Source organism: Pseudomonas maumuensis, from assembly GCF_019139675.1.
Lineage (GTDB): Bacteria > Pseudomonadota > Gammaproteobacteria > Pseudomonadales > Pseudomonadaceae > Aquipseudomonas > Aquipseudomonas maumuensis.
Genome location: NZ_CP077077.1, coordinates 110049 through 165851 on the forward strand (window position 1 = coordinate 110049; position 55803 = coordinate 165851).

53 protein-coding genes and 1 pseudogene (2 of these 54 running past the window's edge) are annotated in these 55803 nt (G+C 65.1%); 23 read left to right on the forward strand and 31 right to left on the reverse strand.

Going from position 1 to position 55803, the window contains the following annotated elements:
- Positions 1-363, reverse strand: partial view of a NorM family multidrug efflux MATE transporter gene (locus tag KSS90_RS00540; protein WP_046853648.1) — the start only. The gene continues 1026 nt to the left of window position 1, outside the view; 363 of the gene's 1389 nt are visible here — the first part of the coding sequence; its start codon is at positions 361-363; the stop codon falls past the left edge of the window.
- A 155-nt stretch (positions 364-518) separates the two neighbouring features.
- Between KSS90_RS00540 and KSS90_RS00545 the strand changes: the two genes are divergently transcribed.
- From KSS90_RS00545 to KSS90_RS25790, 3 genes and pseudogenes are all read left to right on the forward strand, one after another.
- The gene (locus KSS90_RS00545) at positions 519-1448 is read left to right on the forward strand and encodes a LysR substrate-binding domain-containing protein (RefSeq protein ID WP_046853649.1); all 930 of its coding nucleotides are present in this window, start codon (positions 519-521) and stop codon (positions 1446-1448) included.
- Positions 1449-1630: 182 nt separating this feature from the next.
- Positions 1631-2743, forward strand: a pseudogene (locus tag KSS90_RS25785) (Cache 3/Cache 2 fusion domain-containing protein); the annotation flags it as partial.
- Positions 2744-2878: 135 nt separating this feature from the next.
- Positions 2879-3610: a methyl-accepting chemotaxis protein gene (locus tag KSS90_RS25790; RefSeq protein WP_437180103.1), complete on the forward strand. Its 732-nt coding sequence runs from the start codon at positions 2879-2881 to the stop codon at positions 3608-3610.
- Positions 3611-3747: 137 nt separating this feature from the next.
- On the opposite strand, the gene hglS is transcribed toward KSS90_RS25790, so the two are convergent.
- Positions 3748-5133, reverse strand: a complete 1386-nt coding sequence (hglS, locus tag KSS90_RS00555; RefSeq protein WP_217867831.1) for a 2-oxoadipate dioxygenase/decarboxylase HglS — start codon at positions 5131-5133, stop codon at positions 3748-3750.
- Between the two features lie 145 nt (positions 5134-5278).
- On the reverse strand, positions 5279-6178 hold the full coding sequence (locus KSS90_RS00560; RefSeq protein ID WP_217867832.1) for a LysR family transcriptional regulator: 900 nt from the start codon (positions 6176-6178) through the stop codon (positions 5279-5281).
- A 136-nt stretch (positions 6179-6314) separates the two neighbouring features.
- Between KSS90_RS00560 and amaB the strand changes: the two genes are divergently transcribed.
- Together amaB and amaA are read left to right on the forward strand one after the other, a co-directional pair.
- A complete protein-coding gene (gene amaB, locus KSS90_RS00565; protein ID WP_102683042.1) occupies positions 6315-7805 on the forward strand; it encodes an L-piperidine-6-carboxylate dehydrogenase in 1491 nt (496 codons plus the stop codon).
- 143 nt (positions 7806-7948) lie between these two features.
- A complete protein-coding gene (gene amaA, locus KSS90_RS00570; protein WP_217867833.1) occupies positions 7949-9235 on the forward strand; it encodes an L-pipecolate oxidase in 1287 nt (428 codons plus the stop codon).
- 123 nt (positions 9236-9358) lie between these two features.
- On the opposite strand, the gene KSS90_RS00575 is transcribed toward amaA, so the two are convergent.
- Positions 9359-10786 carry a mechanosensitive ion channel domain-containing protein gene (locus tag KSS90_RS00575; protein WP_217867834.1) on the reverse strand — a complete coding sequence of 476 codons (1428 nt, stop codon included), beginning with the start codon at positions 10784-10786 and terminating at the stop codon, positions 9359-9361.
- Between the two features lie 272 nt (positions 10787-11058).
- Between KSS90_RS00575 and ycaC the strand changes: the two genes are divergently transcribed.
- The 3 genes from ycaC to KSS90_RS00590 all read left to right on the forward strand — a co-directional run bounded on the left by ycaC (position 11059) and on the right by KSS90_RS00590 (position 14334).
- Positions 11059-11688: an isochorismate family cysteine hydrolase YcaC gene (gene ycaC, locus KSS90_RS00580; RefSeq protein WP_046853656.1), complete on the forward strand. Its 630-nt coding sequence runs from the start codon at positions 11059-11061 to the stop codon at positions 11686-11688.
- 57 nt (positions 11689-11745) lie between these two features.
- Positions 11746-12297, forward strand: a complete 552-nt coding sequence (locus KSS90_RS00585; RefSeq protein WP_217867835.1) for an antibiotic biosynthesis monooxygenase — start codon at positions 11746-11748, stop codon at positions 12295-12297.
- A gap of 66 nt (positions 12298-12363) precedes the next feature.
- Entirely contained in the window at positions 12364-14334 is a 1971-nt protein-coding gene (locus KSS90_RS00590; protein ID WP_217867836.1) for an amidohydrolase, read from the forward strand.
- Between the two features lie 32 nt (positions 14335-14366).
- Here the strand turns inward: KSS90_RS00590 and KSS90_RS00595 are convergent, their stop codons facing one another.
- The 15 genes from KSS90_RS00595 to KSS90_RS00665 form a co-directional block, all read right to left on the reverse strand.
- Complete coding sequence (locus KSS90_RS00595) at positions 14367-15278, reverse strand: LysR substrate-binding domain-containing protein (RefSeq protein WP_217867837.1); 912 nt, start codon at positions 15276-15278, stop codon at positions 14367-14369.
- Between the two features lie 412 nt (positions 15279-15690).
- A complete protein-coding gene (locus tag KSS90_RS00600) occupies positions 15691-15975 on the reverse strand; it encodes a DUF6124 family protein (RefSeq protein WP_217867838.1) in 285 nt (94 codons plus the stop codon).
- A 725-nt stretch (positions 15976-16700) separates the two neighbouring features.
- Positions 16701-16985, reverse strand: a complete 285-nt coding sequence (locus KSS90_RS00605) for a DUF6124 family protein (protein WP_217867838.1) — start codon at positions 16983-16985, stop codon at positions 16701-16703.
- Positions 16986-17679: 694 nt separating this feature from the next.
- On the reverse strand, positions 17680-19467 hold the full coding sequence (locus tag KSS90_RS00610) for a monovalent cation:proton antiporter-2 (CPA2) family protein (RefSeq protein WP_217867839.1): 1788 nt from the start codon (positions 19465-19467) through the stop codon (positions 17680-17682).
- Positions 19468-19691: 224 nt separating this feature from the next.
- Positions 19692-20708, reverse strand: a complete 1017-nt coding sequence (locus KSS90_RS00615; RefSeq protein WP_217867840.1) for an alpha/beta hydrolase — start codon at positions 20706-20708, stop codon at positions 19692-19694.
- Positions 20709-20738: 30 nt separating this feature from the next.
- Positions 20739-20996, reverse strand: coding sequence for a DUF2790 domain-containing protein (locus KSS90_RS00620; RefSeq protein WP_217867841.1), 258 nt, complete (start codon positions 20994-20996; stop codon positions 20739-20741).
- Between the two features lie 178 nt (positions 20997-21174).
- The gene (locus KSS90_RS00625; RefSeq protein ID WP_217867842.1) at positions 21175-22662 is read right to left on the reverse strand and encodes a YifB family Mg chelatase-like AAA ATPase; all 1488 of its coding nucleotides are present in this window, start codon (positions 22660-22662) and stop codon (positions 21175-21177) included.
- Positions 22663-22858: 196 nt separating this feature from the next.
- Complete coding sequence (locus tag KSS90_RS00630) at positions 22859-25372, reverse strand: TonB-dependent siderophore receptor (RefSeq protein WP_217867843.1); 2514 nt, start codon at positions 25370-25372, stop codon at positions 22859-22861.
- Positions 25373-25453: 81 nt separating this feature from the next.
- The gene (locus KSS90_RS00635) at positions 25454-26395 is read right to left on the reverse strand and encodes a FecR domain-containing protein (protein WP_217867844.1); all 942 of its coding nucleotides are present in this window, start codon (positions 26393-26395) and stop codon (positions 25454-25456) included.
- Positions 26392-26874, reverse strand: a complete 483-nt coding sequence (locus KSS90_RS00640) for a sigma-70 family RNA polymerase sigma factor (protein ID WP_217869711.1) — start codon at positions 26872-26874, stop codon at positions 26392-26394. The genes KSS90_RS00635 and KSS90_RS00640 overlap by 4 nt, the downstream gene beginning before the upstream one ends.
- Before the next feature lie 179 nt (positions 26875-27053).
- Positions 27054-27413 carry a DUF2493 domain-containing protein gene (locus KSS90_RS00645; RefSeq protein WP_217867845.1) on the reverse strand — a complete coding sequence of 120 codons (360 nt, stop codon included), beginning with the start codon at positions 27411-27413 and terminating at the stop codon, positions 27054-27056.
- A gap of 12 nt (positions 27414-27425) precedes the next feature.
- Positions 27426-30137, reverse strand: coding sequence for a magnesium-translocating P-type ATPase (gene mgtA, locus KSS90_RS00650; protein ID WP_217867846.1), 2712 nt, complete (start codon positions 30135-30137; stop codon positions 27426-27428).
- 801 nt (positions 30138-30938) lie between these two features.
- Positions 30939-31367: a TOBE domain-containing protein gene (locus KSS90_RS00655; RefSeq protein WP_031316465.1), complete on the reverse strand. Its 429-nt coding sequence runs from the start codon at positions 31365-31367 to the stop codon at positions 30939-30941.
- A gap of 41 nt (positions 31368-31408) precedes the next feature.
- Positions 31409-31762, reverse strand: coding sequence for a gamma-glutamylcyclotransferase family protein (locus tag KSS90_RS00660; RefSeq protein WP_217867847.1), 354 nt, complete (start codon positions 31760-31762; stop codon positions 31409-31411).
- A 3-nt stretch (positions 31763-31765) separates the two neighbouring features.
- Positions 31766-32029, reverse strand: coding sequence for an accessory factor UbiK family protein (locus tag KSS90_RS00665; protein WP_217867848.1), 264 nt, complete (start codon positions 32027-32029; stop codon positions 31766-31768).
- Between the two features lie 406 nt (positions 32030-32435).
- On the opposite strand from KSS90_RS00665, the gene glnK reads away from it, so the two are divergent.
- The 3 genes from glnK to sutA all read left to right on the forward strand — a co-directional run bounded on the left by glnK (position 32436) and on the right by sutA (position 34918).
- Positions 32436-32774, forward strand: a complete 339-nt coding sequence (gene glnK / locus KSS90_RS00670) for a P-II family nitrogen regulator (RefSeq protein ID WP_002555808.1) — start codon at positions 32436-32438, stop codon at positions 32772-32774.
- Positions 32775-32821: 47 nt separating this feature from the next.
- The gene (locus KSS90_RS00675; RefSeq protein WP_186594498.1) at positions 32822-34156 is read left to right on the forward strand and encodes an ammonium transporter; all 1335 of its coding nucleotides are present in this window, start codon (positions 32822-32824) and stop codon (positions 34154-34156) included.
- A gap of 432 nt (positions 34157-34588) precedes the next feature.
- The gene (gene sutA / locus KSS90_RS00680; RefSeq protein WP_110734080.1) at positions 34589-34918 is read left to right on the forward strand and encodes a dormancy-specific transcriptional regulator SutA; all 330 of its coding nucleotides are present in this window, start codon (positions 34589-34591) and stop codon (positions 34916-34918) included.
- Positions 34919-35033: 115 nt separating this feature from the next.
- Here the strand turns inward: sutA and KSS90_RS00685 are convergent, their stop codons facing one another.
- From KSS90_RS00685 to lptM, 6 genes are read right to left on the reverse strand one after another with little or no spacing between them, the layout of a single operon-like run.
- Positions 35034-35729 carry an HAD family hydrolase gene (locus KSS90_RS00685; protein WP_217867849.1) on the reverse strand — a complete coding sequence of 232 codons (696 nt, stop codon included), beginning with the start codon at positions 35727-35729 and terminating at the stop codon, positions 35034-35036.
- Positions 35726-36625, reverse strand: coding sequence for a tyrosine recombinase XerC (gene xerC / locus KSS90_RS00690; RefSeq protein WP_217867850.1), 900 nt, complete (start codon positions 36623-36625; stop codon positions 35726-35728). The genes KSS90_RS00685 and xerC overlap by 4 nt, the downstream gene beginning before the upstream one ends.
- Positions 36625-37335 (reverse strand): DUF484 family protein, encoded by a 711-nt coding sequence (locus KSS90_RS00695; protein ID WP_046853676.1) that lies wholly within the window; start codon positions 37333-37335, stop codon positions 36625-36627. Before KSS90_RS00695 ends, xerC begins: the two co-directional genes overlap by 1 nt.
- Before the next feature lie 13 nt (positions 37336-37348).
- The gene (gene dapF, locus KSS90_RS00700) at positions 37349-38179 is read right to left on the reverse strand and encodes a diaminopimelate epimerase (RefSeq protein WP_217867851.1); all 831 of its coding nucleotides are present in this window, start codon (positions 38177-38179) and stop codon (positions 37349-37351) included.
- 4 nt (positions 38180-38183) lie between these two features.
- Positions 38184-39431, reverse strand: a complete 1248-nt coding sequence (gene lysA / locus KSS90_RS00705) for a diaminopimelate decarboxylase (RefSeq protein WP_217867852.1) — start codon at positions 39429-39431, stop codon at positions 38184-38186.
- Between the two features lie 9 nt (positions 39432-39440).
- A complete protein-coding gene (gene lptM / locus KSS90_RS00710) occupies positions 39441-39647 on the reverse strand; it encodes an LPS translocon maturation chaperone LptM (protein ID WP_217867853.1) in 207 nt (68 codons plus the stop codon).
- 208 nt (positions 39648-39855) lie between these two features.
- On the opposite strand from lptM, the gene cyaY reads away from it, so the two are divergent.
- From cyaY to rnk, 3 genes are all read left to right on the forward strand, one after another.
- On the forward strand, positions 39856-40188 hold the full coding sequence (gene cyaY, locus KSS90_RS00715) for an iron donor protein CyaY (protein WP_217867854.1): 333 nt from the start codon (positions 39856-39858) through the stop codon (positions 40186-40188).
- Between the two features lies 1 nt (position 40189).
- A complete protein-coding gene (locus KSS90_RS00720; RefSeq protein ID WP_046853678.1) occupies positions 40190-40408 on the forward strand; it encodes a DUF1289 domain-containing protein in 219 nt (72 codons plus the stop codon).
- 156 nt (positions 40409-40564) lie between these two features.
- Complete coding sequence (gene rnk, locus KSS90_RS00725; protein ID WP_028688614.1) at positions 40565-40975, forward strand: nucleoside diphosphate kinase regulator; 411 nt, start codon at positions 40565-40567, stop codon at positions 40973-40975.
- Between the two features lie 5 nt (positions 40976-40980).
- On the opposite strand, the gene KSS90_RS00730 is transcribed toward rnk, so the two are convergent.
- From KSS90_RS00730 to KSS90_RS00740, 3 genes are all read right to left on the reverse strand, one after another.
- Complete coding sequence (locus tag KSS90_RS00730; RefSeq protein ID WP_217867855.1) at positions 40981-43845, reverse strand: class I adenylate cyclase; 2865 nt, start codon at positions 43843-43845, stop codon at positions 40981-40983.
- A 167-nt stretch (positions 43846-44012) separates the two neighbouring features.
- Positions 44013-44264 carry a TIGR02647 family protein gene (locus KSS90_RS00735; RefSeq protein WP_028688612.1) on the reverse strand — a complete coding sequence of 84 codons (252 nt, stop codon included), beginning with the start codon at positions 44262-44264 and terminating at the stop codon, positions 44013-44015.
- Positions 44265-44315: 51 nt separating this feature from the next.
- Positions 44316-44618, reverse strand: a complete 303-nt coding sequence (locus KSS90_RS00740; RefSeq protein WP_046853681.1) for a hypothetical protein — start codon at positions 44616-44618, stop codon at positions 44316-44318.
- A gap of 146 nt (positions 44619-44764) precedes the next feature.
- On the opposite strand from KSS90_RS00740, the gene KSS90_RS00745 reads away from it, so the two are divergent.
- Positions 44765-45424: a glutathione S-transferase gene (locus KSS90_RS00745; protein WP_217867856.1), complete on the forward strand. Its 660-nt coding sequence runs from the start codon at positions 44765-44767 to the stop codon at positions 45422-45424.
- Between the two features lie 34 nt (positions 45425-45458).
- Here KSS90_RS00745 and argH read toward each other — a convergent pair whose 3' ends face one another.
- A complete protein-coding gene (gene argH / locus KSS90_RS00750) occupies positions 45459-46853 on the reverse strand; it encodes an argininosuccinate lyase (protein ID WP_217867857.1) in 1395 nt (464 codons plus the stop codon).
- A 297-nt stretch (positions 46854-47150) separates the two neighbouring features.
- On the opposite strand from argH, the gene KSS90_RS00755 reads away from it, so the two are divergent.
- The 7 genes from KSS90_RS00755 to KSS90_RS00785 all read left to right on the forward strand — a co-directional run bounded on the left by KSS90_RS00755 (position 47151) and on the right by KSS90_RS00785 (position 53669).
- Entirely contained in the window at positions 47151-47900 is a 750-nt protein-coding gene (locus KSS90_RS00755) for a LytR/AlgR family response regulator transcription factor (protein ID WP_217867858.1), read from the forward strand.
- A gap of 182 nt (positions 47901-48082) precedes the next feature.
- Positions 48083-49024 (forward strand): hydroxymethylbilane synthase, encoded by a 942-nt coding sequence (hemC, locus tag KSS90_RS00760; protein ID WP_217867859.1) that lies wholly within the window; start codon positions 48083-48085, stop codon positions 49022-49024.
- A complete protein-coding gene (locus KSS90_RS00765) occupies positions 49021-49791 on the forward strand; it encodes a uroporphyrinogen-III synthase (protein WP_217867860.1) in 771 nt (256 codons plus the stop codon). The genes hemC and KSS90_RS00765 overlap by 4 nt, the downstream gene beginning before the upstream one ends.
- Positions 49792-49837: 46 nt before the next feature.
- Positions 49838-50935, forward strand: a complete 1098-nt coding sequence (locus KSS90_RS00770; protein ID WP_217867861.1) for a uroporphyrinogen-III C-methyltransferase — start codon at positions 49838-49840, stop codon at positions 50933-50935.
- Positions 50932-52170, forward strand: coding sequence for a heme biosynthesis HemY N-terminal domain-containing protein (locus KSS90_RS00775; RefSeq protein ID WP_217867862.1), 1239 nt, complete (start codon positions 50932-50934; stop codon positions 52168-52170). Before KSS90_RS00770 ends, KSS90_RS00775 begins: the two co-directional genes overlap by 4 nt.
- Before the next feature lie 299 nt (positions 52171-52469).
- Positions 52470-52967: a disulfide bond formation protein B gene (locus tag KSS90_RS00780; RefSeq protein ID WP_217867863.1), complete on the forward strand. Its 498-nt coding sequence runs from the start codon at positions 52470-52472 to the stop codon at positions 52965-52967.
- 231 nt (positions 52968-53198) lie between these two features.
- Positions 53199-53669 (forward strand): Rsd/AlgQ family anti-sigma factor, encoded by a 471-nt coding sequence (locus tag KSS90_RS00785; RefSeq protein ID WP_046853690.1) that lies wholly within the window; start codon positions 53199-53201, stop codon positions 53667-53669.
- Between the two features lies 1 nt (position 53670).
- On the opposite strand, the gene KSS90_RS00790 is transcribed toward KSS90_RS00785, so the two are convergent.
- The gene (locus KSS90_RS00790) at positions 53671-54336 is read right to left on the reverse strand and encodes an FKBP-type peptidyl-prolyl cis-trans isomerase (protein ID WP_217867864.1); all 666 of its coding nucleotides are present in this window, start codon (positions 54334-54336) and stop codon (positions 53671-53673) included.
- A gap of 224 nt (positions 54337-54560) precedes the next feature.
- Between KSS90_RS00790 and KSS90_RS00795 the strand changes: the two genes are divergently transcribed.
- On the forward strand, positions 54561-55628 hold the full coding sequence (locus KSS90_RS00795) for an AlgP family protein (RefSeq protein WP_217867865.1): 1068 nt from the start codon (positions 54561-54563) through the stop codon (positions 55626-55628).
- Here KSS90_RS00795 and KSS90_RS00800 read toward each other — a convergent pair.
- Positions 55604-55803, reverse strand: the 3' end of a protein-coding gene (locus KSS90_RS00800; RefSeq protein ID WP_217867866.1) for a TIGR02444 family protein. 280 nt of this gene lie beyond the right edge of the window; 200 of the gene's 480 nt are visible here — the last part of the coding sequence; its start codon lies beyond the right edge, outside the window — the gene reads right to left on this strand; its stop codon occupies positions 55604-55606. The two genes, KSS90_RS00795 and KSS90_RS00800, sit on opposite strands and share 25 nt — an antisense overlap.

A 55803-nucleotide genomic window follows, 5' to 3' on the forward strand; every position in this document is an offset into this window, starting at 1 on the left:
CGGCTTCTGGCCGAACAGCAACAGCACCGGCTTGAGGTTCCACATCACCAGCGCCGAGACCAGCGCCAGGCCCCAGGCCAGCCACAGGCCGCTCTGCGCCAGGCGGGTGACGCCCTCGATGTCGTTGGCGCCCTTGCGGATGGCCACCAGCGTGCCGACCGCGGCGATCACGCCCAGGCAGAAGATCGATACGAACGAATAGCTTGCCGCACCCAGGCCACCACCGGCCAGGGCCTGCGGGCTGATGCGAGCCATCATCAGGGTGTCGGTGAGCACCATCAGCATGTGCGCCAACTGCGAGGCGATCAGCGGCCCGGCCAGGCGCAGCAAAGCCTTGAGTTCGGTGGTGGGCGCGACGTGCATGGGGGCGGTCCTTGTTGATGATTCTGGAAGCGAGCCGTCGATTCTGAGGCTTCGGTCAGCTTTGCACAAAAGGATAAATGCGATCAGTGTCATGAGTATGACTCATGCCTGTATGATCCTCCGCACCGACCCAGCTCCCGTATGACAGGTGCGCCATGATCCGCCAACTGCCTCCGCTCTATGCGCTGCGCGCATTCGAAGCCGCCGCTCGGCTGAGCTCGTTCACCCGTGCCGGTGAAGAGCTGGCGATTACCCAGAGCGCGGTGAGCCGGCATATCCGCACCCTGGAGGAGCATTTCGCCTGCCGCCTGTTCGTGCGCAATGGCCGCAGCCTGCAGCTGACCGAAGCCGCGCGCATGTTGCTGCCCGGTGTGCGTGATGGTTTCGCCTCGCTGGAGCGGGCCTGCGAAACCTTGCGCGGTGAAGATGACATCCTGCGCATGAAAGCCCCCTCGACCCTGACCATGCGCTGGCTGCTGGCACGCCTGAGTCGCTTCCGCCATCTGCAGCCGGGCAACGAGGTGCAACTGACCAGCGCCTGGATGGATGTCGACCATGTCGACTTCAACCAGGAACCGTTCGACTGTGCGGTGCTGCTCAGCGACGGCAGCTTCCCGGCGGACTGGGAAGTGCGCCGGCTGTTCTCCGAGTTGCTGATTCCGGTGGGTGCGCCGGACCTGCTCGATGACGCGCCCTGGGACGAGCGGCGCCTGGCCGGTATCGAGTTGTTGCACCCCACGCCGGACAAGCGCGACTGGCGGGCCTGGCTGGCGCGCATGGGCCTGACCGACAAGGTCTCGCTCAAGGGCGGGCAGGTGTTCGACACCTTGGAGCTGGGCATGATCGCCGCCGCGCGGGGCTACGGGATCTCCATGGGCGACCTGCTGATGGTGGCCGAGGATGTGGCGCAGCGGCGGTTGAGCCTGCCCTGGCCGACCGCGGTGGCCAGCGGCATGGACTACTACCTGGTGTGGCCACGGACCCGGCCAGGTGGGGAGCGCTTGCGCAGGCTCAGCGTGTTTCTGCAGGAAGAGGCGGAGGCGATGGATTTGCCGGCTGTGCAGATCCTTTCGGCGCAGGGCTAGCAACGTTCGAAAGGCCACGCAAAGAAAACGTTTGCGAATATCCCGGCCCCGCACTCAAGTATTTCCTACAGACGCCGATCAATTTGCACCAGCGTCCCGGAAGAGGACGCGATTCCCCGTTGATAGGAAGCGGGCGGTCAGCGTGATCAGGACGATCCCGGCCTCTTGCCAGGAGCCTTGCCATGTCTCAACCGCGTGCCCGAATCGCCTCGCAACTCGGGATCGCCCTCGCCATCGTGCTGGCGCTGGTGATCACCGGTAGCACCCTGTTCGCCCTGCGTTCGCTGGACGACGCCAACCTCACCACCCGCCAGGCGCACCTGGCCAGCGAGGCGCGGCTGCTGGCCGACCAGCTCGATACCTTCCACGGTTCGCTCAAGGACAACACCCAGCGCCTGAGCGGCCTGTTCGAGCGCCGGTTCGCCACCGGCCTGGTGCTGCACGCGGGGGAAACGGTCAACGTCGCAGGCGCCGCGACGCCCGCGTTGTACCTGGGTGATCACCTGCTGAACAACGATTTCCACCAGGTCGACGAGTTCCAGCAGATGACCGCCGGGGTTGCGACCCTGTTCGTGCGCAGCGGCGACGACTTCGTGCGCATCAGCACCAGCCTGACCAAGCAGGACGGCAGCCGCGCCATCGGCACCCAGCTCGACCGCCAGCATCCGGCCTATCCGAAACTGATGGCCGGGCAGACCTACGTCGGCCGCGCCGTGTTGTTCGACCGCAACTACATGACCCGCTATGTGCCGGTGCGTGATGACAGTGGCCGGGTGATCGCGGTGCTGTTCGTCGGCTTCGACTACACCGAGGCGCAAAATGCCCAGTTCGCCAACCTCAAGCGTTTCCGCATCGGCCAGACCGGTTCGCTGGCGTTGCTGGACGAGCAGGGCAAGTGGCTGGTACCGCCGGCGCAGGTGCGTGACGGCGAGGCGGCGGCCCAGGCGATCAAGGCGCTCAAGCCTGGGGTAGGGCAGTTCTGGGTCAGTGCCGGCGAGCAGTTGTTCAGCGTCACCGAGCCGTTCGCCGAAGGTCCGTGGACCGTGGTGGCAAGCATGCCCGAAGGCGAAATCCGCGAAGTGACCTGGAGTGTCGGCCTGCGCCTGGCCATTGGCAGCCTGTTGGCGATGCTGCTGGCCGTGGCCGCGACCCTCTGGCTGCTGCGCCGCAAGCTGCGCCCGCTCGGCGACCTGGTGCGCCAGGCCGAGGCCCTGGGTGCCGGCGACCTCAACGCCCGCCTGAGCGTCACCAGCCATGACGAGATCGGCCAGCTCGCCCGCAGCTTCAACCAGATGGGCGATGCCCTGGCGATCATGGTCGAGCATATCCGCACCGCCTCCGACCAGGTCAGTGGCCGCGCCCGCTCGCTGGCGGGCCTGTCGTCCGGCGCCTGCGAGGGCATGGACCAGCAGTCCGGCGAGATCACCAGCATGGCCGGCGCGGTGGAAGAATTCAGTGCCACCTCGATGAACATTGCCGACAACATGGCCGGGACCGAGCGCATGGCTCGCGATAACGCGCAGCAGACCCGCATCGGTCGCAGCGCCATGGACGAAGCCTCGGTCTCCCTGCGACAGATCGCCGAGGCACTGGGCGGAACCGCCAGTGTGATGGACACCTTGGGCGCTCGCTCGCAGGAGATTGGCGGCATTGTCGGCGTGATCACCTCGATTGCCGAGCAGACCAACCTGCTGGCGCTCAATGCCGCCATCGAAGCGGCCCGGGCTGGCGAGCAGGGCCGTGGTTTCGCCGTGGTCGCCGACGAGGTGCGCGGCCTGGCCGCGCGCACCCGCCAGGCCACCGACGAGATCTCGGGCATGATCGCCAGCATCCAGCAGCAGACCGGCCATGCCATCAGCACGCTGGAGCAGGGCAACCAGCTGATGCAGGAGGGCCTGGCGCGCAACGACAAGGTGGCCGAAGCCCTGGCGCGCATCGATGAGCAGAGCCGGGTGGCGGGCGAGCAGTTTGCCGTGATCAGCACCGCGACCCAGGAGCAGAGCAGCACCGCGACGGTGCTCAGCCGCAACCTGCAGAGCATCGCCCAGGCCAACAGCGAGCAGCGAGATGTGGCCAATGAGCTGGCCACGACGGCCCGCGAACTGGAAGGACTGGCGGGGCAGTTGCGCCAGGAAGTGGATCGGTTCCGCACCCACCGATAGTGCACTGGGGCTGCCTTGCAGCCCTTTCGCCGCGGTTCGTCGCCACGACAAGCCGGCTCCCACAAGGGTACGCGTTATCCTGTGGGAGCCGGCTTGCCGGCGAAAGGGCCGCAGAGCGGCCCCGGCTTTGCGAAGTCCTACATCGTGCCCAGACCCAACGCCTGCGCACACGCCTGCAACGACCTACGCTCGCTCTGCGCATACAGCGCCAGCTCATCCTGCACCTTCAGCCCCAGCGCCTGCTCGAAGGCCTCGCGGTTGGCATTGCTGCCATAGTCGGCCTGGCCATCGTCCCCCAGGTTGGACTGGAAGATCCCCGCCGCACTCACCGGCAGGAAGTCCTCATACACCAGCGCTTCGTAATGCACATGCCCGGCGTCGATCAGCCCCTGCAGCGTGGTGGGACGGCCAGGTTGCCCGCGTGCCGCCAGCCCCTTGTCGGTGGCGAAGTAGCGGAAGTAGGCCAGCCCTTGTTCGCGCATCTGCCCCAAGTCGTCCGGAAATTCGGCGAAATGCTCGGCGAGCAGAGTCATGTAGCGTTCGGCATTGGCCTCGGCCGGCACGCCGCCCAGGGCCGCGCGGGTCGCGTCCAGCAGGCGGTCGTACAGCTGGCGCCCCTTGGGTGTCAGCGCCGCGCCGCGTTGTTCGATCTCGCCGAAGCGCGCCGTGTGGCTGCCCTGGGCATCGCTGAAAGCGACCCTTTCCTGCAGGGCCTTGAAGCTGGTCTGGCGTAGCAGTATCGGGTGGCGGCGGGTGGGCGGCCCCTCGACCACGGCCTTGGGTGGAATGCCCTTGGCCGGCATGCCGAGCTGGATGGCGTCGATGTCCAGGGTGCGTGGGGTCAAGTGGTTGATGTGGGGGCCTTTGAACGCCACCACGTCAGCGATCAGGCGGTGCTGGTCGTGCAATTGCTGGTACTGCTCGGCAGTGACGGTGGCGTCCTGGTGCCAACGGAAGGTGTGCAGTGCTTCGTCGACGAACGTGTCGGCATCGCTCGCGTTCAGGCCACCATCGCGTTCGCATTGAGCGATCAACTCCAGCACACGGGCGGTGAAGATCTGCCGCTTGTCGAGGATGCCCTGGGCCAGTGTGCGCAGTTGCGGGTTGTGGATAAGTTCCAGGCGCAGCAGCGAAGTGAACACGCGGAACGGGCTGACATGCAGCGACTGCTCATGCACGGCGCGGAACGCGGTGGAATGCACCGGTACGCCGGCGGAGCTCAGGTCGTAGTAGCCGACGGGTGCCATGCCCATGACCGCGAACAGGCGGGCGATGGTGGCGAGCTCCTCGGCGGTGCCCACGCGGATGGCGCCATGGCGCTCCTGGTCGAGGCGTTCGATCTCGCCGGTCCAGCTCAGGGCCTCGGCCACCTTGGGCTGCGCGGCCATCACCTGCCGGTTGGTTTCGCTCACCAGATCAAGCAGCGTGCCGTACAGAGGGACTTCCTGCTTGTACATGAGCGACATGGCGGCAGAGAACTGCGCACGGATGCTGTCGGGGCTGACGAAATCGTGGGCGGGCATCGCAAGCTTCCTGGATGAGTGGAGGACACTTACATGAAAGCTGGGAATGGAGATGCCGTACAAGCGAAAAAAAGTGCGGGGTTCATTCCATTTTTGATCGACCTTGACGACCCTATCGCGGGGAAAGCCCGCTCTCACGACTGAGTCAGTGGTCGCGCCGCTGGATCTGCTCGGCAACCCACTCCACCAACGCCCGCACCTTCGGCACCTCCGCCGAATGCTCGGCATACGCCAAGTAATGCGCGCCATTGCTCTTCATCGCATGGTCCCAGGCCAGCACCAGGCTGCCCTCAGCCAGCTCTTTGGCCACCAAGTAACTTGGCACCAACGCCACCCCGCATCCGGCTTGCGCCGCGCTCAAGGCCATGTAGAAGGTATCGAAGCGCGGCCCATGGTAGCTGTTGTCGGTATGCAGCCCTTGCTCCAGGAACCATTCGTGCCATGCCTGTGGTCGCGAGGTGCTCTGTAGCAGCACCAGCTCCGCCACCGCGCCGGCGTCAGGCAGGGTGCGCCCTTGCAACAGCTCCGGCGCGCACACCGGCAGCACTTCTTCGCCGAACAGCTCGATGCAGGTCGCCCCGGGCCAGGTGCCCTGGCCATAGAAGAACACCACGTCGGCCGAGCCCTGCAGCAGGGCGAAAGGCTCCATTTCGTTGCGGATGTCCAAGTGCAGGTTCGGGTGGCGCTTGCCGAAGCCCTTGAGGTGCGGGATCAGCCAGCGCACGCCGAAACTCGGTTGAGTGGCTACCTTCAATACTTCGGTCTGCGAGCCGTAGCTCAGGACATAGCGGCTGGACATGTCCACCTGGGTAAGGATCTTGTTCACCTCGGCCAGGTACAGGCTGCCGGCCGGCGTCAGTTGCAGGCGGCGGCGAATGCGCAGGAACAGGTGATGGCGCAGCATCTCCTCGAGTTGCGCCACTTGCTTGCTCACCGCGCTCTGCGTCAGGTGCAGTTCCTCGGCGGCGCGGGTGAAGCTCAGGTGACGGGCTGCGGCCTCGAAGCACTGCAGGGCGGTCATGGACGGTACCAGGCGTTTGGACATAAGCGGTCTCGGCGGCTGAAATCATTACCTGGCGGAATGATATGCGGAATAAAGGTCGTTTGTTGCACCCGAGTAATCGGATTAATACTGACCCACGACATTTTCAAGCCCTTCACCCGATGTAAGGAGAAGCACGATGGTTGCTGGATTGCTCGAGCGCCTTGGCGTTGCCGCCGCGGCTCACACCCAGGGCGATTACCCTGTCCATACCCCCATCGACGGCAGCCAGATCGCCTCGGTGAAGTTGCTCGGCAAGGCCGACACGGTTGCCCGCATCGACCAGGCGCAACAGGCCTTCGAAGCCTGGCGCAGCGTGCCGGCCCCTCGTCGTGGCGAGTTGGTGCGCCTGTTCGGCGAAGTGCTGCGCGAGCACAAGGCCGACCTCGGCGAGCTGGTGTCCATCGAAGCAGGCAAGATCACCCAGGAAGGCCTGGGCGAAGTGCAGGAAATGATCGATATCTGCGACTTCGCCGTCGGCCTGTCGCGCCAGCTGTACGGCCTGACCATCGCCTCCGAGCGTCCGGGCCACCATATGCGTGAAACCTGGCACCCGCTGGGCGTGGTCGGGGTGATCAGCGCCTTCAACTTCCCGGTGGCGGTGTGGGCGTGGAACACCGCGCTGGCGCTGGTGGCGGGGAACGCCGTGGTGTGGAAGCCCTCCGAGAAGACCCCGCTCACCGCGCTGGCGTGCCAGGCATTGTTCGACAAAGCCCTGAAAGCCTTCGGCGACGCCCCTGCGGGTGTGGCGCAACTGGTGATCGGTGGCCGCGATGCCGGCGAAGCACTGGTCGACGATTCACGCGTGGCGTTGGTCAGTGCCACCGGTAGTACCCGCATGGGCCGCGAAGTGGGGCCGCGGGTGGCGGCGCGTTTCGGCCGCAGCATCCTCGAACTGGGTGGCAACAACGCCATGATCCTGGCCCCGAGCGCCGACCTCGACCTGGCCGTGCGCGGCATCCTGTTCTCTGCCGTGGGCACCGCCGGCCAACGCTGCACCACCCTGCGCCGGCTGATCGTGCATCGTTCGATCAAGGACGACGTGGTCGCCCGTGTCAAAGCCGCCTACGGCAAGGTGCGCATCGGTGACCCTCGCAAGGACAACCTGGTCGGCCCACTGATCGACAAGCAGTCGTTCGATGCCATGCAGGGCGCGCTGGCCAAGGCCCGCGACGAAGGCGGGCAGGTCTTCGGTGGCGAGCGCCAGCTCGCCGAGCAGTACCCGAACGCCTACTACGTGTCGCCGGCCATTGCCGAGATGCCGGCCCAGAGCGAGGTGGTGCGCCACGAGACCTTCGCGCCGATCCTCTACGTGCTGGCCTACGACGACTTCGAAGAGGCCCTGCGCCTGAACAACGAAGTGCCGCAAGGCCTGTCGTCGTGCATCTTCACCACCGACCTGCGCGAAGCCGAACGTTTCCAGAGCGCCTCGGGCAGCGACTGTGGCATCGCCAACGTCAACATCGGCACCAGCGGCGCGGAGATCGGCGGGGCGTTCGGTGGCGAGAAGGAAACCGGCGGTGGCCGTGAATCCGGTTCCGATGCCTGGAAAGGTTACATGCGCCGTCAGACCAACACCGTGAACTACTCTCGCGAATTGCCACTGGCGCAAGGGATCGTGTTCGACTGATGATCGTCGCGGGGGCTTTGCCCCCGTTTCGCCGGCAAGCCGGCTCCCACAGCGACCGCGTCGATCTTTGTGGGAGCCGGCTTGTCGTGGCGACGAACCGCGACGATGGGCCGCAACAAGAATAAAATCTGCTGGAGCCGGTCATGTCCGAACTGCGTCAAGAATGCTTGTGGGAACACCTCACCCAGCCGACCGTTGCCGCCCAGGCCCTGGCCGGCGAGCACAAGGCCGATGTCTGCGTGATCGGCGGCGGCATCACCGGCCTGTCGGCGGCTATCCATCTGCTGGAGCAGGGCAAGACGGTGATCCTGCTGGAGGCCTGGAAAATCGGCCATGGCGGCTCCGGGCGCAACGTCGGCCTGGTCAACGCCGGCACCTGGATCCGCCCCGACGACGTCGAGGCCACCCTCGGGCACAAGCAGGGTGGACGCCTGAACAAGGTCCTCGGCGAGGCCCCGGGCGAAGTGTTCGCCATGATCGAGCGCCTGGGTATCGACTGCCAGGCCCGGCACCAGGGCACGCTGCACATGGCACACAATGCCACCGGCATCGCCGACCTCGAAGCCCGCCACCAGCAGTGGACCCGGCGCGGCGCCGACGTCGAGCTGCTGACCGGCGCGCAATGCCAGGAATACTGCGGTACCGACAAGATTTCCGCCGCGCTGCTCGACCGCCGCGCCGGCACCATCAACCCCATGGGTTACACCCAGGGCCTGGCCGCTGCCGTGACTCGGCTGGGCGGCAAGCTGTTCCAGCAGTCCACGGTCGAAGGCCTGGAGCGCGATGGCGATGCCTGGCGGGTGAAAACGGCGCGCGGCGCGGTGCGTGCCGACAAGGTGGTGATCTCCACCGGTGCCTACACCGAAGGCGATTGGAGCAACCTGCAGAAGCACTTCTTCCGCGGCTACTACTACCAGGTCGCTTCCAAGCCGTTGCACGGCGCCGCCGCCGACCAGGTCCTGCCCCATGGCCAGGGCTCGTGGGACACCCGCACCGTGCTCAGCAGCATCCGCCGCGACGAACAGGGCCGGCTGCTGCTCGGCAGCCTTGGCCGGGTCGACAACAAGCCCGCCTGGTTCGTGCGCAGCTGGGCCGACCGCATCCAGAGCCACTACTACCCGGCGTTGGGCAAGGTCGAATGGGAGATGCACTGGACCGGCTGCATCGACTTCACTCCGGACCACCTGATGCGCCTGTTCGAACCGGCGCCGGGGCTGGTGGCGGTCACCGGCTACAACGGGCGGGGCAATACCACCGGCACGGTGATCGGCCGGGCCTTTGCGGAGTTTCTGCTCAAGGACGACCCGGACAGCCTGCCGATTCCGTTCTCGCCGATGAAGCCGGTGAGCGCGCCATCGTTGCGCACGGCGTTCTACGAGTCGGGGTTCTCGCTGTATCACGCGGGGCAGTGCCTGCGGGTGGTGCTGTAATTCCTGTTCCGGCCTCATCGCTGGCAAGTCGCGGCGGCGAACCGCAGCTCCCGCAGGCTTTTGCACGTACCCTGTGGGAGCCGGCTTGCCGGCGATAGGGCCCGTGCGGGCGACGAAGCTCGGTCATTTGTGCAACCAGCTGAGGAAGCCACCCTTCTTCACCACCGCCGGCTTCTGCAACAACAGCGACTCGCGCTTCTGCCGCCGGAACCGCTGCAGTTTGGTCAGTGCCGACTTCACATCGCCGCTTTCGGCCAGGCAACCGCGCACCTGCTCCTTGTCGATGCGATACAGCATGCAGCCACTCAAGGCGCGAAACTCGACAGGCGAGGCCTCGTCATCCACCAGGCCCTCGAGCCCGAGCACCTCGCCGGGCCCCATGCGCCCACCCTCGATTAGCCGTTCGCCATCGCGAACCGACGCCAGCACCACGCCGCGGCTGATCAGCAGCACATGCTCCGAGCGCTCGCCGATGTCGAGGATCACCTGGTCAGCGAGGTATTCCACCGTGGTCATGCGCTGGCTCAGAGCGTCACGCTCTTCGTTGCTCAGCGAGCGGAACACCCGCACTTCGTCCAGCAGCTCACGCTGGCGGCTGCGCACCGGGGCGCCCAGCTCGGTGTTCCAGGTCACGCCGCTGGCTTCCAGGTGGCGGTGGGCGAGGTCGAACAACTGGTTGCGCACTTCGGTCTTGCGCGACATCTCGGCGATGAAGCCGCTGGCTTCGTACTCCACTGACTCCAGTGTCGAAGCCTTCACCGTGACCTTGGGCACAGGCTTGTCCAGCAGGATGCTGGTGCCTTGCAGGGTTTTCTCCAGCGCGTCGAACACCCGTTGCGGGCGCACCTTGGCCGGCACCACCACGCTGATCGACACCCCGTGAACCTCGGCCGGGCGGCTGAAGTTGAGGATCTTGGCCTTGGCCGCCACCGAGTTGGGGATCACCGCCAGGCTGCTGTTGCCAGTGATCAGCCGGGTGGCCCGCCAGTCGATGTCGACCACCTTGCCCTCGGTGCCGTCGATCGAGATCGCGTCGCCGATCTGGTAGGGCCGCGTGGTGTTCAGCACGATGCCCGAGAACACGTCGGCCAGGGTGCTCTGCAGCGCCAGGCCGATGACGATGGCCATGACCCCTGAGGTGGCCAGCAGCCCCTTGACCGGCAGTTGCATCACATAGGCCGCCGCAGCCACCACCGCGGCGAGGAAGATCAACGCCCCCAGCACATCCTGCAGCAGGCGCCCACCGTGGCTGCCACGGGCCACCAGCAACTGGCCGAACACCACGGTCACCGTGCGCGCGCCGAACAGCCACCAGCCTATCGCCAGCACCGTGGCCATCAGGTTGCGTGACACGTCGTCGGCCCAGGGTGGCGGTTGCAGCGGGCTCATGCCGGCCGTCAGCAACACCCCGCTGAACAACAGGAAGATCACCAGCCGCGTGGCGATGCGCCAGACCCTGTGCTGCAGCGGGATCAACTGCCAGAGCAACAAGTCGAGGAAGATCAGCAAGGTGCCGAGCAACAGCGGGTACGACTGGATGAACGCCAGCATGGTGGTCTCGGTGCGGGGAGGGCTGTACGTAGTAATAGAGCAGCTTGAGGTGCCAGGCAATGGGGGCAACGCCGTCCCTGTGGGAGCCGCGGTTCGCCGCTGCGACTTGCCGGCGATGAGGGCGGTGCAGCCAATGCCGCTTCATCGTTCATAAAACAGAACGCTAAAGCCAAATTTCGCTATCTACCGCCATAAAGGTCATGGTTTTAATCTTCTCCCATCAACGCGAAACACCCAACCCACTGAAGATCGAAACCCAAGGAGCACCGGCAATGAACAACTTCAAATACAACCGCCTGAACAAAGACGACGCCGCCGTACTGCTGGTCGACCATCAGGCCGGCCTGCTGTCCCTGGTCCGCGACATCGAGCCGGACCGCTTCAAGAACAACGTGCTGGCCCTGGCTGACCTGGCCAAGTACTTCAACCTGCCGACCATCCTCACCACCAGCTTCGAGCAAGGCCCCAACGGCCCGCTGGTGCCGGAGCTCAAAGAGCTGTTCCCGGATGCCCCGTACATTGCCCGCCCCGGCCAGATCAACGCCTGGGACAACGAAGACTTCGTCAAGGCAGTGAAGGCCACCGGCAAGAAGCAGCTGATCATCGCCGGCGTGGTGACCGAAGTGTGCGTGGCCTTCCCGGCCCTGGCGGCCCTTGAAGAAGAGTTCGATGTGTTCGTGGTCACCGACGCCTCCGGCACCTTCAACGAAATGACCCGCGACGCTGCCCACGACCGCATGAGCCAGGCCGGTGCCCAGCTGATGACCTGGTTCGGCGTGGCCTGTGAGCTGCACCGCGACTGGCGCAACGACGTCGAAGGGCTGGCGGCGCTGTTCTCCAACCACATCCCTGATTACCGCAACCTGATCACCAGCTACAACGCCCTGACCGCCGGCAAGTAAGCCGCCCCGCCAGGCACCGGCCCGGTGCCTGGCCCCACCCCTTTCAGGTACGCCGCGATGAACGACAGCACCGTGGTCACGCTGGTCATCCAGCACAAGGTCCGCGCCGAAGCCCTGGCACGCTATGAAACCTGGCTGCGCCACACCGTCGGTGTGGCCCGTCGGCAACCGGGCCATCTGGACGTCAACGTGATTCGCCCTGACGACGGTGGTCGCCAGTTCACCACCGTGGTGCGCTTTGCCGAGGCCAGCCAGTTGCAGGCCTGGGTCGACTCCACCGAGCGCCAAGCGCTGGTGGCCGAAGTGCTGCCGCTGCTGGAGGAGGGCGACCAGACCCAGGTGCATGATGATCCGGAGTTCTGGTTCACCCCAAGCGCCACAGGCGCTTCGCAGCCACCGCGTTGGAAGCAGGCTGTGCTCACTTACCTGGTGATCTGCCCGCTGACCCTGGTCATTCCGCAACTACTGGCGCCGCTGTTTGCCCGCTATCCGCTGTTGGGTGACCAGATCACCGGCAACTTGATCACCAACCTGTTCGTCATCCTGCCCGTGGTGTTCTACATCATGCCTTGGGTGACCCGCCGCTGTGCCGGCTGGCTGCGCCGCTGAGCGCTCGCCGTGATCCATTGCTAGCCTTCAACCGCCTGCCGATCACCCACCCGGACGGAGAGCACCATGAGCCAGGACCCTACCGACCAGAGCCGCCGCAAGTTCCTCGCCACCAGCACCGTGCTCGGTGCCGCCGGCGCCTTGTGGAGCGCATTGCCGTTCACCGATTCCGCCCATGCCGCCCTTTCAGGAGATCCCATGTCCGCCGACCTCATCTTGTTCAATGGCAAGCTGCACACCGTTGACCGCGAGAAACCTACTGCCAGCGCCGTGGCCATCAAGGACGGCAAGTTCCTCGCCGTGGGCAGCGATGCCGAAGCCATGGCCCACAAGGGCGCCGCCACGCAGATCATCGACCTCAAACAGCGCACCGTCATTCCAGGCCTGAACGACTCACACCTGCACCTGATCCGCGGCGGCCTGAACTACAACCTCGAATTGCGCTGGGAAGGCGTACCGTCGCTGGCCGACGCCCTGCGCATGCTCAAGGAGCAGGCCGAGCGCACGCCGAGCCCGCAGTGGGTGCGCGTGGTCGGCGGCTGGAACGAGTTCCAGTTCGCCGAAAAGCGCATGCCCACCTTGCAAGAGATCAACCAGGCCGCGCCGGACACTCCGGTATTTCTGCTGCACCTGTACGATCGCGCCTTGCTCAACCGCGCCGCGCTCAAGGCCGTGGGCTACACCAAGGACACGCCGAATCCGCCGGGTGGCGAGATCCAGCGTGACAAGTTCGGCAACCCCACCGGCATGCTCATCGCCCGGCCCAATGCCACGATCCTCTACGCCACCCTGGCCAAGGGACCGAAGCTGCCGCTGGAGTACCAGGTCAACTCCACCCGCCAGTTCATGCGCGAGCTCAACCGCCTCGGCCTGACCAGCGCCATCGATGCCGGCGGCGGCTACCAGAACTACCCGGACGACTACCAGGTGATCCAGGAACTCGCCGACAACGACCAGCTGACCGTGCGCATTGCCTACAACCTGTTCACCCAGAAGCCCAAGGAAGAGCTCACCGACTTCAAGAACTGGACGCAGAAGGTCAAGCCGGGCGACGGCAACGACTTCTTCCGCCACAACGGTGCCGGCGAGATGCTGGTGTTCTCCGCCGCCGACTTCGAGGACTTCCTCGAACCGCGCCCGGACCTGCCGCAGACCATGGAGCAGGAGCTGGAGCCTGTGGTGCGCCACCTGGTCGAGCAGCGCTGGCCGTTCCGCCTGCACGCCACCTACGACGAGTCGATCTCGCGCATGCTCGACGTGTTCGAGAAGGTCAACCGCGACATTCCGTTCAATGGCCTGCCATGGTTCTTCGACCATGCCGAGACCATCACCCCGCAAAACATCGAGCGGGTGCGGGCGCTGGGCGGGGGCATTGCGATCCAGGACCGCATGGCCTTCCAGGGTGAATACTTCGTCGATCGTTACGGCGCCAAGGCCGCCGAGCACACCCCGCCGATCAAGCGCATGCTCGACATGGGCGTGCCGGTGGGTGCCGGGACCGACGCGACCCGGGTGTCCAGCTACAACCCGTGGACGTCGCTGTACTGGATGGTCAGCGGCAAGACCGTTGGTGGCCTGGAGCTGTACCCGGAGGGTCTGAGCCGCGAGACCGCGCTGCAACTGTTCACCCACGGCAGCGCCTGGTTCTCCAGCGAGCAGGGCAAGAAGGGGCAGATCAAGGTCGGCCAGCTGGCGGACCTGGCGGCGCTGTCGCTGGACTTCTTCAGCGTCGATGAAGAGGCGATCAAGGGTATCGAGTCGGTGCTCACTGTTGTCGACGGCAAGGTGGTGTACGGCGCCGCCGAGTTCGACAAGCTGGGCCCGGCGCAGGTGCCGGTGCTGCCCGAGTGGTCGCCGGTGGCCAAGGTGCCGGGGCACTGGCGCGCCGGGGCACCAATGGCGGCGGCGCTGCACCAGTGCGTCGGGCCGTGCGGGGTGCATGCCCACAGCCATGAGAAGGCGCGGCACTCCAGTGTGCCGGTGAGCGATTACCAGGGCTTCTGGGGCGCGCTGGGCTGTTCCTGCTTCGCGTTCTGAGTGGGCCAGGGGCTGCAACGCAGCCCCAGTATCTAAGCCATGTCGCTGATGGCGAATTCTTCCGCCAGATGATCGATCAACGACCGCACCGACGGCAGCAACCCGCGCCGCGACGGGAAGATCGCATGCACGATGCCGCAACGCGGGTGCCAGTCCGGCAGAATCTCCACCAGGCGCCCCGCCGCCAGATCCTCGCGCACCGCCACCCTTGGCAGGTGCGCGATCCCCACGCCCGCCACCACGAAGTGTCGCAAGGCAAACAGATCATCGGTGACCATTCGCGGCGTGTGCGGGATCACCAAGCTGCGGCTCATGTCCTCGCCTTGGAACAGCTCCCACTGGTACTCACGCTGGGCGCTGCCCCAATGGACGCTGGGCAGCTCACTGAGCTGCTGCGGGTCGAAACCTTCGGCCAGCCGTTCGAGAAACGACGGATGCCCGACCAGGCACTGGGTGCTGTTGCTCAGCACCTTCATCACCATGTCGGTGTTCTCCAGCGGCGGGAAGCGCACCCGCAGCGCCACGTCGAAGCCCTCGTGCAGCAGGTCGACGCGCCGGTTGGTGCTCTCGATGAACAGCTCCACCTGCGGGTACTTGAGCATGTAGCGGGTGAGCATCGGCCCGACCCAGGAGTTGAGCAGGGTGGTCGGGCAACTGATGCGCACCAGCCCACGCGGCTCGCTGCGGTTGCGCTCAATGATCTCGGCGGCGCCCTCGGCCTCGACGCGCATGGCCAGGCAGCGGTTGTAGTAGGCCTGGCCGATCTCGGTCAGCGAGCAATGCCGGCTGGTGCGGTGCAGCAGGCGCACGCCGAGGCGCTCCTCGAGGTCGGCGATGCGCCGGCTGAGCTTGGACTTGGGCATGTCCAGCGCCCGCCCGGCCGGGGCGAAGCCACCGTGCTCGACCACCTGGGTGAAGTAGTAGAGGGAGTTGAGGTCTTCCAAGGGGCGATCTCCACAGCGCGCCGGGGTAGTGGGGCGCAGTCTACCGGGTGGTGGGGCTGGAGGGCAGGGCGACAGCTTTGTGGCGCCTATGAGATCGAGCGCCGCCCGCGCGGCGCATCGCTGGCAAGCCAGCTCCCACATCTGTTTCGGGCCAGTGAGTCCTGTGAAGGTACCGCTGTCCGCCTTGGCGCATGTCTTGAGACAGGTGGGAGGCCAGTTGTGCTCACGCTGAAACCGCGTTGTACCAACAAGGCGTACAGCCGCGGCGGTGCAGGCATAACTGGCCCGAAACAGATGTGGGAGCTGGCTTGCCAGCGATGCGCCGCGCGGGCGGCGCTCGATTTCATAAGCGCTGCAAGGCGTGCGGCGTACCCCTGGTAGCCTTTACCCAATCCCTTGCATGGCATGTCGCTTACTGAGACTCAATACCCTCCAGCATCGCCTCGGTCAGGCCCTCGGCCATCTCGATCCCATGCAGGCTGGCCCACAGCAGGTTCCTGCCGGTTTCATCCGTATGCTCCAACACCTTGTAGCCAACGTTGTAGGCGCTGCGCAGGTACTCGGCGACATGCACCAAGGCGTCGTGGGCGTTGATATTGGGGTTGACCGCAAACAGCGGTGGGTGGCCGGCGTCGCATTTGCCGAAGGCGTGGTGACGGGTGTCGGGAAGGGGTGGGTCGGGGACGATTTTTTTCATGGTCAAGCTCCGATAGAAATTGACCGGCACCGTCCGTTTCCACGCGAAGGGTGGCGGCTGTACACGGGGTGGAAAACCAGGTCATCGGAGAACCCCGGCAGGCCTTGCGGCCTCCCGCGTACAGCTGCCGTCACGACAGATAATCCGATAACCAACCAGCCGGGTTTCCACGCCCGATCGCTGAACCGACAGCGACCTGGTCAGCCTAGAGGGCATGATTTCCCCGGACAATCAGAAGGGTATCGACAGACCTTGTAGGGTATTTCCTTGGGTGTAGGTTGCCCAGCGAGAAAATTCTTCAGGGGCTGTGGGAGTTATCTGGTGATATTGAGTGCGCGCGGTTTTCACCGGTGATCTTGAGTAATGGCCACCAGGTGTAAGCCTGTAGGTCTATGGCGCCTATCAGATCGAGCGCCGCCCGCGCGGCGCATCGCTGGCAAGCCAGCTCCCACATCTGTTTCGGGCCAGTGAGTCCTGTGAAGGTACCGCTGTCCGCCTTGGCGCATGTCTTGAGACAGGTGGGAGGCCAGTTGTGCTCACGCTGAAACCGCGTTGTACCAACAAGGCGTACAGCCGCGGCGGTGCAGGCATAACTGGCCCGAAACAGATGTGGGAGCTGGCTTGCCAGCGATGCGCCGCGCGGGCGGCGCTCGATTTCATAAGCGCTGCAAGGCGTGCGGCGTACCCCTGGTAGCCTTTACCCAATCCCTTGCATGGCATGTCGCTTACTGAGACTCAATACCCTCCAGCATCGCCTCGGTCAGGCCCTCGGCCATCTCGATCCCATGCAGGCTGGCCCACAGCAGGTTCCTGCCGGTTTCATCCGTATGCTCCAACACCTTGTAGCCAACGTTGTAGGCGCTGCGCAGGTACTCGGCGACATGCACCAAGGCGTCGTGGGCGTTGATATTGGGGTTGACCGCAAACAGCGGTGGGTGGCCGGCGTCGCATTTGCCGAAGGCGTGGTGACGGGTGTCGGGAAGGGGTGGGTCGGGGACGATTTTTTTCATGGTCAAGCTCCGATAGAAATTGACCGGCACCGTCCGTTTCCACGCGAAGGGTGGCGGCTGTACACGGGGTGGAAAACCAGGTCATCGGAGAACCCCGGCAGGCCTTGCGGCCTCCCGCGTACAGCTGCCGTCACGACAGATAATCCGATAACCAACCAGCCGGGTTTCCACGCCCGATCGCTGAACCGACAGCGACCTGGTCAGCCTAGAGGGCATGATTTCCCCGGACAATCAGAAGGGTATCGACAGACCTTGTAGGGTATTTCCTTGGGTGTAGGTTGCCCAGCGAGAAAATTCTTCAGGGGCTGTGGGAGTTATCTGGTGATATTGAGTGCGCGCGGTTTTCACCGGTGATCTTGAGTAATGGCCACCAGGTGTAAGCCTGTAGGTCTATGGCGCCTATCAGATCGAGCGCCGCCCGCGCGGCGCATCGCTGGCAAGCCAGCTCCCACATCTGTTTCGGGCCAGTGAGTCCTGTGAAGGTACCGCTGCCCGCCTTCGCATGCCTTAAGACAGGTGGGGCACCAGTGGTGCTCATGCTGAAACCGCGTCGTGCCCACCAGGCGTACAGCCGCGGCGGTGCAGGCATGACTGGCCCGAAACAGATGTGGGAGCCGGCTTGCCGGCGATGCGCCGCGCGGGCGGCGCTCGATCTCATGGGCGAAATAACCCTCAAGACATGCACATGAGGCCCTCAATCCTCATCCGACGCAAACAACCGCTCCAGCTCCACCCGCGCTTCCTTGGCCGTCTGCATCACCTTGGCCCGGTCGTCGCGGACCTGCCCTTGGGCCTCCAGCACCTGCTCGTCATGCTCGGTGAACCGGGCGATGCGGTCTGTCGCCTGGGCTTCGGTGAGCCCCAGCCCGACCAGCGCGCGGCGGCTCATCTCCAGGCTGGAATAGAACGTCTCGCGGATCGGGTCGGCGCCCACGTCCATCAGCTTATGCACATGCTGGCGGTTACGTGCCCGGGCGATCACCTTCAGGTGCGGGTACAGGCGCTTGGCCCGCTCCGCGGTGTGAATGGCCACCTCGGGGTCGTCGATGGTGATGATGAAATACTCGGCCTCGCCGACCTTGGCCGCGTGCAGCACTTCGGGGCGCAGTGGGTCGCCATAGAACACCGGCACCTGTTCGAACATGCGGGTCATCTCGATGGCGTCCACCGAGGTCTCCAGCGCTATGAACGGGATCTTCTGCGCCCGTAGGATGCGCGCGACGATCTGGCCCATGCGGCCCATGCCGGCGATCACCACGCGCGGGGTGCCAGCGTCGATGGCCTTGTACTGCTCGGGCACCTCGCGGGCGGGCTGCGGGCGCTTCAGGGCGCGGGCGCAGCCGAGCATCAGCAGCGGCGTTAGGGCCATCGACAGGGTGATGGTCATCAGCAGCAGGTCGTAGGTCTGGGTGTCGAACAGGCCCTGGTCCTTGCCCAGCTTGAACACCACGAAGGCGAACTCGCCACCGGCAGCCAGCACCATCCCCAGGCGCAGGGCGCTGGCGCTGTTCAGGCCACCGGCCAGGCGGCCGACGCCGATCAGCAACGCAAGCTTCACGCCGATCAACAGCAGGGTCAGGCCCAGCAGCACCAGCGGCATTTCCAGCAGCAGGCGCAGGTTGGCGCCCATGCCGACGCTGATGAAGAACAGGCCCAGCAGCAGGCCCTTGAACGGTTCGATCTGCGATTCCAGCTCATGGCGGTATTCGGAGTCGGCCAGCAGCAGGCCGGCGAGGAAAGCGCCCAGGGCCATGGACACGCCGGCCTCCTCCATCAACCAGGCGGTGCCGATCACCACCAGCAGCGCGGTGGCAGTGGACACTTCCGGCAAACCGGTGCGGGCGACGATACGGAACAACGGGCGCAGCAGGTAGCGGCCGCCGACGATGACGATGGCGATGCTGGCGAACACCTTCAGGCCATGTTCGAGGCTGTCGCCATGGCTGGTGTCCGGGCCGCTGGCGGCCAGCAGCGGCACCAGGGCGATCAACGGGATGGCAGCGATGTCCTGGAACAGCAGGATGGCGAAGGCCAGCCGACCGTGGGGCGCATTGAGCTGCTTGCTTTCGGCCAGGCTCTGCAGGCCCAGCGCGGTGGATGACAGGGCCAGACCAAGGCCTAGTACGATGGCTGCGGGCAGCGTTTGGCTGAAGCCGAACAGGGCGATGGCGCCCAGTACCGCGCCGGTCAGGACCACCTGGGCGGTGCCGACGCCGAACACCGATTTGCGCATCAGCCACAAGCGTCGTGGTGAAAGCTCCAGGCCGATGATGAACAGCAGCAACACCACGCCGAGCTCGGAGATGTGCGCGACGCTCTCGGTGTCGCGGATCAGCCCCAGGGCCTGCGGACCAATGGCCACGCCGGCCAGCAGGTAGCCGAGCACGGCGCCCAGTTGCAGGCGCTTGGCCAGCGGCACCGCGACCACGGCGGCGAGGAGGAAGATGACGGCGGTTTGTAAAAGGCTGCCTTCGTGTGGCATTGCTCGGACTCCTTGAACTGCGTGCGGCAGCGCTTGATGCAACAGCTTATGCCATCGATGAAAGTGGCGGGCATTTTCGGGTGGGAAGCGAAACAGGACAATCCTGGGGTTACAGGAAGCAGCGTTCTGAAAGTAGGACCTTTGCTGAATCAATCGCGGGGCAAGCTCGCTCCCACGCAGGTACCAGACCTTTGTGGGAGCGAGCTTGCCCCGCGATCAGTTGCTTATTGCAGATGGGCTTTCAGCGCCTGTGCCGCCTGATCCATGGCACTGCGTACACCGGGCACGGTGCTCAGCACATTCAGCAGGCCGTAGTCATGGATCATGCCGTTGTAGCGCACGGCGGTCACCGGTACCCCGGCGGCGTCCAGCTTGCGCGCATAAGCCTCGCCTTCGTCACGCAACACGTCCATTTCGGCAGTCTGCACCAGGGCTGGCGGCAGGCCTTGCAACTGCTCGAGGCTGGCGCGCAGCGGCGAGGCGTGGATGTCGTCGCGCTGGTGCGGATCGGTGGTGTAGCTGTTCCAGAACCACTGCATCATGTTGCGGGTCAGGAAGTGGCCTTCGGCGAACTGGTTGTAGGACGCATTGTTGAAGTTGGCGTCGGTCACCGGCCACAGCAGGGCCTGGAAGCGCAGCTTCGGCGTGCCGGCCTCCTTGGCCTTCAGTGCCACCACCGCGGCCATGTTGCCTCCGACGCTGTTGCCGGCCACCGCCAGGCGGCTACCGTCAACCCCGATCTCCTTGCCGTGCTCGGCGACCCAGCGGGTGGCGGCGTAGGCCTGGTTGATCGCGGTGGGGAACTTCGCTTCCGGTGACGGCGTGTAGTCGACGTAGACCGCCGCAGCACCGGAGCCCACCACCAGGTCACGGATCAGGCGTTCGTGGGTGGGGTAGTCGCCCAGCACCCAGCCGCCGCCGTGGAAGAACATGAACACTGGCAGCTCGCCCTTGGCGCCCTCAGGCCGCACTACGCGGATTTCCAGCGGCTGGCCGTCGGCCTGGATGGTCCGGCGTTCGACGCGGATTCCCGACACATCGACCTTCACCCCGGCCTGGGCACCGCTCAGCACCGCACGGGCATCCTTGGGTGCGAGGGTCTCCAGCGGCTTGCCGCCACCGGCGGCCAGGGCGTCGAGGAAGCCTTGGGTGGTGTGCTCGACGCCGGGGCTGCCGGCGGCGAAGGCGCTGTTCACGGCGAGGGCCAGCAGGCCGGCGGTCAGGGTGTGGGACAGTTTCATGTTCTAGCTCCTTTGGGGGTGAGGCGCGGCTCAGTTCTGGTTGGCGAGGACGGTGGGTTGCACGTAGCTCACGGCGCGCAGCTGGCCGCTGCTGTCGCGGTAGGTCAGGGTGGCGGTGCTGGTCTGGCCTTGGGCGCTGACGGGGGCATCGACGCTGACGACCTTGGCGATGTCCAGGTCCATGCCGTAGCGGTACGGGGTGGCTTCGCTGGCGAAGCTGCTGACGCTGGTGCCGAGGGCCAGGGTGGTGACGGTGACGGTGACGGCGAAGGCTTTGCGAAGGGTCATGATCGTTCTCCGGGTTCTGCTGAGTGGGGTTGGCGACTGCTTGCTGCTTGAGATGAATAGTGCGCGCAAATATTTAGCGCGCAAAATATATTTCCGCTATGAGACCGATTGAGTGGGTCTGTCGAAGGGGCTCAGCCTTGATGCAGCGGGTGATTACGCGGAAAACCGCCGTAAAAGATCAGGCGCTGGGCCGATACTGCAGCGCCTCCGCCAGGTGCGACCTGGCGATGGCTTGCGTGCCCTCCAGGTCCGCCAGGGTGCGAGCCACCTTCAGCAGCCGGTGTGCTGCCCGTAACGACAGCGTCAGCCGTTCGCAGGCCTGCTCCAGCCAGGCCTGGTCGACCGGCTCCAGCGGGCAATGCCGGCGCAGCCCCTTGAGGTCGAGGAAGGCATTGGCGCAGCCCTGGCGGCGCTGCTGCAGCTCCCGTGCCTCGGCCACCCGCTGGCCAACACTGGCGCTGGTCTCGCCGCTGGGCTGGTGGGTCAGCACGGTGCTTTCCCGGGCCACCGTCAGGTGCAGGTCGATGCGGTCGAGCAGGGGGCCGGACAACTTGTTGCGGTAGCGCTGGATCTGCTCGCTGCTGCACCGGCAACGGCCAGTCGGGTCGCCCAGGTAGCCGCAGGGGCAGGGGTTCATGGCCGCCACCAGCTGAAAGCGCGCCGGGAAGCGCACCCGGTCCTTGGCCCGGGCCACCACGATCTCGCCCGACTCCAGCGGCTCGCGCAGTACCTCCAGCACGCGCCGTTCGAATTCGGGCAGCTCATCGAGGAACAGCACGCCATGGTGCGCCAGGGTGATCTCGCCGGGTTGCGGTCGGCTGCCACCACCCACCAGCGCCGGGCCGGAGGCCGAGTGGTGAGGATGGCGGAACGGCCGCTGTGGCCAGCAATCGAGCGGGGCATGGCCGCTGACCGAGCGGATCGCCGCCACCTCCAGTGCCTCGCGCTCGTCCAGCGGCGGCAGCAGCCCGGGCAGGCGGCTGGCGAGCAGGGTCTTGCCGGTGCCCGGTGGGCCGGAGAACAACAGGTTGTGCGCGCCGGCGGCAGCGACCAACAATGCCCGCTTGGCGGCGATCTGGCCCTGCACCTCGCTGAGGTCCGGGTAGGGGCGTTGCTCCAGCAGCAGGCCATTCGCGGCGTAGGGTGACAGCGCCGGTTGCGCATTCAGGTGGGCGACCAGTTCCCGCAGGTGCCCCACCGCGTACACCACCAGGCCGCTGGCCAGGCTCGCCTCTTCGGCGTTTTCCTTGGGCACCACCAGCGCCCGCTTCACATCGCGCGCCGCCAGTGCCGCAGGCAGTACGCCCTGCACTGGGCGCAACGCCCCCGACAGCGCCAGTTCGCCCAGGCATTCGATACCGTCGAGGGCGGCAACCGGTACTTGGCCGTTGGCGGCCAGGATGCCCAGGGCGATGGCCAGGTCGTAGCGGCCACCGTCCTTGGGCAGGTCGGCCGGGGCGAGGCTCTGGGTGATGCGCCGGGCCGGGTAGTCCAGCCCGGAGTTGACGATGGCGCTGCGGACCCGGTCCTTGCTCTCCTTGACCGTGGTCTCCGGCAGACCAACCAGGGTGAGCGTGGGCAGGCCGTTGGCCAGATGGGTTTCGACGCTGACAGCGGGTGCCTGCACCCCCACCTGGGCGCGGCTGTGGACGAGGGCGAGGGACATGGGGCACTCCGTGTTTGCAGGTGATGGCCGCGTCCTGCGGCCTGGCAAAGCTTAGTGGCGCTCCTGTGCAGGTGGACGAGAAGAGTGCGTCGAATTTTGTCCGGCCTGGCGCCCGGAGATGTGGACGCCCAGCGTGCCGGACATCGGCGTACACTGGCACGCCGATCTGCCTGGTTTCATGAAGTAGGTTGCGACCTCATTCGAATACGCCGCGTAAGGTCAGCACGAAGTTGCGCGGCTCACCGTAGTAGTTGCCGTACTCGGACGTGCCGACGCTGGCGTAGTACTTGCGGTCGAACAGGTTGTTGCCGTTCAGGGCCAGGGTCCAGTGATCGTCGACCTTGTACTCGACCATGGCGTCGTAGACGGCGTAGCCGCTCTGGCTGAAATCGAACGGGGTTTCACCCACGGTGTTCCAGTTGGCGTCGAAGCGGTAGGCCTTGCCTTCCACGTAGCTGGCGCTCTGGGCGGTTACCCCGGCGCCGACGCGCCACGCCGACCAATCGCCCGGCGGGTTGTAGACCGACCAGAGCTTGAACAGGTGCTTGGGCGTGACGGTGCTGTACAGCGTCTCCTCGCTCTGGTCATCCATCAGGTTGAGGGTATAGCCGGCGATCACATCCCAGCCCGGCAGGACTTCGCCGGTGGCCTCCAGGTCGATACCCTTGCTGACCACCTTGCCCTGGCCGATGAAGCAGCAGGAGGCGCTGTAGCTGAACGGTGTGTCAGGGTAGGCGGGGTCCTTGATCGCCTGATGTTCACGCTTTGTGTAGAACAGTGCGGCGCTGAGGTTCAGCGCTCCATCGAACAGCTCGCCCTTGATCCCGGTCTCGTAGGTCTTTCCGGTCATCGGGTCGAGGGAGGTGCCGGACTTTTCCGGGCCCTTGAGTTTCTGCGCCTGGGGTTTGTAGATCTCGGCGTAGCTGACGTAGGTCGACCACTGGTCGTCGAGCGCGTAGATCAGGCCACCGAATGGCACCAGGGTGGTCGGCTCGCTGTGCGAGACCTGGTCCTGGCGAACCCAGTCCCCGGAGCCATCGCGATTGCGTGTGGCGTAGGCCTGTTCGAAGGTATAACGCTGGGCGCGGGCGCCGATCACCAGTTTGAGCGGGTCGGCCAACTGCAGGCGTAGGGTGGAGTAGAGACCGTACTGCTTGCGTTTGTTGGGGTAGTAGTCGCGGTAGAAGGCATGGTTGGTGGCCTCGGTCGGCAACGGTGTCGACTGTGGGTCCCACAGGTCGATCATGCCGCCCAGGCCGACCTTGCCCTGGGCCGCGCGCCAGCGGCTGGTGACCTCCTGGTAGTCGCCACCCACCAGCAGTTCGTGTTGGCGGCCGAAGGCGTCGAAGGTGCCGGAGAGGTTGACGTCGAACACCGACTGCTTGCTCCAGCTGGAGACATAGCTGCCCCACCAGTAGGGGCCGGTGTTGCTGTTCTCGTCAACGGAGCCGTAGGGGATCACGCCCTCGGTGGAGCCTTCGTTGTACGAATAGGTGTAGGAGGTGTTGAGCTTCCAGTCATCGGAGAAGTGATGGTCGAGCTTGGCGAATAGCTCGCGGGTGTAGCTGTCGTTCCAGGCGCTGTTGGTGGTGTACCAGGTGTGCCGCGGCAGTTTCAGGTCGCCGCCGGTGCTGTAGCGCGGCAGGCCGTCGCCCACGCCGTTTTCATGGACCTTGTCGTAGCTGCCGCCGAAAGTGAGCATGGTGTCGTCGCTGACGTCGGCCTCGAGCACGCCATAGAAAAACGGCCGTTCGGTGCTGCGGTTGTCGAAGAAGTACTGGCGGTCCTGGTAGGCGGCCACCATCCGTCCGCGCAGCTTGCCGTCGAAGGCCAGGGGACCTGTGACATCCACTTCGCTGCGGTAGTTGTCCCACGAGCCCGCCGAGGCTTCGAGCTTGAGCTGGTAGTGATCGAGCGGGCGCTTGCGCACCAGGTTGACGATGCCGCCCGGGTTGCCGGTACCGCCGAGCAGGCCGCTGGCGCCGCGCAGCACTTCGACATGGTCATAGGCGGCCAGGTCGTACTTGCGTTGGCTGTAGAAGGTACCCAGACCGTTGCCGATGTCCATCGGTGCCGTGCCGTCGATCTGCAGGTTGTCGATCGGGAAGCCGCGGGAGATGAATTCCTGGGTGTTGAAATTGACGTTGCGCAGGGTGATGCCGGGGGTGAACTTCATCGCGTCGTCAAGGCTGACCATGCGCCGGTCTTCGATCAGCTGGCGGCTGACCACCGATACCGACTGCGGGGTGTCCTTCAGGCTTGTCGGGGTCTTCGAACCGACGCTCACCAGCCCGGTAGTGTAGGAGCGTGTGCCCTCGGTGGCCTGGCCCATGCCTTGACCCTGAACCTGCGTGCTGCCGAGTTCCAGGGCGTCGCCAGCGCTGGCGGCGAACTGCAGCGCCCAGTTGCCGTCGGCGGCCTGCACGGCCTTGAGCCCGGTGCCTTCGAGCATCAGGTACAACGCCATGTCGGTGGGCAACTGGCCGCGCACCGGCCTGGCCTGCTTGCCCTGCACCAACTGCGGGTCGTACGGCAGGGTGATGCCGGCCTGCTCGGCGAAGCGGTTGAGGGCTTCGGCCAGTGGCGCGGCGGGGAGGTCGTAACGGCGCAGAGGCTGTTCGGCCAGCACGGGATGGGCCAGGCCGATGCCGGCGCCAAGCAACAGGGCCTGGGCGAGCAAGGTGGGGCGGTAGCGGGACAGCAGATCCATCGGAAGCTCCTGGGAATTGGCAGGTGTTTTTCCTGTTTGTCGAAGGAGCGGGGAAAACCCGTAAACGAGAATCGATTTTCTTTACGCCGGGAGGATGCGCACCCACAACGCGGTGCGCCATTGCAGGCGCACCGGCCAGGTGTGAGCCAGGCTGCGCAGGGCATTGTCGCTGTCGTCGAGCTGGAACACCCCGGAAACGCGCAGGCCGGCCACCGTCGGATCGCAGCCGACCCAGCCTTCGCGCTGACGGGCCAGGGTATCGGCCAGTTCGGCCAGGGGCATGTCGTTGGCGATCAGCAGGCCACGGGTCCAGGCCGAGCCCTGGGCCTGGGGATTGGCCAGGGGCTGCGCGCCATGGCGGTCGATGCGGTACTGCTCGCCGGCCTTGGCCAGTTGTTGGGCTCGCCCGGGCACCTGGATCGCGATCTGGCCCTGGTCGATGGCCAGGCGCGTGTTGCCGCGCGCCTGGCAGACATCGAATGCCGCGTCGAACGTCCACAGGCTGGCCTCGGCGCTGGTCACGCACAGGGGGCGTTGCCGGGTGTCGCCCCGCGCGCGGACATAGACCTGCCCTTCAAGCAGTTCGACCAGACGCTCGGTCGCGCTGAAGCGCACGTTGACCGCACTGCGGCTGTTGAGCTGCAGCTCGCTGCCATCGGCTAGCTGGAGACGGCGGCGCTCTCCGGTGCGGGTGCTGTGGTCGGCCAGACTCAGGCGCCAGGGTGAGTGTTGCAATGCCGTGCCGCTCAGGCCCAGCCCCATCACGCCGAGTGTTAGCAGCTTGAGGGCGTGTCGGCGATCCGCCCGCTCGGGCGCCGTCAACGCCCGCAGGGCAACGCCACCGGGCAGTTCGCGGGCCTGGCTGAAGCAGGCCTGGGCTTCCTGCAGGGCCTGCCAGGTGGCTTCATGGCGTGGGTCGCTCTGGCGCCAGGCAAGGCAGGCGGCACACAGTGCCGGCGCATGCTGCGCCGACTCGAGCCTGACCAGCCAGCCGATGGCCTGGTCGAGCACGTCGTCGCTCATGATTCCAGCCTTGCCAGATAGCAGTGGCGGATGGCCTTGACCATGTACTTCTCGACACTGCTCAGGCTGATCCCCAGGTGATGGGCGATTTCCTGGTAGCTCATGCCTTCCAGGCGTGACAGCAGGAAGGCCATGCGCACCTTCCCCGGCAGGCCATCGAGCATGGCGTCGATCTGCATCAGCGTCTGAAGCAGGATCAGCTGGCGCTCGGCCGAGGGCGCCTCGGGCTCCGGCAGGCTGGCCAGGGCCTGCAGATAGGCGGTCTCCAGTTTGTGTCGGCGTTGGCGGTCGATCATTAACCCTTTGGCCACGCTGCTGAGCCAGGCTCGCGGTTGGCGCAGCGTCGGAATCAGCTCCGGCCGGCCGAGCAGTTGCACGAAGGTGTCGTGGGCCAGGTCCGCTGCGTTGTCGGCATGTTGCAGGCGTCGCCGCAGCCAGCCCAGCAGCCAGGCGTGGTGATCCTGGTACAGCACATCCATGGCCTGGCGCGGCGGCGGAATTGAGGGTGAGGGCACGACGAGCCTCTCCTGCAAAAGGAATGAGCGAGATGCAGATGGGAATCGCTCTCAATCCTACGGGGTTTGCGGTCGTGTGCTCAAGAGGGCTACGGAATGTTCTGATGGGGGACGCCAAGCGCCCCCCTCAGATCGTGGTCAGGTCAATGTGACCGTGGCTGCCTGCCGCAGATCACCGGAATCCCCGAACCCCGCGCCCGGGCCAGCAGCTCCTCGGTATCGTCGCCGCCCGGCAGCGCCAGCACCAGGTCGGGCCGGCTGTCGCGCAGCATGAAGACGTTGCGCAGGCGCTCGGCCAGCTTGCCGTGCAACTGCCAGTTGGGCGGGTAGCGCACGATGTCGGCGCCCTGTTCGCGGGCCCAGCCTTCGATCTCGCCACCCAGGTGCTGGCTGCCGCCGTGGATCAGCACCCGGATCGGTTGCTGGCGCTGGAGGGCGTCCAGCGCCTGGCGGCAGCGTTGGTTGTCGGCGTAGTTGCGCCCCGCGCAGATCAGTACGCGCATGTCCACCCCCCCTCAGAACCACTGGCCGAAGCGGCGGATGTACAGGGTCTTCATGCCCTGGGCCACCAGGCAGTAGCCGAGCAGGGTCGCGGCCAGCCATGGGAAGTATTCCCAAGGCAGCGGCACCAGCCCGACCATCGCCCCCAGTGGCGAGAACGGGATGTAGATGCCCAGGCACATCACCAGGCCGGTGGCGAGGATCACCGGTAGCGCCGCGGTGCTCTGGAAGAACGGCACCTTGCGGGTGCGCAGCATGTGTACCACCAGGGTCTGCGACAGCAACCCCTCGATGAACCAGCCGGACTGGAACAACGCCTGCATTTCCACGCTGTTGGCGGCGAACACGTACCACATCAGGGCGAAGGTGGTGATGTCGAAGATCGACGAGGTTGGGCCGATCCATAGCATGAAGCGACCGATGTTGCGGGCATCCCACTTGCGTGGCTCGCGCAGGAACTCCTTGTCCATGCGATCCCACGGCAGCGACAGCTGGGAGAAGTCGTACATCAGATTCTGCAGCAGCAGGTGGATCGCCAGCATCGGCATGAACGGGATGAACGCGCTGGCCACCAGCACCGAGAACACGTTGCCGAAGTTCGAGCTGGCGGTCATGCACAGGTACTTCATGATGTTGCCGAAGGTTTCGCGGCCCTTGAGCACGCCTTCCTCCAGCACCATCAGGCTCTTTTCCAGGAGGATGATGTCGGCCGACTCCTTGGCGATGTCGGTGCCGCTGTCCACCGAGATACCCACGTCGGCATCGCGCAGCGCCGGGGCGTCGTTGATGCCGTCGCCGAGGAAGCCCACGGTGTGGCCGTTGGCCTGCAGCGCCTTGAGCACCCGCGACTTCTGCAGCGGAGTGAGCTTGGCGAACACGGTGCGCTCTTCGACCAGCGCCTTGAGCTGGGTGTCGTCCAGGCGCTCGATGTCCTGGCCAAGCAGCGGCTGACCGGGCTCCAGGCCCACTTCGCGGCAGACCTTGCAGGTGACCACCGGGTTGTCTCCGGTCAGCACCTTCACCTTCACTCCCATCTCGCGCAGGGCGGCGATGGCCGGGCCGGCGGTTTCCTTGGGCGGGTCGAGGAAGGTCAGGAAGCCACGGATCACCAGCTCGCGTTCGTCATCGGTGTGGTACTGAGGCTTGCCCTCGGCGGCCGGGATGTCACGGGTGCCGACCAGCAGCACGCGGAAACCCTCCTGGTTGTAGCTGCTGGCGGTGGCCAGCAGTTGCTGGCGTCGCCCGGCATCCAGTGCGACCCGCTGGCCGCCTTCTTCCACATGGGTGGCGATGGCCAGCATTTCCTCGACGGCACCCTTGCTCACCAGCAGGTGATCGCCCAGGGCATCCTTGACGATCACCGACAGGCGCCGGCGAATGAAGTCGAAGGGCAGTTCGTCGACCTTGGCGTAGGCATAGGGTGGCTGGAAGCCCTGGTCTTCGCCGGCAAAGCGCAGCACGGCCTGGTCCATCAGGTTTTTCACGCCGCTCTGGTGGTGGCTGTTGAGCCAGGCCAGTTCCAACAGGCGCGGGTCTTTATGGCCGCTGGGGTCGACGTGGTGTTCGAGGATGATGCGGTCCTGGGTCAGGGTGCCGGTCTTGTCGGTGCACAGCACATCCATCGAGCCGAAGTTCTGGATGGCGTTCAGGCGCTTGACCACCACCTTGCGCCGGGCCATGGCCACGGCACCTTTGGCCAGGTTGGCGCTGACGATCATCGGCAGCATCTCCGGGGTCAGGCCCACGGCAACGGCCAGGGCAAACAGGAAGGCGTCGCTCCAGTCGCCCTTGACCACGCCGTTGAGCATGAACACCACCGGCACCATCACCAGCATGAAGCGGATCAACAGGCGGCTGACGCTGTTCACGCCACGGTCGAAGGCGGTCTGGCTGCGCGAGCCGACGATGGCCTTGGCCAGCGAACCGAAATAGGTGCGCTTGCCGGTGGCCACCACCACGGCGCGGGCGCGGCCGCTGACCACGTTGGTGCCCATGAAGCCGATGTTGGGCAGGTCGAGCAGGCCGCTTTCATCGCTGGCGCTGCCTCCGGCGGACTTTTGCGCGACGTGACCGAGGGTGTCGTACTTCTCCACCGGCAGCGCCTCGCCGGTCAGTACCGCCTGGCTGATGAACAGGTCGCGGGACTCGATCAGGCGGATATCGGCGGGGATCATGTCGCCGGCGGCCAGTTGCACGATATCGCCGGCCACCAGCTCGTTCATCGGCACTTCGCGCAGGCGCGCCGGCTGGTCGTGGTGCTCGCGGCGCAGCACGGTGGCGGTGGTGCGGACCATGGCCTTGAGGGCGTCGGCGGCCTTGCCCGAACGGTACTCCTGCCAGAAGCGCAGCAGGCTGCTGAGGCTGACCATGGTCATGATGATGATGACCTTGGTCAGATCCGCTTCTTCCATGTCGCCTGCGCGTACCGGCAGCCAGTAGTCGGTGACGAAGCTGATCCCGGCGAGGGTGAGCAGCACGTAGATGAAGGGGTTGTGCAAGGCCTTGAGCAATTGCACCAGGGCCGGTTGCGGCTTGTCATGGGCGACTTGGTTGGCGCCGTCGCGCTGCAGGCGCTTGGCGGCTTCGTGCTCGGTCAGGCCCAGTTCGCTGGCATCGAGGTTGGCCAGGGTCACGGCCAGGCCGTTGCGTGCCTCGCGGGCGGCGCGCATGGACAGGCGGGTGTCTTCGCCGGCTTTGCTGCGGGTGTTGCGGTCTTTTACGGTCATTTGGCTGTGCTCCTGCCGCAGGAGGCGGCACGACACACAGTCGACTCACGGTAGGAAAGGTGAGTGAACGTGTCCCGTGTCGCAATGATTCAAACAATGAAAAACTTGGTTTTTCCGACGTTTACGTGTTCGCTGGCGAATGCCGGAAATAAGATCGGCAGCGAACTTTCTACTGGCTGATTCCATGGTCGGTTATTCCATTTGTTAAGTGGCGGGCAATAGAAAACCAACGAACTTTAATTGCTTAAAGTTCGGAAGTTCCTGACGATTTAAATGGCGTCAGTTCAGCGAACGGACAGCATCGCGCGCGTCACTGCAGGCAGCAACGGGCGCGCTATCGACTGGGCGGTTTCAGGGGCGAGGACAAGCCCCAGCCGCGGACAGGACGGTACGGGGCCTTGTGCGCAAAGGCGCGCAGGCGAGGGGTAGCGATATCGAGGTTCATGAGCTTGCCTCCGACCGGGCGGGCACCCGGGGCGGCAAGCAACGGCGGAGCATCAGGCTCTGGCGCGGCTTGCCCGACCTAGGGGCGGGCCCGGAGTTCCGGTTCAAGTGCCTGGCGGCCAAGAGCTGCCAGACAGCGACTAGATACTGTGTCCATTGAATTCTTCGTGAGTTGAAATAAAGGCCCGCTTTTCGGGGCGGGTGAACTTTATGCAAAGCATAGCGGGGAAGTCAACCGGGAAGACGTAACTTAAACAAGTTTCATCTACTGGGAGGGGAATTAATGCAATGCCCTGTGCAAGTGCCATCGCGGGGCAAGCTCGCTCCTGCCTGGTCAAGGCAGAAGCGGGCATTCGATCAGGGCTTGGCGCCCAGGATGATGTGCGAGGCCTTAATCAGCGCGGTGGCCTTCACTCCCGGCTTCAGGCCAAGCTCCTGCACCGCTTCGCGGGTGACGATGGCATACACCTCGGTGCCGCCCGACAGCTTCAGCACCACCTCGGCATTCACCGCGCCGTCGCCGACTCGCAGCACTTCGCCTTCGAGGCTGTTGCGCGCGGACAGCCTGTAGCCTGCGGCATCGGTCATCAGCACCACCCACGGTGCCTTGACCAGCGCCACGGCCTGCTTGCCGACGTTGATGTTGAGGTTGTGCAGGCTGGCCATGGTGACCACCGCCACCAGTTTCTCGCCGCCGCCGAGGGTCAGCTCGACCTCGGCATTCACCGCGCCAGGCTGGACGGCGCTGACGGTACCTTCGAAGACATTGCGTGCACTGACTTTCATGGGGAAGCACTCCGTGTGATCAATCACCACGCCCGAGGCATTCAGGCGCGTACGTAAACCCAGGCGGTCAACCCCGAGGCGAGGCCGACGGCGATACGCTTGTAGTCCGACACTTCGTAGCGGTCGGCGGCGGCCAGCTCTTGTTCGCTGATCTGGAAGACCATGCCAGCGACGCTGTCTTCGGCCCGCTCGCTGGGGGAGACGATGGGGTGGTGGCTCTTGCCGCTGGTGGCCAGCACTTCAGGATCGGTGATCTGCACCCAGTCCTGGCGATAGCCCGGCATGCGGTCGGCCTGGCCGGTCAGCTCGCGGCCGAAGTTGGCCAGTTGCACGGCCTTGTCCTGCAAGGTGCCGTAGGAGAACAGCAATACCGGGTAATCGCTGGACTTTTGCATGGCTTATTCCTGAGCGGGTGGGGCGATCCGTGCTTCCAGCTCGGCGAACTGCTGCTCGAGGGCTTCGAGACGGGCGCGGGTACGGGCGAGCACCACCATCTGGCTGTCGAACTCCTCGCGGCTGACCAGGTCGAGCTTGCTGAAGGCACCCTGCATCAGCACCTTGAACTGGCTTTCCAGTTCGGCGCGGGGCGCGGCAGTGTCGCCGCTGAACAGGCGCGAGGCCTGGTCGCTCAGGGCATCGAGGAAGGCTTTGGGCGCGAGCATGTCTGGTATCCGCTGATCACTGAAAGGGCAGCAGTGTAGCACGGGGCTTTTGCCCGTTTGCCCTGCACGCTTTTCGCGCAGGGCGGCCAAAGGCCGCGCACCGATTTTGTGCGCTTTTTCGCTGCTGGCAACTGGCCAATCCCTACCGATTCACGCAACTCTCTGTTTTTTCGGTCGTTGTACGAACTGGCAAGGTTTCTGCAAAGACCCGAGTGAGCCATGCACTGATGCAGTCCCTTGTGACCAGGCAGTGCGCAGGCGGAGCCGCGAGGTCCTTCGTCACAGGCGGATCGTGCGTCGGCGGGGAGAATGGAGCCGACGACGCGTTACAAAGCCAGGCGCTGCGCTTAGACTTGAGACGGGTTTGTTTTCCTGGGGCAAGTCCATCAAATCGGGAGAGAGTTTCATGAAGCTAGTCACTGCCATCATCAAGCCGTTCAAGCTGGACGACGTGCGCGAGTCGCTGTCGGAAATCGGCGTGCAGGGCATCACCGTTACCGAAGTCAAAGGTTTCGGCCGGCAGAAGGGTCATACCGAGCTGTATCGCGGCGCTGAATACGTGGTCGATTTCCTGCCCAAGGTGAAGATCGATGTCGCCATCGACGACAAGGACCTCGATCGGGTGATCGAAGCCATCACCAAGGCAGCCAACACCGGCAAGATCGGCGACGGCAAGATCTTCGTGGTCAATCTGGAGCAGGCGATCCGCATCCGTACCGGCGAAACCGATACCGACGCGATCTAAGCGCCAAGCAAAGCCTCACCAAACCCAACGCCCCAGGAGAAAACAACATGACTCTGCGCAAGATCGCAGGGCTAGGAGCCCTATTGTCCCTCGTAATGCCAGGGCTGGCCCTGGCCGAGGAAACTGCCGCCCCTGTGCTGAACTCCGGCGACACCGCCTGGATGCTCACCTCGACGGCACTGGTCCTGTTCATGACCATTCCGGGCCTGGCTTTGTTCTACGGCGGTATGGTGCGTTCGAAGAACGTGCTGTCGGTGATGATGCAGTGTTTCGCCATCACTGGCCTGATCAGCATCCTCTGGGTCATCTACGGCTACAGCCTGGCTTTCGATACCGCCGGTATGGAAAAGGGCGTGCTCAACTTCAATTCCTTCATCGGCGGCTTCTCCAAGGCTTTCCTCAGCGGCGTCACGCCGTCGGGCCTGACTTCAGCCACCGCGTTGTTCCCCGAGGCGGTGTTCATCACCTTCCAGATGACTTTCGCCATCATCACCCCGGCGCTGATCGTCGGTGCTTTCGCCGAACGCATGAAGTTCTCGGCGATGCTGATCTTCATGGGCGTGTGGTTCACCCTGGTCTATGCGCCGATCGCGCACATGGTCTGGAGCGGTGACGGCGCGCTGATGTGGGACTGGGGCGTGCTGGACTTCGCCGGCGGCACCGTGGTGCATATCAACGCCGGTATCGCCGGCCTGGTCTGCTGCCTGGTGCTGGGCAAGCGCAAGGGCTACCCGACCACGCCGATGGCTCCGCACAACCTGGGCTACACCCTGATGGGCGCGGCCATGCTGTGGATCGGCTGGTTCGGCTTCAACGCCGGTTCCGCCGCTGCGGCCAACGGTACCGCCGGCATGGCCATGCTGGTGACCCAGATCGCCACCGCCGCCGCCGCCCTGGGTTGGATGTTCGCCGAGTGGATCTTCCACGGCAAGCCAAGCGCACTGGGCATCGCCTCGGGCGTGGTCGCCGGACTGGTCGCCATCACCCCGGCCGCCGGCACCGTCGGCCCGATGGGCGCGCTGGTGATCGGCCTGGTGTCCGGCGTGGTCTGCTACTTCTGCGCCACCAGCCTCAAGCGCAAGCTGGGCTATGACGACTCCCTCGACGCCTTCGGCGTACACGGTATTGGCGGGATCATCGGCGCTCTGCTCACCGGTGTGTTCGCGGCACCTGCTCTGGGTGGTTTCGGCGCGGTAACCGACATCGCCGCACAGTTCTGGATCCAGGCCAAGGGGGTGATCTTCACCGTGGTCTACACCGCCATCGTCACTTACGTGATCCTCAAGGTCCTGGACCTGGTGATGGGCCTGCGGGTTAGCGAAGAAGAAGAGTCGGTCGGCCTCGATCTGGCTCAGCACAACGAGCGCGGCTACAACCTGTAACCGCCACGCTGGAAAACTTGCCCGGTTCGCCGGGCATTTTTTTGCCTGTAGTTTGCCGATACGCGGGGGGCAAACGGTTTCTCTATGCTGATTGCGACGTAGGTATAAAACTTACAAGTCATTGGGTGATTCTGGTGCTTTGCTTTTTCTGCGAGCGCGCTAGAATGCGCGCCGAAGGGAGCCGGACGAGTAAGTCCACACACTTCGCCACCCTTTGCTAGGCTTGCCAATAGCCTGTGGCCAGCAAGGGTTCAAAGGAATTTGTCAGGCCTTGCCAGGAGCAGGGCCTGCAGGGTGCCGGGTCCCCCATGAGGGGGCGGACACCCAGGGCAGTGGCCAATCCACGGCCAGTTGAATTTTCACTGGTGGCTGCCGGTCTACGGCTGCACCGGTCTATAACTAACCTGCTTTTCGCAAGTCATGAGGTAGAACATGAGCGACGACGATCTGGAAAATGATGACCTCGAAGTAGGCGACGAAGACGAGGCTGATGAAGGCCTTGAGGCAGCGGCTGACGACGGCGCGGAAGACTCCGGCGACGACGACAGCAGCCCGGCTCCGGCAGCCAAGGGCAAGTCCAAGGCGGCGGTCTCGGTAGACGAGATGCCGAGCATGGAAGCCAAGCAGAAAGAGCGCGATGCGCTGGCCAAGGCGATGGAAGAGTTCCTGTCGCGCGGTGGCAAGGTGCAGGAAGTGGAGGCCAACGTGGTCGCCGATCCGCCCAAGAAGCCGGACAACAAGTACGGCAGCCGCCCTATCTGAGTGGCTGAAAGTAAAGAAGCCCGCCGTCGCTGCGGGCTTTTTTGTGGGCATCGACTGGTGCTGCTGCGGTTCGCCGCCACGACAAGCCAGGCCATGGGCCGAGCAGCGGCCCCTGTCAGCGCCAGCGCGCCAGCACGTCGGGCAACTGCGACAGCCGCTGGATCTCCGCATCCGGTGCCTGTTCGCTGTTCCAGGGCTTGTGCTGCGGGTTGAACCACACCGCGCGCAACCCGGCGCGCTGGGCGCCGGCGATATCGTCGCCCGGGTGGTCGCCGACATGCACCGCCGCCCCCGCGTCCACCTCGCCGCGCTTCAGGGCCTCGAGGAATGGCGCAGGGTCGGGTTTGCCTATCCCCAGGTCTTCCGCGCACAGGGCGAAGCGGAAGTAGTCCGCCAAGCCAAGTCTTCGCACGTCGGCATTGCCGTTGGTGACCACGCCGAGGGTGTAGTGATGGCGCAGGATCTCCAGCACCGGCTGCACTTCGGGGAACACTTCGACCTGGTGCCGGGCATGCAGGAACACCTCGAAGCCTTCGTTGGCCAGCTCCTGGGCGTGTTTCTCGCTGTAGCCGACCTCTTCCAGGGCGTGGAACAGTACCCGCCGGCGCAGGGCGCTGATGCGGTGCTTGAGGCCCGGCTCGGCCTGTACCAGGCGCTCGCGGATGGCGAACAGATGCTCGACCGGCACGCCACCGAGAATCGGCGCGTTGGCTTCGAGCCAGTCGCGCAGGACGACTTCGGCGCTGGCGATGACCGGCGCGGTGTCCCACAGGGTGTCGTCGAGGTCGAAGGTGATCAGCTTGATGCTCATGAGTCCGTATCCTTGCTGCGTTTGGCCCGGGGGTGGGCGCTGTCGTACACCGCGGCCAGGTGCTGGAAGTCCAGGTGGGTGTAGATCTGCGTGGTGCTGATGTCGGCGTGGCCGAGCATCTCCTGCACCGCGCGCAGGTCCTGTGACGATTCCAGCAGGTGGCTGGCGAAGGAATGGCGAAGCATGTGCGGGTGCAGGTGCTGGCCGAGCTCGCGCTCGCCGGCGGCCTTGACTCGCAGCTGGATGGCCCGGGGGCCGAGGCGCTTGCCCTGGCGGCTGAGGAACACCGCGTTGTCCCGCGGGCCGGCGATGCCGCGCTGTTTGAGCCAGGCCTGCAATGCCTCGCGGGCCTTGCGACCTACTGGCAACACGCGGCTCTTGCCGCCCTTGCCCTGCACTTGCACCAGGCCGGCGGCCAGGTCCAAGTGTTCGAGGTCGAGCCCGGTCAGTTCGGACAGGCGCAGGCCGGACGAATAGAACAGTTCGAGGATCGCCTGGTCGCGGCGGGCGATGAATTCGTCGTCGACGCCGCCATCGAGTAGCTGCAGGGCGCGGTCGGTGTCCAGCACCTTGGGCAGGCGCCGCTCACCCTTGGGCGGCGCCAGGCCATTGGCCGGGTCGTGCTGGCAATGGCCTTCGCGGTTGAGGTAGCGGTACAGCCCGCGCACCGCTGAAAGCAGGCGCGCCAGGCTGCGCGAGGACTGGCCGTGATGGTGCTGGCGGGCGACCAGCTGGCGCAGTTGCTGGACCTGCAGGGCCGCCCAGCCGGTGATGCCCTGGGCGTTGCAGAATTCGATGACCTTCTCGAGGTCACGGCGGTAGGCCAGCAGGGTGTGCTCGGACACCTGGCGCTCATTGCGCAGGTGTGCGCAATAAGCCTCCAGCTGGCGTTCCATCAGCGCACCGAGCGCAGTGTCTGGGTGAAGCGTGGCACCACGCGGCCGAGCACTTCGGCGATGTAGCTGAGGAACAAGGTGCCGACACTGCTCTTGTAGTGCTGCGGATCGCGACTGCCGATCGCCAGTACACCGTGCAGGCCCTGGTACTCGAGGGTGGCCACGGCGCTGGAGCCGACTTCCTTGTGCTGATCGTTGCCGAACAGGAACGCCAACTCGTGCTCGCGCAGGCTGCCGCTGATGGTCTTGCCGCCGCCGATCAGACCGCCGATGGCCTGTTGCGCCTCGGCCCCGGAAACCCAGCGCCCCACGGGCGCCGCGTTTTCGCCGAACAGGATCAGGCTGACGAAGGGCACCTGGAACTCCTGGCGCAGGCTGTCCTCGACCGCCATCACCACCTCTTCCAGGGTGCTGGCGTCGAGCAGGTCGAGGATCAGCCGGCGGGTCTTGTCGAACAGCCGGTCGTTGTCGCGGGCCACGTCCATCAGTTGCGACAGGCGATGGCGCATCTCGATGTTGCGGTCGCGCAGCAGCTTGAGCTGGCGCTCCACCAGCGACACGCTGTCGCCGCGCTGATGGGGAATGCGCTGTTCGACCAGCAGCTCGTCGTGCTCGGCGAAGAAGGTTGGGTGGGCGCGCAGGTAGGCGACCACCGCTTCGGCATCGAGCTCACTGGCTTGCGGGGATGCAACGTTAGGCTGATCGGTCATGGCGGATACTCGCTTAGAGACGAACTTGTCCTTCGAACACGCGGACGGCGGGGCCGGTCATCAGCACCGGCTTGCCGGGGCCGGCCCACTCGATGCTCAGGCGCCCGCCAGGCAGGTCGATGGTCACGGGTGAGTCCATCCAGCCCTGGCTGATCGCCGCCACCGCAGCGGCGCAGGCACCTGTGCCGCAGGCCTGGGTCTCGCCCGCGCCCCGCTCCCACACGCGCAGGTTGGCGCGGTGGCGGTCGACTACCTGGATGAAGCCTGCATTGACCCGCTGCGGAAAGCGTGGGTGATGCTCGATCTTCGGGCCCAGCTCATGCACCGGCGCACTGCGCACATCGTCTACACGCAGCACCGAATGTGGGTTGCCCATGGACACCGCGGCGATCTGGTACACCTGGCCGTCGACTTCGAGTGCGTAGCTGGTCGCCTGCTCATCGGCGATGAACGGGACCTCGGCCGGGGTAAAGCGCGGCGGGCCCATGTCGACGCAGATCTGCCCATCGTTGCGCACATCGAGGACGATGATGCCGCCCTTGGTCTCGACGCGGATGCGCTTCTTCGCGGTCAGGCGCTTGTCCAGGACGAAACGGGCGAAGCAGCGCGCGCCGTTGCCGCACTGTTCGACTTCGGAGCCATCGGCGTTGAAGATCCGGTAGCGGAAGTCCACATCCGGATTGTTCGGCGCCTCGACGATCAGCAGCTGGTCGAAGCCGATGCCGGTGTTGCGATCGCCCCATTGCTTGGCGTGCTTGGGTTGGATGTGTGCGTGCTGGCTGACCAGGTCGAGGACCATGAAGTCGTTGCCCAGCCCGTGCATCTTGGTGAAACGCAGCAGCATGGGCTCACTCCGGCAGCAGGCTTTCGCCGGCGAACAATTCGGCGACGGTCTCGCGGCGGCGCACTTCGAAGGCCTGGTCGCCATCGACCAGCACTTCGGCGCAACGGCCACGGGTGTTGTAGTTGGAGCTCATGACGAAACCATAGGCGCCCGCGGAGCGCACGGCCAGCAGGTCGCCCTCGGCCAGGTCCAGTACGCGGTCCTTGCCCAGGAAGTCGCCGGTCTCGCAGATCGGGCCGACCAGGTCGTAGGCCCGGCCTTGGCCTTCGCGGGGCTTGACCGCGCTGACGTCCATCCAGGCCTGGTACAGGGCCGGGCGGATCAAGTCGTTCATAGCCGCGTCGATGATGGCGAAGTCTTTGTGCTCGGTGTGCTTGAGGTATTCCACACGGGTCAGCAGCACACCGCCGTTGGCGACGATGTAGCGGCCCGGCTCGAACACCAGGGCCAGGTCGCGGCTGCCGATGCGCTCGCGGATGGCCTTGATGTAATCGGCCAGTTCCGGCGGCTGTTCGTCGCGATAGCGCACGCCGACACCACCACCCAGGTCGAGGTGGCGCAGGTGGATGCCGCACTCGGCCAGGCGGTCGACCAGCACCAGCAGGCGATCGAGGGCATCGAGGAACGGCTCGACGGTGGTCAGCTGCGAGCCGATATGGCAGTCGACGCCGACCACGTCGAGGTTCGGCAACTGCGCGGCGCGCACGTAGATGGCCTCGGCGTCGGCGATGGCGATGCCGAACTTGTTTTCCTTGAGGCCCGTGGAAATGTACGGGTGGGTACCGGCGTCGACGTCCGGGTTCACGCGCAGCGATACCGGCGCGATCTTGCCTATCTCGGCGGCCACCATTTGCAGGCGCTCGAGCTCGTCGGCGGACTCGACGTTGAAGCAGTGGACGCCCACTTCCAAGGCGCGGCGCATGTCCTCGCGGGTCTTACCGACCCCGGAGAACACCACGCGATCGGCGCGGCCACCGGCGGCCAGGACGCGCTCCAGCTCACCGCCGGAAACGATGTCGAAGCCCGCACCCAGGCGCGCCAGCAGGTTCAGCACGCCCAGGTTGGAGTTGGCCTTGACCGCGAAGCAGACCAGGTGCTCCACCCCGTGCAGGGCATCGGTGTAGCTGCGGTACTGCGCTTCGATATGGGCACGCGAGTACACGTAAGTGGGTGTGCCGAAGCGTTCGGCGATCGCCGACAGGGCCACCCCTTCCGCGAACAGCTCGCCGCCGCGGTAGTTGAATGCGTCCATGGGATTTCCTTACTGCGCGGGCGACGCTTCAGGCTGCTCTTGCTGCTGCTCCAGCACCGGCTGCGGCTGGACAGGCTTGGCATGCTGGTGCGATTTGCGTGGGCCTTTGCCGTCCTTGCCGTCTTCCGGCAGGTAGAGAGGGCCTTTCTGACCGCAGGCCGAAACGAGGCAGGCAACCGCGACCACTGCCGCGAGGGAGGAAATCAGGCGTTTCATGGGTGAAATCCTTGGAAAAATGCAGTATTGCGGCCGAGTATACCGAGCGACCACCTGATTGCCTATGCAAGGGGCGCCCCCACTCGGCGGCGCTGCAGCGACCGAAGGTCATGCGGCTTTTTCTTACAGCTATTAGCTTGTAGCTTGAGGCTTTCGCCCTTATCGTGCCCGGCTTGCGTGTGTACAGCCATTTTTCGAGGTCCCTGCAATGAGTTTGAGCGAAGCGCGTTTCCACGACCTGGTCGACGCGACCCAACAGGCCCTGGAAGACCTGTTCGATGAAAGCGGCATGGATCTGGATATGGAGAACTCTGCCGGCGTCCTGACCATCAAGTTCGATAATGGCAGCCAGCTGATCTTCAGCCGCCAGGAACCGCTGCGCCAACTGTGGCTGGCGGACAGGTCCGGTGGCTTCCACTTCGACTACGACCAAGAGAGCGGCAAGTGGGTGTGCGAGAAGAGTGAAGAGCTGCTCGGCGAGATGCTCGAGCGCATCGTCTGGGAGCGGGCCGGCGAGAAGCTGGACTTCGACGAGATCTGAAATGAGCGAACAGCCCAGGCCGCCCAAGCCGCTCTACAGCAATGTGAGCCCGGCAGTACCGTCACCTTGTATCAGCATATGTCGGCTGGATGAGCGCAAGGTGTGTACCGGCTGCCACCGCCATGTCGAGCATATCCGCGAGTGGCGCGCGGCCGATGACGAGCGGCGCCGGCAGATCTGCCGCGAGGCGTTGGCCCTGAAAGCAGGGGCCCAGGCATAGCCACAGCAACGGTGTGGGCTTGAGTATTTACCCGGCTGTGGTAGTGTCAGGTTCTGCGTCGATGACGCCACAGCATTTCGCAAACCCCGCCCTTGGGCGGGGTTTTGCTTTATCTGCCTGTTGAAAATTGCCTGTTCAAAGGAGTCTGACTGGATCATGAGCACCAAGCCTTCCCTCATCCTCACCCGCTTGGACGTGCAGCGTCTCGAGCGCCTGCTCGACGACCTCGATGAAAGCACCCCGGGTGTGCTCGCCCTGCAGGACGAGCTGGACCGTGCCGAGCAGGTGGTCGGGCATGAAGAGGTGCCGGCCGGCGTGGTGACCATGAATTCGCGGGTACACTGCCGCGAAAGTGCCAGCGGCAAGGACTATCACCTGACCCTGGTGTACCCGAAGGACGCCGGCCCCGAGGGCAACGTTTCGATCCTCGCGCCGATTGGCTGCGCACTGCTCGGCCTGTCGGTGGGCGACCAGATCGACTGGCCGGCGCCTGGCGGCAAGACGCTCAAGCTGGAGCTGCTGGCAGTCGAATACCAGCCGGAAGCGGCAGGGGATTTCGATCTCTGAGGTGATCAGGGCTCCAGCCGCGCCTGCAGCTGTTCCAACCCATCGTTGAGTGCCTGCTCCAGCTCGCGCTTGTAGCGCAGATAGAGGCTGGTGGACCCCTGCTCGTCCTCCAGCAGCTCGGACAGGTCTAGGTCAGTGATGTAGCAGCGGTAACTGCCGCTGCTGCGGCGCTGGCGCAGGATCTGCCGGGCGACCACGGCATACAGCTGGTCGCCGTGCTCCAGTTCGGAAAACTCCTGCTGGTCGCAGTAAAGGGTGACATGCACCTCATCGCCCGTGCCGGCCTGGAGGATCGCCTGGACTTCGAAGTAGGCCTGGTTCTGACTGTCGGAGGGCCCCGGCCTGGGTTCCAGGCTGCGCGCCTTGCCAGGGCCGGATGGCAACAACTGGTAGTAGAGGGTGTCCAGTGATGCCAGCGGCAGGCTGTCCAGCGGCAACTGGGCGTCGCGGCGCATCAGCATCGACTGCAGGAAGCGTTGCAACGGCAGCAGCAGGTGCGGTTCGTCCTGCAGCGGCAGCCGTTGCTGCCAGAGCGCGTTGTGCTCGTCGAGTACGTACAGATCGGCCCAACCCTCGAGCAGGCGGTAGAACACCTGAATGCAGCCGGGTTGGCCATGGGCCAGGACCAGTGGCAGGTCGTGATCCTGCAGGGCGTGGGCGTCCAGGTGCAATGGGCTGTAGCTGCCGCGCTCCTCGCCAAGGGCCGCCAGTACCGCGTCGTGGCTGGCGAGGCTGGCCAGGGTGATCTGTCCGGGCTGCAAGTCGAGAATGTGGGTGTGCTGGGCCACCTGCAGCAGGTAGCGGTGGTTCAGGCCTTGATCGAGCAGCCGTTGCACGGTGTCGAAGATCTCCTCGACCCGCTGGCTGATGGCTTGGGCGCGGTTGTGGCAATAGCAGCGCACCCGCACCCGCGGGCGGTGGCTGCGCTGGCCCAGGCTGTTGAGGAAGTCGCGCAGGCAGCGCACCAGAGCATGCTCGCCGTCGTAGCGCTGGACCAGTACCTCGTTCCAACTGTTGAGGGTGATCTGGTCGATGGTCAATACCAGGTTCTCGCGCACCCCGGCGTAGCTCAGCGAGTCGGTGCGCTCGGTGGTCATCAGGATGTTCAGGTCGCGGTGATGACGCAGCGGGTCGACGCCGACATTTACCAGCAGCAGGATCTCGTCGGCCACGCTCGGCTGCAGCAGGCGCACCTCGCTGACTGTCTCCAGAGGCAGGGGAATGCTCTGCTGCAGGCTGCCGATCAGGTTGAACAGCTCGAACTCGCTCAGGTCACTGGCGCCCGGATGCAGGGCCAGGCGCGTGCTGCTGTCGATCACGCCATTGCGGTGGGCCCAGGTGAGCAGCTCTAACAGTTCGCGGCAGCGCTTGATCGGGCTGAAGTGCTCCCACTCGTGTACGCCCAGGTTGCCGTTATACAGCCCCCAGTGGTGTGTGCCCGGTTCCTTGCGGTTGGGTGATTGCACCAGGGTGAGGGTGTCCTCGGCCAGATCCGGGGCGATGCCCGGGTTGATCACCTCGATCTTGCCGGCCCGGCGCTCGAAGGCGGCGTAGAGGCGGCGGCCAAGCACATTGAGGTCACGCTGGTCGGCCCGACTGTTGGCGTTCTGCTGGCGGGCAAACTGGGTCAGGAAGCGATAGCTGTGGTTCAGCTCGGCCACCAATTCGCGGCGCTCGACCGCCACCTGACGGACTTTCCACTGGCTGCGGCTATCGAGCAGTGCCAACTGGCGCTCGTCCCAGCCCCATTCCTCGGTCAGGCGCCCCAGCAACTGGCGCTGCCAGCCCCCGCTACGGCTGCGACCCAGGTCGCCGAGTTTCTTGTTCACCTTCAGATACAGGCTGCGCCGCACCAGTTCCAGGCGTGCCGGCTCGCCACGCAGGAGCAGGTAACGCTCGATGCGGCGGTAGACCATCACATAGGGGTCGAGCTCGTCCAGATCCAGCTGGTTGGCGAACACGGCCTGCTTGTAGTCCAGGCTCAGGCAGCGCACTTGCGGGTGTTCGCTGGCATAGGCCTCGGTGAGCAGCAACTTGAGCAGCGACTTGTAGGGTGAGTCGATGCCCTTGAACAGCTGCCACAGCCCGGCGCCGACGAACTCGCCCGACGGGATATGCGCCAGGTGGCCGAGGTCGAGGTCGTCCTGGGCACGGATGAAGCGCTTGGACAGCAGGGTCTGGGTGTAGTCGCGGTAGTTGTGCTCCTGGTACACCGGCACCAGCCACCACAGAGGCGTGCGCCCGGCCAGCCAGATGGCGGTGCGGTAGAACTCGTCGAGCAGCAGGTAATGCTGGGTGGTGCCGCAGTCGTCGGAGCTGAGCTGGCTGTCACGCTCGCCCTGGACGAAGCCCCGGGGTTCGATCAGGAAGAAGTGGGCTTCGGCGCCCTGGCTGGCCGCCCAGGTTTCGAGCAACTGGCACTTGCGTCGCAGGTCGGCCACGGCCTGCTCGTCCAGGTCCGGTGCATGGCACACCCACAGGTCCATGTCGCTCTGTTCGGCCTGGGCCAGCGTGCCGAGGCTGCCCATCAGGAACAGGCCGTGGATCGGCTGCGGCGGCTTGCCGTGGCGTGGCTTGTAGGTGAACGAGCGGGTCAGGCGCTGGGCTTCGGCGAGCAGCTCGCCGTCGGGCTCGAAACCGGAGACACCGGCGGGGGTGGTGCCGGAAACATAGCCTGGTAGCAGCGGATGATTGACGTGGAAGAACAGCGGCAGCAGCGTGATGACCTGCTGCTGGCGTGTGGATAACCCGTCCATCGCCCGTGCCAGACGGCCCTGGTTGATCTTCAGGAAGCGCGCGCGCAGCTTGGCCAGCTCCTTGCGGTCGATGCCTTGTTCCAGGTCGGGGCGGATTTCGTGGGGGTGGTTCATTGCGCGCTCAGGCAGGCCGGGGAAGCACTGGCGAGTTTAGCCTGAGTGGCGCGGTCGGATAAGGGGTTGCTGGCTTTTTGACGTCAGATTTGCAACGCCTGTGCAAGCCATCGACGGTAAGCCCCGCTCCTGCAGGTCTGCCGAGCTGCAGGAGTGGGAACAGGGGTTCAGGCCGGCTGGGCGGATTTCGATTTGAGGATGGTCAGCAAAAGCCGGACGCTTTCAGCGGCATCGTTACCGAGGCTGGTGAGGTAACCGCCATCGGGTTGGTCGGTGAGCCCTTTGTCATGCAGGCGCTTGGCGGCGGCGACCAGGGCGGGGGAGGCGTCGCTGCTAACCTTGATGCCTTCCTGGTGGTTGTCCAGGTTGAACTGGGAAAGGACTTCCAGTTCGGCGATCAGTTCGGGGGTAAAAGGCATGGGCAACTCCTGACTTCGAGACAAGGATGGAAGTCAGGAGTGTAGTCAGGCTTATTCGATGTCGCCTTGATCCGCCTCAGGTGGCAGCTCCGGCAGGGCGCGCAGGGCGGTTTCGTACCACTCGGTATCGAACGGGCGATCTTCGTCGAGCATGGCGTCGATCTCGATGGCCAGCACGTGGGCCATGAGGTTGAGGATGTCTTCACGCTCGTAGCCGACCAGGGTCAGCTTGTTGAAGGTGGCCTTGGCGGCTGGCGGCTCGCCGCTTTCGATCTGGTTCTCGATCGCCTGGGTCAGGGTGGCCTCGGCGAAGTCTTCTTCATCATTGCTGTCGATGTCTTGGGGTTCGCTCATGGCGGTGCTCCTGTGGTGAGGCGCACAGTGTGCCACGCCTGCGCTGGCAATGCCCGGCCATCAGCGCCGGGCATGGCACTGGCCAAGGGTGGGCAAGGGCGCTATAACAGCCGGGCCAACCCCATACGGCCTTGGAGGCTGTCTCAATGCTCAAGCTTCATGGATTCGCGGTCAGCAACTACTACAACATGGTCAAGCTGGCCTTGCTGGAGAAAGGCGTACACTTCGAAGAGGTGCCGTTCTTCGGCGGCCAGTTGCCTCAAGCCCTGGCCATCAGCCCCCGTGGCAAGGTGCCGGTGCTGCAGACCGAGCACGGTTTCATCAGCGAGACCGGGGTCATCCTCGACTACATCGAGCAGACCCAGCCGGGCAAGGCGTTGCTGCCGGCCGACGCCTTCGGGCAGGCCAAGGTGCGCGAGCTGCTGCGGGAGATCGAGCTGTATATCGAGCTGCCGGCGCGTACCTGCTACGCCGAGGCGTTCTTCGGCGCTGCGGTCGAGCCGCTGATCAAAGAGCGGGCGCGGGCCGACCTGCTGGCGGGTTTTGCCACCCTCAAGCGCAATGGCAAGTTCGCGCCTTATGTGGCGGGTGAGCAACTGACCATCGCCGACCTGATGTTCTGTTTCTCGGTCGACCTGGCCTGCGCGGTGGGCAAGAAGGTGCTGAACATCGACTTCCTGGCGGATTTCCCGGAAGCGAAGGCGCTGTTGCAGTTGCTGGGCGAGAACCCGCACATGGCGCGGATCGTGGCTGACAAGGACGCGGCGATGCCGGCGTTCCTCGAAATGGTCAAGAGCAAGCGCTGACTGGAATCGGGGCCGCAAAGCGGCCCCAGATTGCTTAGCGCGAAGCCAGCAGTGCCTGGCCGCGAACCACTGCCGCGCGCACCTGCGCCGGTGCGGTGCCGCCGATATGGTTACGGGCGTTGACCGAGCCTTCCAGGGTCAGCACGGCAAACACGTCCTGCTCGATCTGGTCGCTGAACTGGCGCAGTTCGTCCAGGCTCATCTCGGCCAGGTCCTTGCCGGTGTCGACGCCATATTTCACCGCGTGGCCGACGATCTCGTGGCAGTCACGGAACGGCAGGCCGCGGCGCACCAGGTAGTCGGCGAGGTCCGTGGCGGTGGAGAAGCCGCGCAGGGCCGCTTCGCGCATGATCGCGTGCTTGGGCTTGATCGCCGGGATCATGTCGGCGAAGGCGCGCAGCGAGTCGCGCAGGGTGTCGGCGGCGTCGAACAGCGGCTCTTTATCTTCCTGGTTGTCCTTGTTGTAGGCCAGCGGCTGGCCTTTCATCAAGGTCAGCAGGCCGGTCAGGGCGCCGAACACGCGGCCGCTCTTGCCACGCACCAACTCCGGCACGTCCGGGTTCTTCTTCTGCGGCATGATCGAGCTGCCGGTGCAGAAGCGATCAGGCAAGTCGATGAACTGGAACTGCGCGCTGGTCCACAGCACCAGCTCTTCGGAGAAGCGCGACAGGTGCATCATGGCAATGCTGGCCGCGGCGCAGAATTCGATGGCGAAGTCGCGGTCCGAGACGCCGTCCAGCGAGTTACCGGCCACGGCCTCGAAGCCCAGCAGCTTGCAGGTCAGCTCGCGGTCGATCGGGTAGGTGGTGCCGGCCAGCGCGGCGCTGCCCAGGGGCATGCGGTTGGCGCGCTTGCGGCAGTCGACCAGGCGCTCGTAGTCGCGGCTGAGCATTTCGAACCAGGCCAGCAGGTGGTGGCCGAAGGTCACCGGTTGTGCGGTCTGCAGGTGGGTGAAGCCGGGCATGATGGTCTCGGCTTCACGCTCGGCCTGCTCCAGCAGACCTTTTTGCAGGCGGGTGATCTCGGCCAGGATCAGGTCGATCTCGTCACGCAGCCACAGACGGATGTCGGTGGCCACCTGGTCGTTGCGGCTGCGACCGGTGTGCAGCTTCTTGCCGGTGATGCCGATGCGGTCGGTCAGGCGCGCCTCGATGTTCATGTGCACGTCTTCCAGGTCGACGCGCCAGTCGAAGGTGCCGGCCTCGATCTCACCCTGGATGGTCTTCAGGCCATCGATGATGGTGTCGCGCTCGGCGTCGCTGAGTACGCCGACCTGCGCCAGCATGGTGGCGTGGGCGATCGAACCCATGATGTCGTGGCGATACAGGCGCTTGTCGAAATCGACCGAGGCGGTGAAACGGGCGACGAAGGCGTCGACGGGCTCACTGAAGCGGCCGCCCCAGGACTGATTGGTCTTGTCGGTGCTCATGGATTCACTCGTTGAAGGCGTGAACGGAAAAGTGGCGCCGATCATAGCAGGGTTGCGCCCGCCGCCGCAGGGCGCCGGTCGCGAGAATCGTCCGGTAGAAAGGGGGTGCGGCATATTCAACGATTGAACGGCAGTGTTCCACGGAGCGTCTACAGTTGGACAAAGGACTGGCGGTGAATCTGCCAGGCCAGTGAATCTTTGGCCTTCGCACCGGTCTGTAGCGTGACCGCGTTTCGGTCGCCCCACACTTGTCTACGCTATACCCGTGCGAGACTCACTCAGGAATCCAGCGCAATTATGAATGTCCTGATCGTTGATGATGAACCCCAGGCTCGCGAGCGCCTGAGCCGGCTGCTTGGCGAGCTGGAGGGTTACACCGTGATGGAGCCCAGCGCCACCAACGGCGAGGAGGCCCTGACCCTGATCGAAAGCCTCAAGCCCGACGTGGTGGTGCTGGACATAGGCATGCCGGGCCTCGATGGCCTGCAGGTCGCCGCCCGGCTGTGCGAGCGCGAATCGCCGCCGGCGGTGGTGTTCTGCACCGGCGACGACGAATACGGCAGCGAAGCCTTCAAGGACAGCACCTTGAGCCATGTCGAGAAACCCATCCAGCCCCCGGCGCTGCGCGATGCCTTGCGTCGGGCCGAAAAACCCAACCGCACCCAACTGGCGGCGCTGACCCGTCCCGCAGGCGACACCGGCGGTGGCCCGCGCAGCCATATCAGTGCCCGCACGCGCAAGGGCATCGAGTTGATCCCCATTCCCCAGGTCATCTATTTCATCGCCGACCACAAGTACGTCACCTTGCGCCACGAGGCAGGCGAAGTGCTGCTCGACGAACCGCTCAAGGCCCTGGAAGACGAGTTTGGCGAGCGTTTCGTGCGTATTCACCGCAACGCGCTGGTTGCCCGTGAGCGCATCGAACGGCTGCAGCGCACGCCGCTGGGGCATTTCCAGCTCTACCTGAAGGGGCTCGAGGGCGATGCCCTGACCGTCAGCCGGCGGCATGTGGCCGGGGTGCGCAAGATGATGCAGTCCTTGCACTGAAACCCTTTGACTGCGTGGGAGCGGCGATGTGGCGACCCGACTTGCCCCGCGATGAGGTGTAGTGCCCGCCATCGCAATCGCGGGTCAAGCCGTTCCCGCGTGGCGCTTTGCTGATCTGAATCTGCGGGCACGCCCGGAGGAGCTGTTATCATCGGCGGCATTTCTCTGCTTCGGGGCGTTTCATGTCCACTCGCGAAATCCGCATTGCCACCCGTAAAAGTGCCTTGGCCCTGTGGCAGGCCGAATACGTCAAAGCCCGCCTGGAACAGGCGCACCCAGGCCTGGTCGTGACCCTGGTGCCCATGGTCAGCCGTGGCGACAAGCTGCTCGACGCGCCGCTGGCGAAGATCGGCGGCAAGGGCCTGTTCGTCAAGGAGCTGGAAACCGCCCTGCTCGACAACGAAGCCGATATCGCCGTGCATTCGATGAAGGATGTGCCCATGGACTTCCCCGAAGGCCTGGGCCTGTACTGCATCTGTGAGCGCGAAGACCCGCGCGATGCCTTCGTCTCCAACACTTTCGCAAGTCTCGAAGCCCTGCCGGCCGGCAGTGTCGTCGGCACTTCGAGCCTGCGCCGCCAGGCGCAATTGCTGGCGCGTCGGCCCGATCTTCAGATCCGCTTCCTGCGCGGCAACGTCAATACCCGCCTGGCCAAGCTCGATGCCGGCGAATACGACGCCATCATCCTCGCCGCCGCCGGCCTGATCCGCCTCGGCTTCGAGGACCGCATCACCGCCTCCATCAGCGTCGAAGACAGCCTGCCGGCGGGCGGCCAGGGCGCCGTTGGGATCGAGTGCCGCAGCGCCGATGCCGAGATCCATGCCTTGCTGGCGCCGTTGCACCATGCCGACACCACCGACCGGGTGGTGGCCGAGCGTGCCCTGAACAAGCGCCTCAATGGCGGTTGCCAGGTGCCGATCGCCTGCTACGCGGTGCTCGAAGGCGAGCAACTGTGGCTGCGCGGCCTGGTTGGCCAGCCCTCCGGCGGCACCTTGCTGGTGGCCGAGGCCAGGGCGCCGCGTACCGATGCCGAGCGCCTGGGCGTGCAGGTCGCCGAAGACCTGCTGGGGCAGGGCGCCGAGGCGATCCTCAAGGAAGTCTACGGCGAGGCCGGCCATCCGTGAGCCCGTGGCGCCTGCTGCTGACCCGCCCTGAAGAGGACTGTGCGGCACTGGCGCAGACGCTGGCCGACGCTGGTATCGCCAGCGCCAGCCTGCCATTGCTGGTGATCGAGGCGCTCGCGCCGGACCCGGCGCAGGTGCAGCGCCTGCGGACGATCGCCGAGGCTCAGGCCATCATCGTGGTCAGCAAGCCGGCGGCCCGCCTGCTGCTGGAGCAGCTTGCCCTGGCGGGAGTGACGCCGCCGACCGCAGGTTGGTTCACGGTAGGTGAAGCGACGGCGCGAATTCTTCAGGACCATGGGCTGCAAGTGGCCTTTCCAGCGGCCGGTGACGACAGCGAGGCCTTGCTCGGGCTGCCCGCCTTGCGCGAGGCTATTGCCGCGCCAGCGAAGCCTCGCGTCCTGATCGTGCGCGGCGTCGGAGGTCGTGAACTGTTGGCGGAGCGTCTTGCCGAGCAAGGTGCTAGTGTCGATTATCTGGAATTGTATCGCCGCTGCCTGCCCGACTACCCCGCTGGAGCCCTCGCCCGACGCATCGATGGGGAACGCCTCAATGGCCTGGTGGTCAGCAGTGGGCAGGGTCTGGAACACTTGCATCGACTCGCGGGTGCGCACTGGCCGCGGTTTTCCCGGTTGCCGCTGTTCGTGCCAAGCCCACGGGTGGCCGAGCAGGCCCGCGCACTCGGGGCGTTGAATATTGTGGATTGCCGTGGCGCTAGCGCCGCGGCCTTGCTGGCAGCCGTGCAGCGTACCGCTGCGCCTGCCTCTTAAGGCGCTAAGCTAGAGAGCGATGCGCCACCATGCAAAGGATGGATACGTGAGCGAAACTGTCTTGTCCAACACCGAACAATCCTCGACGCCCGAGGCGCCGGAATCCTCTACTGCCAAGCCCGCCCGACGCTCCGGCAACGGCTTGGCGCTGTTGGCCCTGCTGCTGGGCGCCGCAGGCGTCGCGGTCGGCGGCTGGGGCGTCTGGCAGGTCCGCCAGCTGCAAGGCAGCGAACAAGACCAGGGCGAACACCTGCAGGCCCTCAACCAGCGCGCCGACGCGCTGCAGCAGCGCGAGCAGCAGCTCAGCGCGCAGCTGGCCAGCCTGCCGGCAGCCAGCGAACTGGAAGATCGCCGCCGCCTGGTGGCGCAACTGCAGGGCGACCAGCAGCGCCTGAGCCAGCGCCTGGAGACTGTTCTGGGCGAAAGCCGCAAGGAATGGCGCCTGGCCGAGGCCGAGCACTTGCTGCGCCTGGCCACTCTGCGTCTGTCGGCGTTGCAGGACATCACCAGTGCCAAGGCGTTGGTCGAGGGCGCCGATGAAATTCTTCGTGAGCAGAGCGACCCGGGCGCCTTCGCTGCCCGCGAGCAGTTGGCACGTAGCCTGGCGACGCTTTCCAGCACCGAGCAGCCGGACCGTACCGGCCTGTTCCTCAAGCTCGCCGCGCAGCGCGAGCTGGTCCAGCAACTCAGCGCCCAGTCGCCGGAGTTCGACAGCCAGGCCGACGCCATGGGCGCCCTGACCGCCGATGGCGACGGTGCCAGCCGCTGGTCGCAGTGGTGGGCGGAGATCTCCAAGTACTTCCAGATCGAGTTCAATGCCGACGACAATGTTCGCCCGCTGCTGTCCGGCCAGTCGCTCAACCAGCTGCGTCTGGCCCTGAGCCTGACCATCGAGCAGGCGCAATGGGCGGCGCTCAATGGCGAAGCCAAGGTCTACACCCAGGCCCTTGACGATGCGCGCAGTGTATTGCTGGCCAACTTCAACCCGGACAACCCGCAGAGCAAGGCGATGCTCGACAACCTCAACCAGCTGGCCGAACAGCCGGTGTCGGTGGTCACCCCTGACCTGAGCGAAAGCCTGGCCGCGGTGCAGGCCTACATCCAGCGCCGTCACCTGCCAGCCGCCGAGGGGGCCAAGCCATGAAGCGCGTCTACCTGCTGGCGGTGCTGGCGATCGTCATCGCCGCAGCGCTGGGCATCGCGATCGCCAAGCACAGCGGCTACGTGCTGATCGCCTACGGCGGCTTCCGCTACCAATCGGGGCTGTGGGCGGCGCTTGGTGCGCTGATCGGGATCGTTCTCTTGCTGTTGCTGGTGCGTTATCTGGTCGGGCTGGTGCTGACGTCCTCCGGGGTGGTCAACCCTTGGTCGCGGCGCAACCGCAGCCGTCGCAAGCGCATCGCCATCGAGCAGGGGCAGCTGGATCTGGCCGAGGGGCGCTGGGCGAGCGCTCAGCGTCATCTACAGCGTGCCGCCGAATCCGACCGCCAGCCATTGCTCTACTACCTCGGCGCCGCCCGTGCCGCCAACGAGCTGGGCCGGGTCGAGGAGCGTGACCAATTGCTCGAACGTGCCCTGGAGCGTCAACCCCAGGCCGAGCTTGCCGTTGCCCTGACCCATGCCCAACTGCAGATGGACCGCGGCGAGACTGAAGGCGCGCTGGAAGCCTTGCAGGCCATGCAGGAGCGCCATCCGCACAATGCGCAGGTACTGCGCTTGCTGCACCGCCTGCATCTGGAGCGTGGCGAGTGGCCGGCGTTGATTCGCCTGTTGCCGGACCTGCGCAAGCACAAGGTGTTGCCCGCGAACGAACTGGCCGATCTGGAACAGCGTGCCTGGGGCCAGAACCTGGGCCTGGCGACCACCCGTGGCGAGGATCCGCAGGCGGCACGCCAGGCGCTCGAGCGCGCTTGGCAGCAGTTGACCAATGCTCAGCGCCAGGAGCCGCAATTGGTGTCGGCCTATGCCGAGCAGCTGCGTCAGGTTGGCGCCCAGGGCGAGGCCGAGCAGGTGCTGCGCGGTGCGCTCAAGCGCGGCTATGAAAGCCACCTGGCGCGGTTGTACGGGTTGGTGCGCGGTGACGATCCGGCGCGCCAGTTGCAAACGGCCGAAGGCTGGCTGAAGGAACATCCGCAGGATCCTAGCCTGTTGCTTACCCTGGGCCGCCTGAGCCTGCAGAATCGCCTGTGGGGCAAGGCCCGTGACTATCTGGAGAGCAGCCTGCGCATGGAGCGCAATCCGGAAGCCTGTGCGGAGTTGGCGCGGCTGCTGGCCGGGCTTGGCGAGACCGAACGCAGCAACCAGTTGTTCCAGGAGGGGTTGGGGCTGCTGGACGAGCGTCTGCTGGCGTTGCCTTTGCCGGAGGGGGTTCGGGCTTAGGAGGCGCCGGTTCTTTTGGATGCGCTGCTCGCCCCGCCCGCGATGCAGTGCGGGGCATGGCGTTGTTGGTGAACGCGCATAAAGCCGCTTCTGCAGCTGCGACGAGTAGCCGTTGGCCAACGCGCCCTCTCAGGAGGGCGGCAGAATATTCCTGCGCTCTTGTCGGAATGATCCCACTTTCTACGAAAATGATTCCCTGTCCATTCAGCGACTTGTCTGCGCTGTAGCGACTTGATACAAAGCGCACCTTTCCTCTACCGTTTCACACAACATCTCCTCTTTTCGGATCATCTTCGCCCATGTCGCTGGCCTGCTTGCGCAGCTTTTTCTTTCCCGCCTTCCTCGCCGCCATTGTCGTGCTGGTTGCCTCGTTTCGCCTCGAGAACGTGGTCGGCCTGGACCCTTGCGCGCTGTGCTTCAGCCAGCGTCTGATGCTGGGGTTCTACGCGTTGGCCTGCCTGGCTGCCGTCGTTCACACCCGTCGGCAGCGCTTTCATGCGTGGCTGGCCTTGACGTTCTCGGTGGCTGGGGCCTTGCTCGCCGGTCGGCATGTCTGGCTGCAGGCCGAGCCGTTGCCGGTCAGCGGTTGTCACCTGCCGCTGGCGCACCTGATGGAGCGGCCCTGGGGCGAGATCCTGTACACGTTCACGCTGGGCAGCCCGGACTGCGTGTCGATCAACTGGAGCTTCCTCGACCTGACCCTGCCTGAATGGAGCCTGCTGGCGTTCTTGTTGCTTGCCGCGCAACCGCTGTCGTGGCTGGTGGTGTATCGATTGCGCCACGGCGCGGTGGCTTGACCTAGCGCAACGAGCCGGGGAATTGCGCGACCAGTGGTGGCCATCAGAGGGATTAAACGCTTGTATGAACTTTGTCTGCTGCGTACCTTGATGGGCAGGTCGCACGGGAATAATCTCCCAGCACGCTAATCGAAAATACAACTGCTCGATGCCGTTTGCTGATGTCACCTTTGTGCCACGGTGTTGTGTCGCGAGGTGCAGCGGCATCTACCCAGAAGGGAAGAGATCGCCATGCTCGATAGTTGCCAGAACGCCCAGGAACGCTGGGGCGGTGTTCACAAGCTGATCGACCGTTGGCTGGAGGAGCGCCAGGAGCTGGTGCAAGCCTTCCGCGCCCTGCGCGATGCCAAGCCGGCGTTTGCCGACAAAGAGAAGAACCGCGATTTCTGCGCAGTGCTGGTCGACTATGTCTCGGCCTGGCATTTCGAAGTCAGCGAGCAATTGGTCAGTGAAGCCAAGGCATTTGGTGACACTGGTGCGTTGGAACTGGCAAAGCAGATCAACCCGCGCATCGATGACAGTACCCAGATCGCCCTGGCTTTCAACGACCATTGCGAGAAAGGCGAGTGCAGGGATACCGAGCGTTTTGCCGAGAAGCTGGCCAAGCTCGGCGGCCTGCTGCACGAGCGCTTCGAACTGGAAGATTGCCTGATCGAGGTGTTGCACAACGCCCACAAGCAAGAAGACGCGGTGCAGGCCTGATTCAGTCAGCCACGTCCAGCAGTTCGATCTCGAACACCAGTGGGGTATAGGGTGCGATCAGGTCACCCGCACCGTCGGCGCCGTAGGCTTGCGCCGACGGGATCACCAGGCGCCATTTGGCCCCCGCTTTCATCCGTGGCAGCGCCACCTGCCACCCCTCGATCACCGAATCCAGCTTGAACCACTGCGGTTGCAGGTTTTGGTCGAACACTGTGCCATCCGGCAGCTTGCCCACATATTTCACTTGCACGCGGCCACCGGGTTTGGGCTGCGCACCGCTGCCGCTGGCCAGTTCGCTGTAGAGAAGGCCCTCGGGCAACTCACGTACTCCGGTCTTGGCCCGCTCACCCGCGATAAAGCGCTTTTCAGCTTCTACCAGTTTGTCCACCTGGGCTTTTTCGGCGGCGGCGTTGGCTTGTGTTTCGTGCTGTTCGAGGATGGCCTGCATGCGTGACTTGGCAATCCGCGGCGGCTCGCCCTGGTAGGCCTGGCGCAACCCTTCGAGCAGCGCGTCAAGTTGCAGGTCGGGCATTTCCTGACGCAGCCGTTCACCGAGGCTGGCGCCCAGGCTGTAGGCCAGGTCGCTGTCGTTGGCGGGGGTGGTTTCGGCATTGGCCAGGGAGAGCGGCATCACCAGGCACAGGCCGAGAATCAGATAACGAGGCATGGACATCTCCTGCGGCAATGAGCGCGAAGTATGCCAGCGTTGTTGGCGAAGGATGTGTAAATATCGGCACTGCACTAATGGGCAACTACACTTGTTTCCAGCTGCAAGACAACAACTTTGCCCAGGCATGCAACGCGGCGCTACTGAGACTGTCAACATGCCCTAGCGGCGGTAGCAGCAGAAGCATAGTATGAGCCGCACTCTCGTCAGCCAGGAGGTAAACCATGTCGGCCAAAAAGAAGCCAGTAAGTACGCCGTTGCACCTGCTCCAGCAACTTTCGGGCAGCCTGCTCGAACATTTGGAAGATGCCTGCTCCCAAGCGCTGGCGGATGCCGAGAAACTCTTGGCCAAGTTGGAAAAACAACGTGGCAAGGCCCAGGAAAAACTCCACAACGCCCGTCTGAAGTTGCAGGACGCCGCCAAGGCCGGTAAAGCCAAGGCACAAGGCAAAGCTCAGAAAGCCGCTGGCGAACTTGAAGACTTGCTCGATTCGCTCAAGGATCGTCAGGCGCAGACCCGTACCTATATCCAGCAACTCAAGCGTGATGCCCAGGAAAGCCTGAAGTTGGCCCAGGGTGTCGGCAAGGTGCGCGAGGCGGCCGCCAAGGCCCTGGGCGCGCGTACGACAGCAGCGAAAGCCACCGCGAAACCTGCGGCCAAACCAGCAGCCAAGCCAGCAGCCAAGCCTGCTGCCACCAAGGCACCGGCGAAGACCGCGGCTGCGAAACCTGCCGCCAAGCCCGCGGCCAAACCGGCTGCCGCCAAGGCACCGGCGAAGACTGCCGCCGCGAAACCTGCTGCCAAGCCTGCGGCCAAACCGACTGCCGCCAAGGCACCGGCAAGGGCCGCCGCCGCGAAACCTGCCGCCAAGCCCGCGGCCAAACCGGCTGCCGCCAAGGCACCGGCGAGGACTGCCGCCGCGAAACCTGCCGCCAAGCCTGCGGCCAAACCGGCTGCCGCCAAGGCGCCGGCGAAGACTGCTGCTGCGAAACCTGCCGCCAAGCCTGCGGCCAAACCGGCTGCGGCCAAGGCTCCGGCGAAGACCACCGCCGCCAAACCAGCGGCCAAGCCTGCTGCCGCCAAAGTACCGGCGAAGCCTGCAGCGGCCAAGCCCGCCGCGAAACCGGCAGCCAAGCCAGCCGCCAAACCGGCCGCTGCCAAAGCCCCTGCCAAGCCTGCCGAAAACAAGCCAGCCCCTGCGGCCGCCAACGCCACCCCGGCGTCCGTGGCCAGCGCGGCTGCGCCTGCGGTAACCGGCACTCCGGCTCAGTCGTCGACTTCGGCGTCCTGAAGCCTACGGGCCGCGGCGCGCAGCTGATGCAGCGCGTCGTGGTCCCGGGCCTGGTCCGGCGTCAGCCGGGTCAGCCAGTCCGGCGCCTCGCTCGCTTGCGCCGGCCACTCACGCGCCAACGCCTCCAGGCGTTCCAGCAAGGTGCGTTCAGCCTGCAGTTCCAGCGCTTTCACCT

Coding starts and splice junctions, on each gene's coding strand:
- KSS90_RS00730 (WP_217867855.1), bottom strand. CDS start 43,845: ATGAACCACCCCCACGAAATCCGCCCCGACCTGGAACAAGGCATCGAC.
- amaA (WP_217867833.1), top strand. CDS start 7,949: ATGTCCGAACTGCGTCAAGAATGCTTGTGGGAACACCTCACCCAGCCG.
- KSS90_RS00635 (WP_217867844.1), bottom strand. CDS start 26,395: ATGAGCGACGACGTGCTCGACCAGGCCATCGGCTGGCTGGTCAGGCTC.
- dapF (WP_217867851.1), bottom strand. CDS start 38,179: ATGCTGCTGCGTTTCACCAAGATGCACGGGCTGGGCAACGACTTCATG.
- KSS90_RS00640 (WP_217869711.1), bottom strand. CDS start 26,874: ATGGATGTGCTGTACCAGGATCACCACGCCTGGCTGCTGGGCTGGCTG.
- KSS90_RS00660 (WP_217867847.1), bottom strand. CDS start 31,762: ATGCAAAAGTCCAGCGATTACCCGGTATTGCTGTTCTCCTACGGCACC.
- lptM (WP_217867853.1), bottom strand. CDS start 39,647: ATGAAACGCCTGATTTCCTCCCTCGCGGCAGTGGTCGCGGTTGCCTGC.
- KSS90_RS00785 (WP_046853690.1), top strand. CDS start 53,199: ATGCTCGATAGTTGCCAGAACGCCCAGGAACGCTGGGGCGGTGTTCAC.
- KSS90_RS00560 (WP_217867832.1), bottom strand. CDS start 6,178: ATGTCCAAACGCCTGGTACCGTCCATGACCGCCCTGCAGTGCTTCGAG.
- rnk (WP_028688614.1), top strand. CDS start 40,565: ATGAGCACCAAGCCTTCCCTCATCCTCACCCGCTTGGACGTGCAGCGT.
- KSS90_RS00585 (WP_217867835.1), top strand. CDS start 11,746: ATGAACGACAGCACCGTGGTCACGCTGGTCATCCAGCACAAGGTCCGC.
- KSS90_RS00790 (WP_217867864.1), bottom strand. CDS start 54,336: ATGCCTCGTTATCTGATTCTCGGCCTGTGCCTGGTGATGCCGCTCTCC.
- KSS90_RS00755 (WP_217867858.1), top strand. CDS start 47,151: ATGAATGTCCTGATCGTTGATGATGAACCCCAGGCTCGCGAGCGCCTG.
- KSS90_RS00685 (WP_217867849.1), bottom strand. CDS start 35,729: ATGAGCATCAAGCTGATCACCTTCGACCTCGACGACACCCTGTGGGAC.
- hemC (WP_217867859.1), top strand. CDS start 48,083: ATGTCCACTCGCGAAATCCGCATTGCCACCCGTAAAAGTGCCTTGGCC.
- hglS (WP_217867831.1), bottom strand. CDS start 5,133: ATGCCCGCCCACGATTTCGTCAGCCCCGACAGCATCCGTGCGCAGTTC.
- glnK (WP_002555808.1), top strand. CDS start 32,436: ATGAAGCTAGTCACTGCCATCATCAAGCCGTTCAAGCTGGACGACGTG.
- KSS90_RS00590 (WP_217867836.1), top strand. CDS start 12,364: ATGAGCCAGGACCCTACCGACCAGAGCCGCCGCAAGTTCCTCGCCACC.
- mgtA (WP_217867846.1), bottom strand. CDS start 30,137: ATGACCGTAAAAGACCGCAACACCCGCAGCAAAGCCGGCGAAGACACC.
- xerC (WP_217867850.1), bottom strand. CDS start 36,625: ATGGAACGCCAGCTGGAGGCTTATTGCGCACACCTGCGCAATGAGCGC.
- KSS90_RS00625 (WP_217867842.1), bottom strand. CDS start 22,662: ATGTCCCTCGCCCTCGTCCACAGCCGCGCCCAGGTGGGGGTGCAGGCA.
- KSS90_RS00675 (WP_186594498.1), top strand. CDS start 32,822: ATGACTCTGCGCAAGATCGCAGGGCTAGGAGCCCTATTGTCCCTCGTA.
- KSS90_RS00735 (WP_028688612.1), bottom strand. CDS start 44,264: ATGCCTTTTACCCCCGAACTGATCGCCGAACTGGAAGTCCTTTCCCAG.
- KSS90_RS00615 (WP_217867840.1), bottom strand. CDS start 20,708: ATGAAACTGTCCCACACCCTGACCGCCGGCCTGCTGGCCCTCGCCGTG.
- KSS90_RS00655 (WP_031316465.1), bottom strand. CDS start 31,367: ATGAAAGTCAGTGCACGCAATGTCTTCGAAGGTACCGTCAGCGCCGTC.
- KSS90_RS00745 (WP_217867856.1), top strand. CDS start 44,765: ATGCTCAAGCTTCATGGATTCGCGGTCAGCAACTACTACAACATGGTC.
- KSS90_RS00545 (WP_046853649.1), top strand. CDS start 519: ATGATCCGCCAACTGCCTCCGCTCTATGCGCTGCGCGCATTCGAAGCC.
- KSS90_RS00630 (WP_217867843.1), bottom strand. CDS start 25,372: ATGGATCTGCTGTCCCGCTACCGCCCCACCTTGCTCGCCCAGGCCCTG.
- KSS90_RS00610 (WP_217867839.1), bottom strand. CDS start 19,467: ATGCCACACGAAGGCAGCCTTTTACAAACCGCCGTCATCTTCCTCCTC.
- KSS90_RS00605 (WP_217867838.1), bottom strand. CDS start 16,985: ATGAAAAAAATCGTCCCCGACCCACCCCTTCCCGACACCCGTCACCAC.
- KSS90_RS00695 (WP_046853676.1), bottom strand. CDS start 37,335: ATGACCGATCAGCCTAACGTTGCATCCCCGCAAGCCAGTGAGCTCGAT.
- KSS90_RS25790 (WP_437180103.1), top strand. CDS start 2,879: ATGGCCGGCGCGGTGGAAGAATTCAGTGCCACCTCGATGAACATTGCC.
- KSS90_RS00645 (WP_217867845.1), bottom strand. CDS start 27,413: ATGCGCGTACTGATCTGCGCGGGGCGCAACTACGCCGACAACCAACGC.
- cyaY (WP_217867854.1), top strand. CDS start 39,856: ATGAGTTTGAGCGAAGCGCGTTTCCACGACCTGGTCGACGCGACCCAA.
- argH (WP_217867857.1), bottom strand. CDS start 46,853: ATGAGCACCGACAAGACCAATCAGTCCTGGGGCGGCCGCTTCAGTGAG.
- KSS90_RS00665 (WP_217867848.1), bottom strand. CDS start 32,029: ATGCTCGCGCCCAAAGCCTTCCTCGATGCCCTGAGCGACCAGGCCTCG.
- KSS90_RS00775 (WP_217867862.1), top strand. CDS start 50,932: ATGAAGCGCGTCTACCTGCTGGCGGTGCTGGCGATCGTCATCGCCGCA.
- sutA (WP_110734080.1), top strand. CDS start 34,589: ATGAGCGACGACGATCTGGAAAATGATGACCTCGAAGTAGGCGACGAA.
- KSS90_RS00620 (WP_217867841.1), bottom strand. CDS start 20,996: ATGACCCTTCGCAAAGCCTTCGCCGTCACCGTCACCGTCACCACCCTG.
- KSS90_RS00795 (WP_217867865.1), top strand. CDS start 54,561: ATGTCGGCCAAAAAGAAGCCAGTAAGTACGCCGTTGCACCTGCTCCAG.
- amaB (WP_102683042.1), top strand. CDS start 6,315: ATGGTTGCTGGATTGCTCGAGCGCCTTGGCGTTGCCGCCGCGGCTCAC.
- KSS90_RS00740 (WP_046853681.1), bottom strand. CDS start 44,618: ATGAGCGAACCCCAAGACATCGACAGCAATGATGAAGAAGACTTCGCC.
- KSS90_RS00600 (WP_217867838.1), bottom strand. CDS start 15,975: ATGAAAAAAATCGTCCCCGACCCACCCCTTCCCGACACCCGTCACCAC.
- KSS90_RS00780 (WP_217867863.1), top strand. CDS start 52,470: ATGTCGCTGGCCTGCTTGCGCAGCTTTTTCTTTCCCGCCTTCCTCGCC.
- lysA (WP_217867852.1), bottom strand. CDS start 39,431: ATGGACGCATTCAACTACCGCGGCGGCGAGCTGTTCGCGGAAGGGGTG.
- KSS90_RS00720 (WP_046853678.1), top strand. CDS start 40,190: ATGAGCGAACAGCCCAGGCCGCCCAAGCCGCTCTACAGCAATGTGAGC.
- KSS90_RS00575 (WP_217867834.1), bottom strand. CDS start 10,786: ATGCTGGCGTTCATCCAGTCGTACCCGCTGTTGCTCGGCACCTTGCTG.
- ycaC (WP_046853656.1), top strand. CDS start 11,059: ATGAACAACTTCAAATACAACCGCCTGAACAAAGACGACGCCGCCGTA.